This window comes from Pantoea sp. EA-12 (assembly GCF_030053355.1).
Lineage (GTDB): Bacteria > Pseudomonadota > Gammaproteobacteria > Enterobacterales > Enterobacteriaceae > Pantoea > Pantoea vagans_C.
The window spans coordinates 1-54,828 of sequence record NZ_JASGBY010000019.1 but is presented as its reverse complement, the minus strand read 5'-3'; the positions used below and the strand labels follow the sequence as shown (position 1 = coordinate 54,828).

Annotated in this window: 63 protein-coding genes and 3 pseudogenes (1 of these 66 only partly in view); 52 read left to right on the top strand and 14 right to left on the bottom strand. The window is 55.9% G+C overall.

Annotated elements, in window-relative coordinates; all coding sequences use genetic code 11:
- The 16 genes from QMZ30_RS22335 to repA (QMZ30_RS22265) all read left to right on the top strand — a co-directional run.
- On the top strand, positions 1–656 hold the 3' portion of the coding sequence (locus QMZ30_RS22335) for a prepilin peptidase-dependent protein (protein ID WP_283225735.1). The gene continues 106 nt to the left of window position 1, outside the view; the window shows 656 of its 762 coding nt (coding positions 107–762); its start codon lies off the left edge, out of view; it ends in the stop codon at positions 654–656.
- Positions 653–1,225: a conjugal transfer protein TraX gene (gene traX, locus QMZ30_RS22330; RefSeq protein WP_283225734.1), complete on the top strand. Its 573-nt coding sequence runs from the start codon at positions 653–655 to the stop codon at positions 1,223–1,225. Before QMZ30_RS22335 ends, traX begins: the two co-directional genes overlap by 4 nt.
- A gap of 12 nt (positions 1,226–1,237) precedes the next feature.
- On the top strand, positions 1,238–1,648 hold the full coding sequence (locus tag QMZ30_RS22325) for a hypothetical protein (protein ID WP_283228972.1): 411 nt from the start codon (positions 1,238–1,240) through the stop codon (positions 1,646–1,648).
- Between the two features lie 20 nt (positions 1,649–1,668).
- Positions 1,669–2,085 (top strand): hypothetical protein, encoded by a 417-nt coding sequence (locus QMZ30_RS22320; RefSeq protein ID WP_283228971.1) that lies wholly within the window; start codon positions 1,669–1,671, stop codon positions 2,083–2,085.
- 88 nt (positions 2,086–2,173) lie between these two features.
- Positions 2,174–2,377 carry an Hha/YmoA family nucleoid-associated regulatory protein gene (locus QMZ30_RS22315; RefSeq protein ID WP_283228970.1) on the top strand — a complete coding sequence of 68 codons (204 nt, stop codon included), beginning with the start codon at positions 2,174–2,176 and terminating at the stop codon, positions 2,375–2,377.
- Between the two features lie 75 nt (positions 2,378–2,452).
- Positions 2,453–2,746 carry a hypothetical protein gene (locus QMZ30_RS22310; protein ID WP_283228969.1) on the top strand — a complete coding sequence of 98 codons (294 nt, stop codon included), beginning with the start codon at positions 2,453–2,455 and terminating at the stop codon, positions 2,744–2,746.
- Positions 2,747–2,818: 72 nt separating this feature from the next.
- Positions 2,819–4,954, top strand: coding sequence for a DotA/TraY family protein (locus QMZ30_RS22305; protein ID WP_283225729.1), 2,136 nt, complete (start codon positions 2,819–2,821; stop codon positions 4,952–4,954).
- Positions 4,955–5,020: 66 nt separating this feature from the next.
- Complete coding sequence (gene excA, locus QMZ30_RS22300; protein ID WP_283225728.1) at positions 5,021–5,704, top strand: plasmid IncI1-type surface exclusion protein ExcA; 684 nt, start codon at positions 5,021–5,023, stop codon at positions 5,702–5,704.
- A 103-nt stretch (positions 5,705–5,807) separates the two neighbouring features.
- Complete coding sequence (locus QMZ30_RS22295; RefSeq protein ID WP_283225727.1) at positions 5,808–7,022, top strand: secretion/conjugation apparatus DotM-related subunit; 1,215 nt, start codon at positions 5,808–5,810, stop codon at positions 7,020–7,022.
- 10 nt (positions 7,023–7,032) lie between these two features.
- The gene (locus QMZ30_RS22290; protein ID WP_283225726.1) at positions 7,033–8,139 is read left to right on the top strand and encodes a thioredoxin fold domain-containing protein; all 1,107 of its coding nucleotides are present in this window, start codon (positions 7,033–7,035) and stop codon (positions 8,137–8,139) included.
- A complete protein-coding gene (gene trbC / locus QMZ30_RS22285) occupies positions 8,126–10,318 on the top strand; it encodes an F-type conjugative transfer protein TrbC (protein ID WP_283225725.1) in 2,193 nt (730 codons plus the stop codon). Before QMZ30_RS22290 ends, trbC begins: the two co-directional genes overlap by 14 nt.
- A 19-nt stretch (positions 10,319–10,337) precedes the next feature.
- Entirely contained in the window at positions 10,338–11,009 is a 672-nt protein-coding gene (locus QMZ30_RS22280) for a hypothetical protein (RefSeq protein ID WP_283225724.1), read from the top strand.
- Positions 11,010–11,184: 175 nt separating this feature from the next.
- A complete protein-coding gene (locus QMZ30_RS22275) occupies positions 11,185–11,718 on the top strand; it encodes a phospholipase D family nuclease (protein WP_283225723.1) in 534 nt (177 codons plus the stop codon).
- Between the two features lie 115 nt (positions 11,719–11,833).
- Positions 11,834–12,085: a replication regulatory protein RepA gene (gene repA, locus QMZ30_RS22270; protein ID WP_283225722.1), complete on the top strand. Its 252-nt coding sequence runs from the start codon at positions 11,834–11,836 to the stop codon at positions 12,083–12,085.
- Positions 12,086–12,325: 240 nt separating this feature from the next.
- A complete protein-coding gene (gene tap / locus QMZ30_RS25945; RefSeq protein WP_071825190.1) occupies positions 12,326–12,397 on the top strand; it encodes a RepA leader peptide Tap in 72 nt (23 codons plus the stop codon).
- Complete coding sequence (repA, locus tag QMZ30_RS22265; RefSeq protein WP_283225721.1) at positions 12,390–13,256, top strand: plasmid replication initiator RepA; 867 nt, start codon at positions 12,390–12,392, stop codon at positions 13,254–13,256. The genes tap and repA (QMZ30_RS22265) overlap by 8 nt, the downstream gene beginning before the upstream one ends.
- A gap of 1,432 nt (positions 13,257–14,688) precedes the next feature.
- On the opposite strand, the gene QMZ30_RS22260 is transcribed toward repA (QMZ30_RS22265), so the two are convergent.
- Both QMZ30_RS22260 and QMZ30_RS22255 read right to left on the bottom strand, forming a co-directional pair.
- Entirely contained in the window at positions 14,689–15,246 is a 558-nt protein-coding gene (locus QMZ30_RS22260) for a hypothetical protein (RefSeq protein WP_283216810.1), read from the bottom strand.
- The gene (locus QMZ30_RS22255; protein WP_283003293.1) at positions 15,243–15,800 is read right to left on the bottom strand and encodes a methylated-DNA--[protein]-cysteine S-methyltransferase; all 558 of its coding nucleotides are present in this window, start codon (positions 15,798–15,800) and stop codon (positions 15,243–15,245) included. The genes QMZ30_RS22260 and QMZ30_RS22255 overlap by 4 nt, the downstream gene beginning before the upstream one ends.
- 166 nt (positions 15,801–15,966) lie before the next feature.
- Between QMZ30_RS22255 and def the strand changes: the two genes are divergently transcribed.
- Positions 15,967–16,467, top strand: a complete 501-nt coding sequence (gene def / locus QMZ30_RS22250) for a peptide deformylase (protein ID WP_283003294.1) — start codon at positions 15,967–15,969, stop codon at positions 16,465–16,467.
- 43 nt (positions 16,468–16,510) lie between these two features.
- Here def and QMZ30_RS22245 read toward each other — a convergent pair whose 3' ends face one another.
- Positions 16,511–17,182 carry a DNA-3-methyladenine glycosylase family protein gene (locus QMZ30_RS22245; protein WP_283003295.1) on the bottom strand — a complete coding sequence of 224 codons (672 nt, stop codon included), beginning with the start codon at positions 17,180–17,182 and terminating at the stop codon, positions 16,511–16,513.
- A gap of 256 nt (positions 17,183–17,438) precedes the next feature.
- Between QMZ30_RS22245 and QMZ30_RS25940 the strand changes: the two are divergent.
- From QMZ30_RS25940 to QMZ30_RS22185, 13 genes and pseudogenes are all read left to right on the top strand, one after another.
- Positions 17,439–17,693: pseudogene (locus tag QMZ30_RS25940) on the top strand (hypothetical protein); the annotation flags it as partial.
- Positions 17,694–17,699: 6 nt separating this feature from the next.
- Positions 17,700–17,966, top strand: a pseudogene (locus tag QMZ30_RS25935) (methylated-DNA--[protein]-cysteine S-methyltransferase); the annotation flags it as partial.
- Positions 17,963–18,703, top strand: coding sequence for a 2OG-Fe(II) oxygenase (locus QMZ30_RS22235; protein ID WP_282981183.1), 741 nt, complete (start codon positions 17,963–17,965; stop codon positions 18,701–18,703). The pseudogene QMZ30_RS25935 and the gene QMZ30_RS22235, both read left to right, overlap by 4 nt.
- A 7-nt stretch (positions 18,704–18,710) precedes the next feature.
- Positions 18,711–19,349 carry a DNA oxidative demethylase AlkB gene (gene alkB, locus QMZ30_RS22230; RefSeq protein ID WP_282981184.1) on the top strand — a complete coding sequence of 213 codons (639 nt, stop codon included), beginning with the start codon at positions 18,711–18,713 and terminating at the stop codon, positions 19,347–19,349.
- Positions 19,350–19,492: 143 nt separating this feature from the next.
- Positions 19,493–19,615, top strand: coding sequence for a hypothetical protein (locus QMZ30_RS22225; RefSeq protein ID WP_283228968.1), 123 nt, complete (start codon positions 19,493–19,495; stop codon positions 19,613–19,615).
- Between the two features lie 113 nt (positions 19,616–19,728).
- The gene (locus QMZ30_RS22220) at positions 19,729–20,601 is read left to right on the top strand and encodes an alpha/beta fold hydrolase (protein WP_282981185.1); all 873 of its coding nucleotides are present in this window, start codon (positions 19,729–19,731) and stop codon (positions 20,599–20,601) included.
- 59 nt (positions 20,602–20,660) lie between these two features.
- Positions 20,661–21,725, top strand: coding sequence for a bifunctional DNA-binding transcriptional regulator/O6-methylguanine-DNA methyltransferase Ada (ada, locus tag QMZ30_RS22215; protein WP_282981186.1), 1,065 nt, complete (start codon positions 20,661–20,663; stop codon positions 21,723–21,725).
- Complete coding sequence (locus tag QMZ30_RS22210) at positions 21,722–22,459, top strand: 2OG-Fe(II) oxygenase (protein ID WP_282981187.1); 738 nt, start codon at positions 21,722–21,724, stop codon at positions 22,457–22,459. The genes ada and QMZ30_RS22210 overlap by 4 nt, the downstream gene beginning before the upstream one ends.
- A 7-nt stretch (positions 22,460–22,466) precedes the next feature.
- Entirely contained in the window at positions 22,467–23,135 is a 669-nt protein-coding gene (alkB, locus tag QMZ30_RS22205; RefSeq protein ID WP_283003297.1) for a DNA oxidative demethylase AlkB, read from the top strand.
- A gap of 9 nt (positions 23,136–23,144) precedes the next feature.
- Positions 23,145–23,387, top strand: a complete 243-nt coding sequence (locus QMZ30_RS22200) for a hypothetical protein (RefSeq protein ID WP_283228967.1) — start codon at positions 23,145–23,147, stop codon at positions 23,385–23,387.
- On the top strand, positions 23,350–23,619 hold the full coding sequence (locus QMZ30_RS22195; protein WP_282981190.1) for an Ada metal-binding domain-containing protein: 270 nt from the start codon (positions 23,350–23,352) through the stop codon (positions 23,617–23,619). The genes QMZ30_RS22200 and QMZ30_RS22195 overlap by 38 nt, the downstream gene beginning before the upstream one ends.
- 189 nt (positions 23,620–23,808) lie before the next feature.
- On the top strand, positions 23,809–24,255 hold the full coding sequence (locus QMZ30_RS22190) for an ester cyclase (protein ID WP_283003298.1): 447 nt from the start codon (positions 23,809–23,811) through the stop codon (positions 24,253–24,255).
- A gap of 134 nt (positions 24,256–24,389) precedes the next feature.
- A complete protein-coding gene (locus QMZ30_RS22185) occupies positions 24,390–25,100 on the top strand; it encodes an alpha/beta hydrolase (protein WP_283003299.1) in 711 nt (236 codons plus the stop codon).
- 398 nt (positions 25,101–25,498) lie between these two features.
- On the opposite strand, the gene QMZ30_RS22180 is transcribed toward QMZ30_RS22185, so the two are convergent.
- A complete protein-coding gene (locus tag QMZ30_RS22180; RefSeq protein WP_283003300.1) occupies positions 25,499–26,131 on the bottom strand; it encodes a glutathione S-transferase family protein in 633 nt (210 codons plus the stop codon).
- Between the two features lie 88 nt (positions 26,132–26,219).
- Positions 26,220–27,107, bottom strand: coding sequence for an aldo/keto reductase (locus QMZ30_RS22175; protein ID WP_283216816.1), 888 nt, complete (start codon positions 27,105–27,107; stop codon positions 26,220–26,222).
- A gap of 147 nt (positions 27,108–27,254) precedes the next feature.
- Here QMZ30_RS22175 and QMZ30_RS22170 point away from each other — a divergent pair, with 147 nt between their 5' ends.
- Complete coding sequence (locus QMZ30_RS22170) at positions 27,255–27,512, top strand: hypothetical protein (protein ID WP_283216817.1); 258 nt, start codon at positions 27,255–27,257, stop codon at positions 27,510–27,512.
- Positions 27,513–27,712: 200 nt separating this feature from the next.
- Here QMZ30_RS22170 and QMZ30_RS22165 read toward each other — a convergent pair whose 3' ends face one another.
- Genes QMZ30_RS22165 through QMZ30_RS22155 form a run of 3 tightly spaced genes read right to left on the bottom strand, consistent with a single transcriptional unit; the run spans position 27,713 to position 31,727 of the window.
- Entirely contained in the window at positions 27,713–29,539 is a 1,827-nt protein-coding gene (locus QMZ30_RS22165; protein WP_283216818.1) for a CocE/NonD family hydrolase, read from the bottom strand.
- 12 nt (positions 29,540–29,551) lie between these two features.
- Entirely contained in the window at positions 29,552–30,958 is a 1,407-nt protein-coding gene (locus tag QMZ30_RS22160; RefSeq protein ID WP_283216819.1) for a YfcC family protein, read from the bottom strand.
- Positions 30,948–31,727, bottom strand: a complete 780-nt coding sequence (locus tag QMZ30_RS22155) for an IclR family transcriptional regulator (RefSeq protein ID WP_283216820.1) — start codon at positions 31,725–31,727, stop codon at positions 30,948–30,950. Before QMZ30_RS22155 ends, QMZ30_RS22160 begins: the two co-directional genes overlap by 11 nt.
- 954 nt (positions 31,728–32,681) lie before the next feature.
- On the opposite strand from QMZ30_RS22155, the gene QMZ30_RS22150 reads away from it, so the two are divergent.
- Together QMZ30_RS22150 and QMZ30_RS22145 are read left to right on the top strand one after the other, a co-directional pair.
- A complete protein-coding gene (locus tag QMZ30_RS22150; protein WP_283216821.1) occupies positions 32,682–33,044 on the top strand; it encodes a hypothetical protein in 363 nt (120 codons plus the stop codon).
- A 224-nt stretch (positions 33,045–33,268) separates the two neighbouring features.
- Positions 33,269–33,514, top strand: coding sequence for a DUF2767 domain-containing protein (locus QMZ30_RS22145; protein ID WP_283216822.1), 246 nt, complete (start codon positions 33,269–33,271; stop codon positions 33,512–33,514).
- A 10-nt stretch (positions 33,515–33,524) separates the two neighbouring features.
- Here the strand turns inward: QMZ30_RS22145 and QMZ30_RS22140 are convergent, their stop codons facing one another.
- Positions 33,525–34,205: an SOS response-associated peptidase family protein gene (locus tag QMZ30_RS22140; protein WP_283225718.1), complete on the bottom strand. Its 681-nt coding sequence runs from the start codon at positions 34,203–34,205 to the stop codon at positions 33,525–33,527.
- 54 nt (positions 34,206–34,259) lie between these two features.
- On the opposite strand from QMZ30_RS22140, the gene QMZ30_RS22135 reads away from it, so the two are divergent.
- Positions 34,260–34,505 carry a DNA polymerase III subunit theta gene (locus QMZ30_RS22135; RefSeq protein ID WP_283225717.1) on the top strand — a complete coding sequence of 82 codons (246 nt, stop codon included), beginning with the start codon at positions 34,260–34,262 and terminating at the stop codon, positions 34,503–34,505.
- A gap of 211 nt (positions 34,506–34,716) precedes the next feature.
- The gene (locus QMZ30_RS22130; RefSeq protein WP_283225716.1) at positions 34,717–37,836 is read left to right on the top strand and encodes an MFS transporter; all 3,120 of its coding nucleotides are present in this window, start codon (positions 34,717–34,719) and stop codon (positions 37,834–37,836) included.
- A 55-nt stretch (positions 37,837–37,891) separates the two neighbouring features.
- Here the strand turns inward: QMZ30_RS22130 and QMZ30_RS22125 are convergent, their stop codons facing one another.
- Together QMZ30_RS22125 and QMZ30_RS22120 are read right to left on the bottom strand one after the other, a co-directional pair.
- Positions 37,892–38,806: an Rpn family recombination-promoting nuclease/putative transposase gene (locus tag QMZ30_RS22125; RefSeq protein ID WP_283225715.1), complete on the bottom strand. Its 915-nt coding sequence runs from the start codon at positions 38,804–38,806 to the stop codon at positions 37,892–37,894.
- 3 nt (positions 38,807–38,809) lie between these two features.
- On the bottom strand, positions 38,810–39,991 hold the full coding sequence (locus QMZ30_RS22120) for a conjugal transfer protein TraE (protein ID WP_283225714.1): 1,182 nt from the start codon (positions 39,989–39,991) through the stop codon (positions 38,810–38,812).
- A 481-nt stretch (positions 39,992–40,472) separates the two neighbouring features.
- Here QMZ30_RS22120 and QMZ30_RS22115 point away from each other — a divergent pair, with 481 nt between their 5' ends.
- From QMZ30_RS22115 to QMZ30_RS22095, 5 genes are all read left to right on the top strand, one after another.
- Positions 40,473–40,829, top strand: a complete 357-nt coding sequence (locus tag QMZ30_RS22115) for a hypothetical protein (RefSeq protein ID WP_283216831.1) — start codon at positions 40,473–40,475, stop codon at positions 40,827–40,829.
- Between the two features lie 40 nt (positions 40,830–40,869).
- Positions 40,870–41,553 carry a hypothetical protein gene (locus QMZ30_RS22110; RefSeq protein ID WP_283216832.1) on the top strand — a complete coding sequence of 228 codons (684 nt, stop codon included), beginning with the start codon at positions 40,870–40,872 and terminating at the stop codon, positions 41,551–41,553.
- Entirely contained in the window at positions 41,550–42,338 is a 789-nt protein-coding gene (locus tag QMZ30_RS22105) for a site-specific integrase (protein ID WP_283216833.1), read from the top strand. Before QMZ30_RS22110 ends, QMZ30_RS22105 begins: the two co-directional genes overlap by 4 nt.
- Positions 42,339–42,487: 149 nt before the next feature.
- Complete coding sequence (locus QMZ30_RS22100; RefSeq protein WP_283216834.1) at positions 42,488–43,282, top strand: ParA family protein; 795 nt, start codon at positions 42,488–42,490, stop codon at positions 43,280–43,282.
- Positions 43,269–43,520 (top strand): hypothetical protein, encoded by a 252-nt coding sequence (locus QMZ30_RS22095; protein ID WP_283216835.1) that lies wholly within the window; start codon positions 43,269–43,271, stop codon positions 43,518–43,520. Before QMZ30_RS22100 ends, QMZ30_RS22095 begins: the two co-directional genes overlap by 14 nt.
- A gap of 202 nt (positions 43,521–43,722) precedes the next feature.
- Here the strand turns inward: QMZ30_RS22095 and umuC are convergent, their stop codons facing one another.
- From umuC to QMZ30_RS22080, 3 genes are all read right to left on the bottom strand, one after another.
- Complete coding sequence (gene umuC, locus QMZ30_RS22090) at positions 43,723–44,997, bottom strand: translesion error-prone DNA polymerase V subunit UmuC (protein ID WP_283216847.1); 1,275 nt, start codon at positions 44,995–44,997, stop codon at positions 43,723–43,725.
- 8 nt (positions 44,998–45,005) lie between these two features.
- Entirely contained in the window at positions 45,006–45,455 is a 450-nt protein-coding gene (gene umuD / locus QMZ30_RS22085) for a translesion error-prone DNA polymerase V autoproteolytic subunit (RefSeq protein ID WP_241798757.1), read from the bottom strand.
- 169 nt (positions 45,456–45,624) lie between these two features.
- The gene (locus QMZ30_RS22080; protein WP_241798756.1) at positions 45,625–45,879 is read right to left on the bottom strand and encodes a helix-turn-helix domain-containing protein; all 255 of its coding nucleotides are present in this window, start codon (positions 45,877–45,879) and stop codon (positions 45,625–45,627) included.
- Between the two features lie 410 nt (positions 45,880–46,289).
- Between QMZ30_RS22080 and QMZ30_RS22075 the strand changes: the two genes are divergently transcribed.
- From QMZ30_RS22075 to QMZ30_RS22020, 12 genes and pseudogenes are all read left to right on the top strand, one after another.
- Positions 46,290–47,219 carry a DUF1281 domain-containing protein gene (locus QMZ30_RS22075; protein ID WP_283225713.1) on the top strand — a complete coding sequence of 310 codons (930 nt, stop codon included), beginning with the start codon at positions 46,290–46,292 and terminating at the stop codon, positions 47,217–47,219.
- A 43-nt stretch (positions 47,220–47,262) separates the two neighbouring features.
- On the top strand, positions 47,263–47,496 hold the full coding sequence (locus tag QMZ30_RS22070) for a hypothetical protein (RefSeq protein WP_283216837.1): 234 nt from the start codon (positions 47,263–47,265) through the stop codon (positions 47,494–47,496).
- A 349-nt stretch (positions 47,497–47,845) separates the two neighbouring features.
- The gene (locus QMZ30_RS22065; RefSeq protein WP_283225712.1) at positions 47,846–48,490 is read left to right on the top strand and encodes a DNA methyltransferase; all 645 of its coding nucleotides are present in this window, start codon (positions 47,846–47,848) and stop codon (positions 48,488–48,490) included.
- 17 nt (positions 48,491–48,507) lie between these two features.
- Positions 48,508–48,741, top strand: a complete 234-nt coding sequence (locus tag QMZ30_RS22060) for a YubE family protein (protein WP_241798825.1) — start codon at positions 48,508–48,510, stop codon at positions 48,739–48,741.
- A 439-nt stretch (positions 48,742–49,180) separates the two neighbouring features.
- On the top strand, positions 49,181–49,618 hold the full coding sequence (locus QMZ30_RS22055; protein ID WP_283228966.1) for an antirestriction protein: 438 nt from the start codon (positions 49,181–49,183) through the stop codon (positions 49,616–49,618).
- Between the two features lie 47 nt (positions 49,619–49,665).
- Positions 49,666–50,079, top strand: coding sequence for a hypothetical protein (locus tag QMZ30_RS22050; RefSeq protein WP_283228965.1), 414 nt, complete (start codon positions 49,666–49,668; stop codon positions 50,077–50,079).
- A gap of 759 nt (positions 50,080–50,838) precedes the next feature.
- On the top strand, positions 50,839–52,521 hold the full coding sequence (locus QMZ30_RS22045) for a DUF4942 domain-containing protein (protein WP_283228964.1): 1,683 nt from the start codon (positions 50,839–50,841) through the stop codon (positions 52,519–52,521).
- Between the two features lie 93 nt (positions 52,522–52,614).
- Positions 52,615–53,061, top strand: coding sequence for a conjugation system SOS inhibitor PsiB family protein (locus QMZ30_RS22040; protein ID WP_283225709.1), 447 nt, complete (start codon positions 52,615–52,617; stop codon positions 53,059–53,061).
- On the top strand, positions 53,058–53,807 hold the full coding sequence (locus QMZ30_RS22035; RefSeq protein ID WP_283228963.1) for a plasmid SOS inhibition protein A: 750 nt from the start codon (positions 53,058–53,060) through the stop codon (positions 53,805–53,807). Before QMZ30_RS22040 ends, QMZ30_RS22035 begins: the two co-directional genes overlap by 4 nt.
- A gap of 70 nt (positions 53,808–53,877) precedes the next feature.
- Positions 53,878–54,159, top strand: a complete 282-nt coding sequence (locus QMZ30_RS22030) for a type II toxin-antitoxin system RelE/ParE family toxin (protein ID WP_034830883.1) — start codon at positions 53,878–53,880, stop codon at positions 54,157–54,159.
- Positions 54,159–54,476, top strand: a complete 318-nt coding sequence (locus tag QMZ30_RS22025; RefSeq protein ID WP_034830884.1) for a HigA family addiction module antitoxin — start codon at positions 54,159–54,161, stop codon at positions 54,474–54,476. The genes QMZ30_RS22030 and QMZ30_RS22025 overlap by 1 nt, the downstream gene beginning before the upstream one ends.
- Before the next feature lie 140 nt (positions 54,477–54,616).
- A pseudogene (locus tag QMZ30_RS22020) lies at positions 54,617–54,828 on the top strand (hypothetical protein); the annotation flags it as partial.

The following is a 54,828-nucleotide window of genomic DNA, read 5'->3' as shown; positions in this document are numbered from 1 at the left end:
AGGCCTTCTGGCAGTCGCCGCGCTGGAAAAACGCTTGGCAGGCGTGGCGTCTGGCGCCCGGACAGACGCAGGAGGGCAACGTCTGGGACGTGCTCGGGGCGCTCAGGCAGGTGACCGCCGAAGACGGCTGCCGTGCGCTGGCCACCGCGCTGTTTCCGGCTGATGACTACAGCGACCTCACCCGCGAGCTCATGGCCTGCGTGCTGACCTTTGCGGACGACACCGGCCACTTCACCGGGCGCAGCGCCGGGCTCGGCGGGCTGGCCGGGCAGCTGTGGGCGGACGACCTCTGGACGGCCATCGCCCGCTGGAGCCGCCTGTATCAGAAGCACCCGGCGCTGCAGACGGCACGCGCGCTGCTGACGCAGGACGGCGCGGGCGAGTCGGCGCGGGCTATCCGCGACCGCATGGCCATCTTTCACCATCCGCACGTGGCGGAGAGCTTCACGGGCGGCGCCGGCTTAGACCTGCGCCGCTTACGGCAGCGTCCGGGGCAGGTCATCTTTCTGACGCCCGACATCCGCTGCATGGAAAGCGCCGCGATCACCGGCGTGTACGCGTTCCTGCTCGATGCGCTGCGCGCATTCGGCGTGCTGCACCACGTCACGTTTTCACTGGCTGAACCCGTAATTATCCCGGAAGGAGATGCACCATGACGCAGTCTGATAACCGCACCCCGGAGACCGGCGCGAAAAAGTCTTTTCTGACGCCGAAGCGCGTGGGCTGGATAGCGCTGAACGTGGTGCTGCCGGCGTGGGAGGTGTCCAGCGTGACGCGCCACGCCGGGCGCAACGTCTCGCGCCTGTGGCAGCGCATCCGCGACGTGACGGCCGGGCGCGGCGCCGGCGACTACCGCCCCGCGGACTGGTCGCAGGCCGTGGCGGACAGCGGGATGACGCCCGCGCGCCTTGTCCGTAACTTCCGCGTCAGCCGCTGGATCTGGTGGGGGCTGATGTGGCTCACCGGACTGCCCGCCGCCGGCTTTCTGCTGATGCTGACGGCCGCCGGCAGCAGCGTGAGCGGCACCGGCTGGCTGCGCGTGGGCTGCGTGGTGCTGGTCCTGCTGCTGCTCGCCGCCACCGGCTTCGTGCAGGCCCTGAAGGTGAGCTATCGCCTGTGGCAGCTGACGGAGAAACGTGTGTCGGCGTCAGAAGAGGGCAGTTTTCAGGCGTACCTGCAGGAGACGCGCTGGTGCCGTCAGGTGCTGAGCGGCGGTCTATTATGAGGGGGAGGGCGCATGCGAAATAAACAGCGTGAAGAAATCATGATCCGCCTGATCACCCTGCTGGACGATGCGGAGCTGAGTGAACGGGGTGAGATCATTTTACACCTGCTGCACCGCGCGCGACAGGCCAGCCGGGCGCGTGACCTGACGGCCGGACAGCACTGCCTGGATGCCCTGAGCCAGCTGCGCAAGGCGCGTCACAGCCTGCGGACGGCAGGTGCGCCAGAGCAGATCCTGACTCCGCTGGAGTACGCCGTCGAGCTGCTGCAGCCGGTATGCGATGAGGCTCAGGCTCAGCGCGTCCTGTTGATGTCGGAATCGCTGGTATGGCGCGTTCTGCTGCTACTGGGGCTGCTGCCCGCCGGCCTGACGCTGGCCATCGCGGCGGTGGTCTGGAGCACGCGCCATCTGCTGCAGCTCTGAACGTACCGGGAGGAACTGAAATGTATATCCGGCTGGATGTGTTTGCCGGCCTGCTGAACGTCAGGCCGGGTGAGGTGCTTCACGCCGCGCGAACGAGCGGCGTGCTGGACGGCATGACGCTGCCCGCCCGGCGGCAGGTGCGCGGGGCGGCGCTGATGTTCGATCAGGCCGAGGCCGTGTCGTTTGCCGAGAAGTGGCACGCGCGGGAACCGGAAGCGGGACCCGAGGCGTCCGGCGCCCCCCTGATGACGCTCGATGCCGTTGCCCGGGAGGCGGATATCGCCCCGCTGGTGCTGTGGCAGGCGGTGAGTCGCGGAAAGCGCCTGCGCGGCGTGGCGTTGCCCGTGGCCGCGCGGGAGGGCGGCCAGCTGCTGTTTGAGCCGGCGGCGGTGGCGAAGTTTGTGAATGAATACCGTAAACTCCGGCCGGAAAAGTGATGTGAATTCAGCCTATTCACTGTATTGCGCACAAACATTTTACGGCACTATGCCAATCCCGCATTGCTATCTCACCCATGAGAACAAGATGACCCGAACCGAATGGCTTATGAAGTTTCGCCGCTGCCAGTCCCTTGAAACGCTTGAAAAGGTTTATGAACACCTGAGCTACAACGGAGATGCCAAAGAAGCATTTGTGATGACTCAGGCCTATGACCACCGAAAGGCGGAATTTGCCGCCGGCAAACTGTTTGACCGCGTGCCTATGCACGTCTGGCAGTACGTGAAGTAAATCCTTCTGACCCCGCCTTTCACCGGGCGGCGTCCGCCCGCCGGTGAAGCACCGGCGCACTCAGAGACCCCTATCATGTTGAACAAAACACTGAGCGTCATCGCCCGGGTGGGCATGGCCGTATTCTTCATTTACGCATTGTGGCCACACATCATTCTCCTCCGGGACCACGCACAGTCGGGGAACATGACACCGGTGGAGTGGATGGTGCTGACTGGCTCTCTGCTCTTCGCCGCCTGCTTTGCGCTGGCGCTGGCTGCCGCCGCGATGATCGCTGCGTTCTGTGTGGTATCCGCTGGCGTTCGTGCGCTGAAACATCATCTCGCCCTCATCCTGCGCGACGCGGCCTCGCTGCCGTGCGGCCGCTGATAACGTCTTAATACCGCCGCGCTGCGGCCCTCACTCATTCCATCCGGTCAGCTCCTGACCCGCAGGTAATCCATGAAGCTACTGACAAAAATTCAGGCGGCGGCTTTGCTGTGCGCCGCGTCCTGCCCGGCGCTCGCCGACGGCGTGGACTATCAGACCATCAGCGACGCCGCCAGCAAAACCGGGGACCTTTCCCGGCAGGCGCTGGTGATGATATTCGGCGACGTGGTGATTTCGCCTTTCCAGCCCGGCCAGGCCACGCTCATCGGCTCGCTGTTCGCGCTGCTGAACGGCGTGCTGTGCACGGTGGCGCTGGTGTGGTTCCTTATCGTGACGCTGAAAACGCTGTTCAAGGGCGGTCAGGACGGGAAGGTGTTCAGCGCCGGGCGCTCGATGCTGCACCCCGTGATGAGCTTTGCCGGCTTTATCACTCTGATCCCCACCGCATCCGGCTGGTCGCTGTCGCAGCTGGTGATGCTGTGGGCGGCCTCGACCATGGGCATCGGCAGCGCCAACCTGCTGACCGACAAGGCCGCCGACATGATAAGCAGCGGGATGTCGCTGGTCGTGCAGCCCACGGCGCCCTCCACGCGATCGGCGGCGCGCGCGGTGTTTGAGATGAACCTGTGCAAATACGCCACCAACCGCGAGCTGTCCTCGCTGTACCAGGACGGGCAGGCGCGAACGTCGCTGATGGAGACCAAGGGCGGCAATGGCGACTACACCACCGGCAACGGCAGCGCGCTGTGCGGTAGCGCCCGCATCCCGGAGCCTTCAACGGGCGTACTCGACAGCCTGTTCGGCTCGGCGGTGAACACGGCGAGCGTGACCACGGCGCAGCGTGGGGCGCTGGATACGATGCAGTCCACGCTCGATGCCGCGGCGCAGGCCTATGTCGACGCGTACCTGAGCAAGCGGGACCAGGACACCGGCACGCTGAGCGACCCGGAGACCACGATTCAGAACGCGGCGGCGGCCTATGAAACCACGGTCAACAACGCGCTGAACCAGCTCAACTATCAGGACTCGCTGCAGAGCCAGCTGACCTCGCAGCTCAAAACCTACGGCTGGATTTCGCTGGGCGCCTGGTACAACACGTTTGCAACGGCCAACAGCAAAACGAACGAGGTGGCCAACGCGGCCCCGGTGACGTCAGGCGCAAGTCTGCACGGCGAAACGGGCACCGGCGACCTGTATCACCAGGTGTTTACGGCCTACCGGTCGCAGGTGCAGAACAGCACTTACACCGCGCCGCTGGGTTCGCAGACGGCTAAGGATGACGGTGCAGCTCTGAATGTCACTGATCCAAATGCGGTGTTTGTGAGCTTTTTTAGCAGCCCTGTGCAAGTAATGACAAACTGGATTGCGACTCAGAATTTAAGTTCAACTGCCAGCTTTAATAATCAGGTCAACCCTCTTATCCAGATGCAAACCATCGGTGATTACACATTAGGTGCCACAGAAACCGCTATGGCGGCTTATACCCTTACGTTGGCTGCCGCATCGACTGCCGATAACTCTGTATTAGGTAAAATTGGTGGTCTGCTGTTTATTAACCCGGGAGCAGTGGTTAAAGATGTTCTGACTGAACTTTCTCCGCCTTTCTATTTCTTGATGTTGCTGTTGTTCGCCGTAGGTTTTTCATTGGCCGTATTCCTCCCGGCTGTGCCTTTCCTGTACTGGATGGTCGGGGTATTTAACTGGATTGTCAGCGTCATGGTGGGATGTGCAGCGGGCCCGATGTGGTCTGCCACGCATCTCGGCGCTGAGGAGGATAAGGGCAGCCGCAGCGCGTACGGTTATATTTTCCTTATCGATATGATGCTCCGCCCCTCTCTGATGGTCTTGGGGTTCTTTTTTGCCTCCGTCGCCGTGATGGCGGGTGGGACGCTGCTGAACTTGTTGTTTGGGCCCGCGCTAGCTAACGCCAATGCCGATTCGATAATGGGATTGGTTAAGCTCATAGGGTGGTTGATGATGTATGCACGTATTGCAACGTTTGGCGTTACGAGAGTCTTCGGGCTGCAGGCTACGCTAGCAGATTATGTGATCACGTTCCTTGGCGGTGCAGGTATGGCCGGCATCATGGGCGGAATGGTTGATGACGTTAAAGGGATGTTTGCAGCGGCAGGAGGAGGATCGCGCAGGACACCCGGACTGCAGAAAGTCCAAAATAGCGGCTCGCCTAAAGAAGACGGAATTAAGTAATTATACCTGGTATTATGCACAGGTGTGCGTATAATTTAATCAGAGGATTAAAGGCAGGAGGATGCCATGAAAAAAATACAACGCACTGATTCAAAGCTTGAAAACATGTGGACCATTATAAAGTTTGTTTATTATTTCATGGCACTGCCAATGTTGGTTTGTTATGGAATCATTTCTTTATTAATTCTTAAGGGAGAAGCTAACGGTCGAGACCTTGGCAGTTTTGGAGGGGATTTCCATTTATTCTCTTTAATGGTGTGGGCGGCGATCATAGTGCCCCTTGCTTTTCGCTTTTATGCCAAAAAAGCCCGACGTCGTAAGCTCAACAAGATGGTAGCAATGCTGACCAGCGATGAGCGTTTCAGTCCGCAGAAGCAGCATCAGGTACTGGATGCAGGGCGCGGTAAGTATCTGGGTATTGATACGAAACACGGCAGCATTCTGTACATTCACATGTTCAAAAAGGGCATTGTGGACGTGGTGGGGCTCACCATGAATGACTGGTCGGACAGCGAACTGGAAGGCAGCACGCTGCGCGTGAAGACGAAGAATCCTGACCTGCCGGAGCTGAGCATTAACGCGCATCCGATTGTGGCTAAAGAGCTGTTTAATACGCTCGGTGCGATGAGCCATAACAGCTATTCAGAGCCGTACCCGAAGGAGCCGTGGCCACTGCACGTTGGCATCCAGAGCCGCTTTGTGGAATACGAGCACAACGTGGTGGTACCGCAGGCCGCTAATCTGGCCTGATACACTGACATCCTGACGCTTTTCCTCTGACACCGGCCACGCGCCGGTGTTTTCTTATCTGCAGTCTGACGGACCTCCCGTCTCCGCTTCCGGAAACTCTCACATGTACTCCCAACATCCGAACGCCGCCGGCAACAATGAGCCGGCCATGGTGCTGATCACCCTTGGCCTCACGGCGCTGCTGTGCTGGCTCTACTTTGCCGACTTCGTGCGCTGGAGCTGCTGGCTTCTTTACTGGCTGTGGCGCATGGCGGACTTTCCGGCCATCCATCGCTACGCCGCCGAACGCATCAACCTGCTGGCCGCCACCGGCAACGGCGCCGAAGCGGTCAGCCTCAGCGAATGGCAGGGCGTGCTTAACGCCACGGCCGGCATCCTGTTCGTGCCGATGGTGCCGCTGATAGCCGTGACCGGCTGGGCGCTGGCGCGTCACCCCGCGCTGGGCTTCCGCAGCCGTCGCGCGATCGACATTCACTCACTGCCCCGCGTGATGGCCACCTTTGCGCCTTCCGTTATTCCGGTGCTGGCCGGGCATCGCGGCGACGGGCTGATGAACGACAAAACTGCAGAAAACGCCTGGGCGCTGAAGCCCGAAGAGTTTGCGGAGCAGCAGGGCCTGATAAAGCGCCGGGTGCTGGACCGCGACGCCGCCCGCGCGGCGTTTGACGCGCAGACCGGCCCGGCCATGACGTCACCGGACCAGTGGCAGCCGCACGAGCGCGCGCTGCTGGCCGTATTCGGGCTGCAGGTGTTTGCGGATGACCGGTCGGCTGCGACCACGCTGCTGGACGACCTGAACCGGTCCTGCATGACCCGCAGGCTGTTCCGGGCGCCGGAGTTCCGCAGCGTCCCCGACTGGAAGGTCTCCGAAGCGCAGGTCGCCCGGGTGCTCGCCTGCCCGGGCGTCAGCGAGTGGCTGAAGCGGCACGGCACGGTGCGCTCCGCGCTGGCGGGACTTTACGGCCGCGACCTCAGGCTGCCGCCGGCGCGCTTTCGCTGGCTGAAGGGCTGTGACCGCACGCTGTGGTACGGCCTGCACAGCGCCGACACCGCCAAGGTGTTTGTCGAGGGCGCGGGCATCGTGGCGCAGGCGCGCGCGGAGCAGATGGCCATGAAGCTGAGCCTGCCTCGTCCGCCGCTGATGACGGACGAGGCGATTGCCGGGCTCCAGTACGAGCTTGAATCGCTGGGTCTCGTTTACCCGCGCGATGCGCGTACTCAGCGTGCAAAACCACAGCGCGAAGTGCCATTCCCGGACGCACTGTATCTGCCCGACGCGGGCGAAAACGAATTCACCGACGGCGCCGGCGTGCGCTGATAAGGAACTGATGATGAGCATGACACGCAGAGAAGGCCCGTTCACCGCCGAAATCCACGGCGACCTTATGAGCGCCCGCCGCCATACGCCGGAAGAGGGACACGGGATGAACGGCGCACATTTCCATACCCGTGCAGTATCAGAACCGCTGTTCATCCTGCCGCTGGCAGAGATGCCGTGGTTTGTGATGCACGGTGAGGGTCTGTACGCGCAGAACGCCCGGGATGCCCTGACGCCGCTCTACCGCGGCGATGACGCCGCGCAGCTGCTGCACTGCATTACCGGCCTGCTGACCACTGTAGAGAGTAAGCGCCTGCGCAGCAAGCGGCACCGGAAGTACGCTTATGTCGCGACAGCCCTGATTGTGGCAGGACTTTTGCTTATTAAGCCCGTCGCCCTTTCCGGCCTGATACCGGCTCCTGAGGGCCGTCTGCTCACCACAGTGGATGCGCCGCGCCCCGTTCTGCCGCCACCTGCCCCCGTCGCCTCACCGGTAATGCCGTCCTATGACAATGGCCTGCGTACCGAACGCCCGGCACCGGCTCCGCAGCCTCCCGTGACCACCAACGACAACGGCTGGAGCCTGCCACAGAACGTGCGCGCGGAGCTGCCGGGCAATCTTAAAAAAGCCGCGGCACGGGGGCTGTTTACCGTGCCTCTCTCAAGCGGTCACGCGCGCACGATTTACGTGTTTGCCGACCCGGCCTGCCCGAACTGTCAGCGCATGGAACGCCATTTTGAAACCGCCGCCGGCGCCGTCAACGTGGTGATTTTCCCCGTGACCATTGAGGGCCGCGAGGCGTCATTGAACGTGCTGACGCCGGTGATGGCACTGCCGGAGGCCGAACGTGCCGCCGCCTGGAAGCAGCTGTTTGCGGCCGATGCTGGCATCGGCGTGCCGGGCGGTGCGCAGAGCGCGCCGGCGGTGACGGATGAGACGAAGGCCGAAACGGCCCGCGGGGCGATTGGCGTCAACGAGGTGGCTTTCCGGGCTTACCGCCTGCCGGGCACGCCGTGGACGATCGCTGACGACGGGCGCTACGTGCCCCAGAGCGTGCTGAGCTCGCCGGCGGCGCTGACGGCGTTTCTGAACGGAGGAGATTATGTCGGACAATAACTCGACGCTGGATAACGCGCGCGTGAACCGGCACGTCGGCCGCTCCTGGCTGACGGACATGCTCAGCGAAGGCGGTACGCTGTTCTGGGCCATGCCGGCGGCGGTGGTCGCGGGTATCGTCTGGCCCGCCACGCTGCTGCTGAGCCTGCCGGTGCTGCTGTTCTGGTCAATGGTCGTGGCGCCGGCAGGCCGCTGGAAAATGCCGATGCGCATGCCGACGGACATGAACCGCGATGACCCCTCCACCGAACGGCAGGTGCCGGCGAAGGTGCTGGGCTTTCTGCCGGTGGCCAGCATCCGCATCCACACCGGCCGCGCGGCCGGCATCCTGTACGCCGGCTACCTGCGCGGCAAAGACGCGGGGCGGGAGCTGTGGCTGTCGATGGACGACCTGACACGGCACGTGCTGATGTTCGGCACCACCGGCGCCGGTAAAACCGAGACGCTGCTGGGCTGGGTGTTCAACGCACTGTGCTGGGGTAAGGGAGTTATCTTCTCTGACCATAAGGCGCAGAACGACGTGGCGATTGCCACGATGTCCATGGCACGCCGCTTCGGCCGCGAGGACGACCTGCGTGTAATGAATTTTATCACCGGGGGCGCCTCGCGGGCGCAGCAGCTGCTGGACAACGTCAAGGGGCGGCCGGAGACCAACAGCACCTCCGTCTTCGGGCTGGCGCAGGAAACCTACATCGTTAACCTGATGGACTCCATGCTACCCAAAACCGGCAGCAGCGGCGGCGAATGGCAGGAAAAGGCCAAGGCCATGAACCAGGCGCTGATTTTTGCGCTGGTCTACAAGTGCCGCCGGGAGGGCACGACGCTGTCCCAGCGCACCATTCAGCAGCACCTGCCGCTGCGCAAAATCGCCGGCCTGTACATCCAGGCGGTAGAGGAGCAGTGGCATGAGGAAATCCGCCACGTGCTGCAGAACTATCTGGACACGCTCTCCGGCTTCGACATCGAGAAGGTGGCCACGCCGTCAGAGTGGGACCCGGAGGCGAACCGCCAGCACGGCTACCTGATGCAGCAGTTCACCCGCATGCTGAGCCTGTTCAACGACACCTACGGCCACGTGTTCGCACGCGACGCCGGCGACATTGATCTGCGCGACGTGGTGCACAACGACCGCATCCTGATCGTGCTGGTGCCGGCGCTGGAGCTCTCATCCAGCGAAAGCTCCACGCTCGGCCGCCTTTACCAGTCTCAGCTGGCCATGATTTTAAGCCAGGATCTCGGCGAGAAGCTGGAAGGCCGGGCGAAGGACAACATGAAGGTGCGGAAATTCAAAGACCGCTTTCCGCTGCTCTGGATTATCGATGAGGTTGGCGCCGGCTACAGCGAGAAGCTCGGCGAACTGGCCACGCAAATCCGCTCGCTGGGCTACTGCCTGCTGCTGGCTGGTCAGGAGGTCCAGCGTCTGAAAACGGCCGCAGGCGACGCGGTCTGGACGCTGATTGCCAACATGGGCGTACGCATCACCGGCAAAATCATGGATCCGAAAGATACGCTGGAAATCCTGCAGCTGATGGCCGGCACAGAGTATCGCGCGCACATGGGCAGCATGGTGCAGCAGGCCGGCATCCTTGGCGGCTGGAACGATGATAACCGCCTGCAGGTGAGCGAGAAGAAAAAGGTCGACGTTGATGAAGTTCAGGCGCTGCAGGAGGGGGAGAACGTCACGCTGTTCAGTGGGAAGGTCATCCGCGGCAGCTCGCTTTACATTAAGGATGCCGACAAATTTGCGCAGGACGCGGTGCGGATAAACCGGTTCGTTGAGGTGAGCCCGCCCTCTGAGCAGCAGCTGCTGGCCACCATGCCGTTCCGCGAGCGCCGCAGCTACGTGCGCGCCGATCGCGTGCAGCATCTCCTGCGCGTGCTCGATGCGGCACCGGGTCCGCAGGATACACAGCGCCTGGTGCTGACCGACCCGGCGCTGGCCACCGTCTGTGAGTTTGACCTTGAGTGTGAATACAGCTGGAAGCGATCGCCGTCGGCCGCGGTGCGCTCAGCGGTTCTCTGGAACATGGTGCTGGCCAGCCTGCCGGCGCGGGGGCGCGGATATAAAGTACGCCTGCGCGAGCCGCGTCTGCTGGACGCGGGCCGCGAGGCCATCGAGCGTGCGGCGCAGAACTACGTGGCGCCATCACCGCTTAAAGCGGCGTCACAGGAAGCCTGACAAACGGGATATCACAGACATGATGACTGAAATCAGGTCCGGTGAACGGCGGGCCTCAAAAGAGAATTCCGTTTGCATCAGCGGCTGGCGGCATCTTCATGCGCTAGCCAGGATGGAAGGGCGCCTGATGGTCATGGCGGCGGCCAGCAGAGTGCGTGGCTATCTGACGGAAAGCGAGCGCACCGAAATTGTCTTCACCGGCATCGAATTTGTCCGGGCGGGCTACAGCGTCCGTCCGGCCCTGCAGATGAGCTGCGCAATTCTGGCCGCCCGCGTTGAACAGCTGGCCCTGCAACTCGACGGGGGGGAATGGATCTGGGCCGTGGATTATGAGTCCGGCGCCTGGCAGATGGCGCAGGGGAATGAGAACGCCGCAGAGAATATCGTGTCCGAAGGGATCGAGTACCGGCCCGTGCCGCACCGCAGCAATGCCGTCGGTGCGGGGGGGTATGTCCAGGTGGGGGCGTCCGGAGATCATCATTTCGGTGTACTTGAGCTGAGCACCGGCAGGCAGGTGGCCATACTTCCGTCGATGTCACTGGCCAGGCACGTCGCCAGCTATGCCGTATCGGTCAGCGGCGGGTACGGTGACGTGCTGATAAGAGAAACGTCAGAGAAGCCGACTCACCTGAGCTTTGACGCCTGGCTGACAGGCTCACCGTTCACTTCTGGCCAGCCTGCCGGCACATGAAACCGCTGAGCACCTCAGCGGCTAAAGCTTCCGAATGTTCTGCCGATACAATGGGTAAGGCTGCTCCACAGCCCCACCGATGCAAGAGTGAAAAATTCATTTGTGTTATATGTGCAGAACCCTTCAGGGGCCTTTTCAGGTCCCTATTTTTTTATTTTCCGCTAAGGAATCCGCTATGAAATTCATATCAGGCGCAATCGCATTGGCGATCGCGCTCAGTTTTGCCACGTCCGTGTCTGCGACCGTTCCTTCGATTGACGTCGGATTTTCTCCCGAAGGCAGCGCGCAGCAGCTGGTCCTCCGCACGCTGGATGATGCGCACGAGAGTATACGGCTGATGGGCTACAGCTTTACCTCGCCCGAGGTGGTCAAATCTCTGGTTGCGGCAAAGCGCCGCGGCGTAGACGTCAGGGTCGTGGTGGACGAAAAGGGCAACCGCAGCAAAGCCAGCCAGGCGGCGATGAACGTCGTGGTGAATGCCGGCATACCGCTGCGCACCAACGACCAGTACAAAATCATGCACGACAAAGTGATCATCACGGACGGGCAGAACGTGGAGCTGGGCTCATTCAACTACTCCCGCAGCGCGGCTGAGTCCAACTCGGAAAACGCCGTGGTAGTGCGTGGCGTACCGTCGCTGGCGCAGACCTATCTGACGCACTGGCAGTCACGATGGGACGGCGGGACAGACTGGCATTCGACTTACTAACCAAATCGCTAATGTGTCCAGGCGGCAACCTGGGCGTGTTATAAAGTTAAGTCGCTGATTATGAGTACCTGTAGTATGCTCTGCCTAGTAATGAATCGTTATCGAGGAGGCAGAGATGTCACAGCACACAAAAGAAGTCACTTCCTCAAAAATGTTAAGTGTGGGCGCAGCCGTTCCGAGAAGGCCTCTGACTGATTCTGAGAAACAGTTAGCTGCTGTTGCACGCAAACGGAAAACGCATAAAGAACTAAAGGTTTTCGTCCGTAATCCGTTGAAAGACTTACTTGTTGATGCATGTACTAAAGAAGGTATCACTCAGGCTCAATATATTGAGCGCTTACTGGAAAAATCCTTGAATCATCAATAAATTTCACGGTAAAGACTTTACTTCCTTGCCTGATTTGATTGCTGGTGATAGATTGCAGATCGATTGAGATCTTTGGTTAGCCACGCCGAAAGGTGGCAGGAGACTGGTGCTGACTGATTAGTTAAGGCCAGAAAAAACAAAACCCCGATAATCTTCCTCAAAGTTTGCCGACCTAGAGAAGATTAACGGGGCCCTAAAAACTGCATAGAAGCTGTTGCTCTATGCGGGGAGTATAGATTCATGCCCGAAAAACTGCAATACCTTCGGTGCCTGCTCCTTCTGTGCAACATAAGCGCAGGAAGGTTTGAATAAGCAGGTAACTGATAACTCATCATTTTATCGTCAGGTGAAAAACCCGAATCCGGAATTTATTCCGGAAAAAGGCAAAAAAACCCTGCCGTTCTGCGAAAAAATCCGTGAAAAAGCGTCGGGCTTTACGCAGCGCATCGAGTTCCAGGCACTGGTGGCCATGGAAATCGCCCACGGAGCACGCAAGCGCCGTCCGCCTGAACTCCGCATCCGCGCGCTGGAAGCCGCGCTGCAGGCGCTCTGCCACTATTACAACCCGCTGGCCAACCGCGTGGGGGCCTCGCTCACGACCATGAGCATCCGCTGCGGTCTGGCCACGGAGAAAAAACGCCTCTCGATCACCCGTTTCACCGGCGCCGTGCAGTTCCTGGCGCAGCTGAAGCTCCTCACCTACACCACCGAATATGACAAAGACATTGGCTGTAACATCCCTACGGACATCACCTTCGCGCCGCTGATGTGGCAGGTGCTCGACGTGTCGGAAGAAGCCGTCGCGGCCGCGCGCCGCAGCCGCATCGAGTGGGAAAACCGCCAGCGCGAGAAGAAGGGCCTGCCGCGCGCCGACGCCGGCGAGCTCATCAACGCCGCCTGGGCGTTCGTGCGCGAGCGCTTCCGCGAGTACCAGAAGTCCCGCCGCGAGCACGGCATGAAGCGCCACCGCGCGCGCAAAGACGCGCCGCGCACCCGTAAGGACATCGAGCAGCTGGTCCGCCTGCAGCTTCAGAAAGAAATCCGCCACGAGCGCTTCTTCGGCGGCCTGGACGCGGTGAAAGCCGAGATTGAGCGCCGCGTCACCGAGCGCATGAAGCTTTCACGCGGCCGCTACGCCCGACTGGACGACGATCTGCTGGTCACGACCTGACACCCGCAGAGACCTCACGCAACTCACTGGCGCAGCCGCGCCGGCTTTCCCCTGCCCGGAATCCGGCCAGAACGGCCGTTATCCCCCTCACTCCGCCCCGTTTTCAGCTATCCGGTTTGCGCCGGAGGCCTTCGCACGTCCGCAGCAAGCCATTCGCATAAAATTCATCCACATCAGCCTCTTACTCCGGCCACCCGAATGGGATCCGGCGCACAGATTTTGCGCCGGTGAACTCGTTTTTAAGTTATCCACATTAACCGCGAGAGGCCTGTTTTCATAACTCCTGACCGCATAGTCGGTTAACTGCTGTCCGGCGTTTTTCTAAACCGCGCTGTTCCTTTTAAACAACCGATCTTTATTCTTTTAAAGAACTGGTATTACTTACCTTTAAAAATAAAACCTATTCGCCACCCGTCCTGTGGACAGGTGAATAACGACCGCCCTTGCAGCGGACTCCGTCCGCGCCGGTTCGGTTTAGCCGCTTCGCGTCAGAAGTAGCTCCCGCCAGAAGCGGCGGGCATAGCTCAACAGTTGCAGAAACCCCTCCATTACCGAAGGTAGCCAGCGGCCATACACACCGGCACAGACTGAGCATCGAGCGAAACCCACCTGAAAAGCGCCGCCGCCCCGGCCCGCAGGGCCGGAACAGAGTCGCTTTATAGATGGATGATGTAACTAGAAAATGGAGCTGCTTTAAGACTGAGGCCTGCGGTTTCTATCTTTCGTCTACGACCATCAGGCTAATGCGCGCCTGAAAGGCCGCTGCTTAAACGGCGTCTGACAGGGAGGGGTTGGGCTTTCGCCATATTTAAGCCTGTAACCGGCTCTGCCGGGCTCACGGCGCCCGATGGCATAAGAGCCGTCCTTAACGATTTCTGGCGCCTCCATGCCGCTCACGCGGCATTCAGGGGCAGGCTGCGCACTGCTCGCCCGCCTCAAAAGCTCAGGCGGGGGATTTAAAGCTGAACTAGGATTGCTGTGTGGCAGATGCTGAAAATTTCTGATTTCACTCAAAATTAAATTACAGGAAGCAGGCCCTGACTTATCGGTTTACAGCCAGAAAAGACTTAACAGTGTAGTCAGGAAGCGATATGAAAGGCCGGGAAGAAGGCGAGACTATGAATCACCCCCATAGTGGCTTAATAAGTATGGTGCATCCATCGGTCGAACTCACAGCCAAAATCAGGCACGTCATAATAATCTGGCCGGAGAAATATTGCTCATTGCGTTTTTCAACATATTCTGGTTTGGTTTGTTATCATCGTTACAGATAACTAATAAAAACATGATAATTAGCCAATCACATAGTGAATTGATTGATGCAATGCTCTAATTATTTAAAAATAACTTAAAATATCAATAACAAACATTTATTCATGCTTTTTATTGGAAGTGGGTGTATTCCTGAACATTATTTAATATAACTGCTCCGTTACCATCCGTTATAAGATTTGATTAAATTCATCCATACAGATAACATTCTTTTATCATGAAGCGTTTTCAGAACATCTCCCAGTGACCACGTGCAGGGTACCCGGCGCAACCATGTTGTATCCTTTATTTTCCCCTGATACAGCCAGATAAGTGTGGCTATCATGATTTGCTGAATCTGCGACCGTTTTCTGTATCCGGCGCGCCATTTTTTCATCTCTTCTGGCTTGACCAATCCCGCCTCGTAGTCGAACGCAGCCGGGGCAATCGTCTGATGCTGCTGACCCGGGCGGTTAAAATCAAAGAAACAGGTCAGATCAAACAAGGTAATGACATTTCTTACCTGACGGTCAAAACTATCGGACTGTTGCGCATACACCTGGTCAGCGTTCAGTTCCTCAGGCAGCCGAAGCCGTTTTCGTTCATCAGACGCTAAACGACTCACTGCCGCAACAAACCATGCCGCCCGACAATCAGTGGCGCCGTCATTCAGACACAGCGTGCCGTCCACTGCGGATACAACCTCCTGAACAGGCAATACGTTATTTCCGGTTATCATTGTGCTTCTCCCAGAGGACGCAGTGGCTCGTTCAAATCAGCGGACATTGCTGACGTAGAACACTCTCTTTCAAGCAGCAACTTTTTACGCCAGTATCCCCAGCGGAAACCCGAGAGAGAACCGTCTTTTTTTACGACCCGATGGCAGGGAATAAGAACGGCAATTGTATTCGCTGCGCATGCCTGGGCGATCTTTTGTGCTTCACGTGGTTGCCCCATCTGCTTTGCCAGTTCACCGTAACTTATCCGCCTCCCTGCCGGGATCTCTCTCAGCAGTGCCCAGACTTTCATCTCAAATTCGCTGCCGGAAGGTGCCAGCGGGTAAGAGAACGTTGCGCCGGGCATATCCATGACGTCCGCCAGTGCTTGTGCGACTTCTCTGAGCTCTGCATCGCTGTGTGTAAAACAGCCTTCCGGATATTTTATCTGCAGGCGGGCTAATCCGTTGTTTATGGAAACGCCTGGCTCAAGCATGACCAGACCTGATTCTGACACGGCGAAAAAAAACTCGCCGAGTGAACTGTCACCAGAAGAATATTGTATTTTCACAGGCATTTCGTATCTCCTTTGCTGTTGTAATCTTATTTTCTCTATTCATTAATAAAACTCACTCGGCTTCTTGCTTTTTATTTTTTTATATAAAAAGCAAGAAGCCGATATCCATAACTGACCCTCCCTGCCATCTTTACATTCAACTGTACGTCGTGAGGAAAGAACAAAAATGGCCGTAAAAAATATCCGACAGTTTCCGGATCCTGTATTACGCAAGCGGGCTAAGCCGGTTGAAATTTTCGATGAACAGCTCGTTCTTCTGACAGATGACCTTAAAGATACTATGTATCATTATGACGGCATTGGCCTGTCTGCTCCTCAGCTGGGGGTATCGCTCAGGGTGATTGCCATCATGGCTGAAGGGAAACGTTCCGGTGCGATGGTTTTAATTAATCCCGTCCTTAAGTCCGTCAGTCGTCAGCGTTCTACCGAAAACGAAGGTTGCCTTTCGATGAATGCTGTGTGGTGTCCGGTCTCAAGGCCGGTCAGCATAATCTGGTGTGCCCGTGATGTTTATGGCAATCATATTGAGGGTGAAGCTGATGGCTGGCTGGCCAGAGCGATAATGCATGAGACAGATCATCTCAATGGAATATTAATCAGCGATTACCAGCCAGTAAAATTCAGACAAAAAATCAGGCGGGGAAATCCCTCCAGGTTATATAAGTGAAGTGATTGCAGATCGCGAGCAGCCTTCTGCGCAGGTTTATTGCTTAACGTCCTGGTCTGGAGGCTTTGAATTCGCGATAGCCAGGCAGCTGCGGTATACGCCAAAGATACCAGGACGCCACAGTCCGGTAAGGCGCGCATTTTTCACTGAGTATCCGGAGTTCCCTCCTGGACAACACACCTTCAGGCGCATAAAGAAAATGCAGCCCCTCTGCGATACCGAAGTCATCAAGCGGCATGATATCCATGCGCTCAAGCGTATAGATAAGCAGCATTTCGACCGTCCATCGCCCGATCCCTTTCAGCGATGTCAGCCGGGCGACAAGCTCCTCATCACTGAGCATGACCGCTTCTTTTCTTCCCGGAACGAGACCGGTCCGCGCCCCCTGCGCTATAGCCTGGAGAGTCGCGACTTTTCGGGTAGAAAAACCGCACTGACGCAGGAGTTCCGGGCTGGCATTCTCAAGCTGAGCTGGTGAAGGAAATGCGGAAGCCTCAGTCATAAACGCCGCGCGCAGCCTGGCGAGAATGGCATCGCCCGCTCTGGCAGTCAGTTGCTGGTAGGCTATAGCGCGTATCAGAGCTTCATAGGGCTCTCTTTCCGGCTTAGCCTGATGACCACATGGACCAACGCGTGTAATAAGGGATGCCCATTCGGGTTGCTTTGACAGCCAGAGAGAGGCCCGTTCGTAAGAAGCTTCACAGATTTCAGACATCGTTATATCTCATTTTACTAAAAGTGCCGCAGCTTACCCGCACCCCATAGTTTTTCATCCCGTTATTTGCTTTCTATTCTTCAGCAGCATCGTATCTGCGACGCGGACTGCACCGACCGTGAGTGATTTTTTGTTTTATCTGAACGAAAAAGAACTGCCGGAAGCTCATAAAACGAAAACGGCAGATATAAAAAATCAGAAAGCAAGAGCCGGAGAGTTCGCTGAAGGCGCAGAGGCCATACTGTGTTCCCTTAATATGGAGACGGTGAATATGAACACTTCAATCGAAAAAATTCGCTATGCCATCGCACAGTCTGTGCTGGGCTATTTCCTTGTGGCCACCAGTGAGAAAGGCGTGTGCGCCATTTTTATGGCTGACGAAACGGAATCACTGCTGTCTGAGCTGAAGCAGACTTTTCCCCGGGCGCAGCTGACAGAAGAGAATCACGCGCTGAGCAGCCTGTCGCAGGACGTGGCGGCATACATCAGTCACCCGGATTCCTCCCGGCGTTTCAAACTGGATGTGCGCGGTACTCCCTTTCAGCAGCGCGTCTGGAAGGCGCTGAGGGCTGTTCCGGCGGGTGAAACACGGACATACCAGCAGATAGCGGGAGAACTGGGTGATAAGGGCGCAGTGCGGGCCGTGGCCGGCGCCTGTGCTGCGAACGTTATCGCCGTAGCAATCCCCTGTCACAGGGTTATCCGTAAAGATGGTTCGCTTTCTGGATACCGCTGGGGTATTGGACGTAAACGTCAGTTGCTCAGTTCGGAGATCGTGCTATGAATCCGGCATTTCCGTTATCTGCGGCAGGTGATGTGCCGTCACGCTGTGAAGCTGTGGACTGGACATTTATCAGACGGGAACTGGATGCCCAGGGGAGCGCTGTTTTCCCCGGCATCCTGACTCGTGAAGAATGCTCAGCCATGGCCGCCCTTTACAGCGAAGGCGACCGCTTTCGCAAACGCGTGGTTATGGCCCGGCACGGATTCGGACGGGGCGAGTATCAGTATTTTCGTTATCCGCTGCCGGACCTGACGCAAACGCTGCGTACGCAACTTTATCCGGGCCTCGCCGACATCGCTAATACGTGGCAGGAAAAACTCGGTCTGACAATACGCTACCCGCGCGATCACGCCGAGTTTTTGTCTCGATGCCGGGATGCCGGACAGCAGAAGGCGACCCCGCTGCTGCTTGAATATCACAACGGAGATCATTGTTGTCTGCATCAGGATCTTTATGGTGAACACGTTTTCCCGCTGCAGGTCGTGATCCTGCTTTCCGAACCCGGGCGGGATTTTGAAGGCGGCGAATTTATGCTTACCGAACAGCGCAGCCAGATGGCGTCCCGGGCTGAGGTTGTGCCCCTGAGGCAGGGAGATGCCGTTGTTTTTGCTGTCAATCAGCGACCGGTAAAAAGCGCAAGGGGCTATGCCAGAGTGGCTATGCGACATGGCGTAAGCCGGCTTCACAGGGGAACCCGCCATACGGCCGGGATCATATTTCATGACGCCCAGACCTGAGACCTCTATGACACAGCTATCTTCTTCCGGTAACGAGCTCATCCGGATGAGCGAAGGCGCAGTGCTTCTCAAAGGATTTCTGCTTAAACATGAGCAGGAACTCCTGCGCAATCTTGAACGTATTACTGACCTGTCCGCATTCAGGCACATGGTCACGCCTGGCGGGTATCGCATGTCAGTAGCCATGACCAACTGCGGGCCGCGCGGCTGGGTAACCGATGAACGGGGATACCGTTATTCTGAGACCGATCCTGAGACGGGGCATGCCTGGCCTGAAATGCCCGCCCTTTACAGCCAGCTGGCCCGGCAGGCCGCCGCTGTCGCGGGCTATCACGACTTCTGTTCCGATGCGTGTCTGATCAACCGTTATATACCGGGTGCCAGATTGTCTTTGCATCAGGACAAAGACGAAAAGAACTTTACTCATCCCATCGTCTCGTTTTCGCTGGGGCTGCCTGCCACGTTCGATTTCGGCGGGCGAACACGCAGCGCTCCCGTTACTCCCTATCTTCTTGAGCATGGGGACGTAGTGGTATGGGGGGGGCCTTCGCGGATGTTCTACCACGGCATCCGGACGCTTAAAAAAGGTCACCACGAACGGATGGGGAGTCAACGTATCAACCTGACATTTCGCCGCGCACACTGAGGCGCGGGTCAGGAACAACAGGAAGCATAATGAGCAATACTAATGGAGCCCGCCACGCCGGGTGCGCAGCCAGCCCTGACAGGCCGGCTGTATATCAGATGACGGCTCCTCTCGGCCAGGAGCGGCAGACCGCAATGGACGCAATGAAGACGTACACTGACGCGGGACTGGCTGAATGGGTCTGTCATGGCAACTGCCCGCAACTGCACTTTACCGACGGACGTATTTATATTTTCGGTCCTTATGGCGTAACCCGGCTGGCCTGAAAAAATTAAAAAGCAAAAGACGGAGTGTCCTGCGGTGAGCATTTCACCACAATAGCAGCCTGACAGTAATGACATCGCCGGCCGTCAGGCCAGCCTGATAACAGAGGTGAATTATGACGCATACAGAATTTGATGCACTCCGCCGTACGGTAACGATCCCAGAAGGTACCATCAGCTATGCCGAACAGGGGAACGGCCCCGTGGCCCTTTTCGTTCACGGGCTGATGGTTAATGGTTATCTGTGGCGTCATCAGCTGGCGGCTCTCAGTGATATCCGGCGCTGTATTGCGGTGGACCTGATGGCCCATGGACATACGGAAACGCCAGTTTCGCAGAACGTCTCTTTTGAAGCACAGGCTGACATGCTGGATGCTTTTCTCGACAGCCTTGATATTGACGCCGTCGATCTGGTTGCCAGCGACAGCGGTGTCGGGGTAGCACAGATATTCGCCGTGCGTTATCCGTCCCGCGTCCGAAGTCTTGTACTGACCAACGGTGACGTCCATGACAACTGGCCACCGCAGTCGTTCTCCGGTTTTCTCGACATGGTTAAAGCCGGAGGGCTCAGAGACACGCTTCGCGGCATGGTTGAACATCCTGATAACTACCGCGCAGAGACCGGTTTCGGGCTTGCCTATGCCCGGCCTGAGAACGTGTCTGACGAAACGGTACAGGCCTATATCGGGCCACTGCTTCGGAGCGAAAACACGGTAGAAAATCTCAAACGATTTGTACTGGCGTTTGACAATCAGCAGACCGTTCGCATCGAAAAAGCACTGCAGCAGGTTGCCGCACCGGCTCTGATTGTGTGGGGAACCGATGATCCCTTCTTCCCCGCACAGTGGGCCAGCTGGCTTGCGAAGACGCTGCCGGGTACGCGGGAGTGTATTGAACTGCCGGGTGAGCGAATGCTTTTCCCGGAGGAACAACCCGCCGCGTTTAACCAGGCCCTGCGTGACTTTTTTGTGAAGCATTCAGCGGCCTGATGCGGGGCAGACCCGGTCAGCCGGTGGCTATGACCGGGTCTCGGATAACAGGTATACATATGAACAAAGTATCACAGTGGGCAACGGATGATGCGCGCTGGCAGGCTATTGTTGAGCGTAATAAAGACGCTAACGGTCATTTTGTGTATGGCGTACGCACGACCGGCGTTTACTGCCAGCCTTCCGGCGCGGCGCGCCTGCCGAAACGCGAAAACATTGAATTCTTCGACACGCCGGAAGCCGCGGAGGCACAGGGGTACCGCCCGAGTAAACGCCTGCGTCGGGGACAACCGGAACTGGAAACCGATCACTCTGCCAGGATTGCGGAAGCCTGCCGGTATATTGAAGCGTGCGAGGGAGAGGCAGCGCTGGCCGATATCGCCGTTCACGTGGGCATGAGTACGTTTCATTTCCACCGGCTGTTTAAGTCAATAACCGGACTGACGCCAAAAGCGTATGCCAGCGCACACCGTAATCAGCGACTGCGCGAGGCCCTGAACGACAATGTCAGCGTGACGGACGCCATATTCGATGCCGGTTTTAACTCGAACAGCCGCTTTTATGAAAATTCATCGGCAATGCTGGGAATGACGCCCAAAACGTGGCGGGCGGGGGGGAAGGGCACAACCATCTATTTTGCACTGGGCATCTGTTCACTGGGTGACATTCTGGTGGCGCAGAGCGACAAGGGGATCTGCGCCATTCTGCTTGGCGAGGACCCGGACGCCCTGCTGAAGGATCTGCAGGATAAATTCCCGCAGGCCGATCTGGTGGGAGGAGATGCTGATTTTGAGAAACTCGTTGCGCGGGTCGTAGGATTCGTTGAGGCACCGGAACTCGGACTGGATTTACCGCTGGATATCCGGGGAACGGCATTTCAGCAGCGCGTCTGGCAGGCTCTGCGCGATATTCCCGTTGGCGCAACGGTCAGTTATTCCGATATTGCGCTGCGGATAGGATCACCCAGAGCTGTCCGGGCCGTAGCCGGCGCCTGCGCGGCTAACATGCTGGCGGTGGCGATCCCCTGCCACCGCGTCGTGAAAAATGACGGTGCCCTGTCGGGATACCGCTGGGGCGTGGAGCGTAAGCGTGCCCTTCTGAATAAAGAGGCAAAAGTATCATGAGTAATACAGCACAAGGGCCGGCAACAACGTTGCTGCAGGATCGGCTAGGCAAAATTAACTGGGACTCCGTCAGCGAAGAGCTTTCTGCGTTTGGGTGTGCTCGTCTGCCGCAGCTGCTCACTCCGGAACTCTGTGACGGCCTCGCCGCACTGTACCCGGACGGCGATCGCTTCCGTACGCATATCCATCTCGCAAGGCACGGATTCGGAAAAGGGGAATACAAATATTTCAGCTATCCGCTACCGGACCCTGTTACGACGCTGCGCACAGAGCTGTATCCGGGACTGGCAGACATTGCCAACCGGTGGAACACCCTGATGAATATTGATGTACATTATCCGCCAACTCATCAGGCTTATCTTGAAAAGTGTCACGCCGCAGGTCAGACCCGACCGACGCCGTTACTGTTACAGTATGCGCAGGGGGATTACAATTGCCTTCATCAGGATCTATACGGCGATCTGGTTTTCCCGCTGCAGGTGGCCTTTCTGCTTTCTGAACCGGACGTTGATTTTACCGGCGGTGAATTTGTCATGACCGAGCAGCGTCCGCGGATGCAGACGCGGCCCGAAGTGGTGCGCCTTGGTAAGGGAGATGCGGTAATTTTCGCCGTTCATCACCGACCGGTACAGGGCACTAAAGGCATTTATCGCGTCAATATGCGACACGGCGTCAGCAAAATACGCAGCGGCCAGCGCCATACGCTGGGCGTGATTTTCCACGACGCTCAGTGATCCCCTTATGATAGAGGATCTCTTTTCAGATGATGACAGCATGGTGCGACAGTGGGAAGAAAAGGTCGCGCCGGGCGCCACTATTCTGCGGGGATTCGCCGGTGACGACACAGCACGGCTGCTTGGAAGCATAAGCACTATAGCCAGCATGGCACCATTCAGACAGCTCCGCACCCCTGGCGGACACGTTATGTCAGTCAGTATGACCAGCTGCGGAGATCTGGGCTGGATGAGCGACGAATTCGGGTACCGGTATACGGCAACCGATCCTGACACAGGGCGGAGCTGGCCATCCATGCCCGGCGAGTTCCGTCAGCTGGCAGAAATGGCAGCCGCGGCGGCGGGATATCCGTCGTTCAGCCCCGACGCCTGTCTGATCAACCGATATTCCCCGGGCGCAAGGCTGACCCTGCATCAGGACAAAAACGAACGCGATATGTCTCAACCCATCGTTTCCGTGTCGCTGGGACTGCCGGCCGTCTTCCTGTTCGGCGGGCTGAGCCGGGAACAGGCATGCGCCCGATATATTCTCACACAGGGCGATGTGATGGTCTGGGGAGGCCCCTCCCGCCTTAACTACCACGGCGTTCTGCCGCTGAAGGGCGGGATCCCACCCTGGCCGTCGACAGAATGCGTTCGCTTTAACCTGACGTTCAGGCGAGTCAGGACGCACTGAGGAATGAATATGACATCCGGTCATGAAAGAGCGTTCGTCAGCGATGTTGCCGCCATGCTGGGCGAAATGGTCATTCGCTGTCATCTGAAGGGCATTACGGTCAGTGACGACAATCTGAAAGCCTGCCTGTCATCCTTTGACTTTACGGGTGATCCGCACTGGCGCGCGGTGTGCCGGTACGCCCTGTCCATACTTGATAACAACTGGAGTGACGATGAAAACATCATGGACCCTGCTGGGGAGCGACGGTAAACCTTATGAAAGCCGAACTCCGGGGCGGCTTGGTGGCCATCGCAGGAATAAGATTTACGGGCGCATGGACTGTCCGGCTGCGCTCAGAGCGCTGGCAAAGGGCCACTATGTCAAACACCGCGTTTTCTTTGCGGATGAAATGACGGCGATCGCCGCCGGCTATCGTCCCTGCGGAACCTGCATGAAAGAAAAATATCGGGAATGGAAAGCGTCGCAGACCCGTCCTGAATAACCGCCAGTTATCGTCGCGTCATTTTCAGGAAAGTAAAACCTGATTTTTTTTATTTTTTTCCTTTGCCATAAACTCACGAAAAATATATTCAGTTAGCAAGAAACAGAGGTTTTCATAAAGACGAAGTCGGTATCTTTAACCTCGCGGTGAACGACAGCCGCATGACTAAAGATAACAGGAGTAGGGATTATGAGTAAAAATAAAGAACTGGTCGCCAAATGGTTTGATTCAGTCTGGGGTGCAAACTATAACCCGGAAGTTATTCGCGAACTGGCGGCGGATGATATTTTCTTCCACTATCCAATGCACGGTGAATTCCGCGGTCCGGAAGCGGTCATCGCCATGCTGACTGACTTCCGTGAATCTTTCCAGGATCTGAACTTCTGGGCAACCGGTGAGCTGATCGAAGAAGGTAATAAAGTGGTTGCCACCTGGGACGGCGGCGGTACGCATACCGGTAAAGCCTTCACTGAGTCGCCATTCGGTGGACCTCTGCCGGCCAATTCCGGTAAGGTCATTCGTTTCACCGGCACCACCATTATCGAAATTGAAAACGGTAAGGTGAAATCCGAAGTGGGTCAGGAAGGTGCTATTGACGCACTTCTGCAGATGGGCCTGGTAAAAAAAACCAGCTGATGTCTGCGTGACTGAACCGGCGCTGTGTCTTCCAGGGAAGGACGTGTAGTGTCTGCCGGTCAGTCAGCTCCGATACCCTCAGAAAAAGCCGGGAATAACATCCTGGCTTTTTTCATTGTCTTCAGAGAATCATAATGAATGAATCTGATGAAATCAGCAGCAATCTGTTCCCGTCCATGCATGAACCCGACACGACCGCCGTTAAGCGATACACGCTGACGCTGTCGGATTATTCAGCATCCTTATCGCTTCCTTCACTCAAAAGCAGCGCGCCAGCTCCCTTAGTTATCTTCTTCCACGGAGCGGGCGGCGAAGATGGAGGTGCACTGGCTCAGCTGCATAACCTGTCGGAGACGTTCCGGTTCATTCTTTTTGCTCCCCGCTCCGGTGCGGATTCATGGGATCTGCTGCGCGGCGGATGGGGTGAGGATGCAGACGCTGTTGTCCGGCAGCTGGCGTGGCTGAAGAATCGGTACACGATAGATGACAAACATATTGTGATGGCAGGCTTTTCCGATGGCGCATCCTATGCGCTCAGCCTGGGAGGGCGCTGTGCTGAGGTTACCCACATCGTTGCCTGGTCACCGGGATTTTATCTGGGAAACGTTACGGGGAAAAATATCTTTATCAGTCATGCAGATAATGACAGAGTCTTACCCTACTGCATGACGCAGCGCATGGCGCGTGAGCTAGAGGTGAATAACAACAACCTTATTTTCCGTTTCCATCAGGCGGGACACTCCGTGCCGGGTACGTTTGTGGAGGATGCACTACATTACTGCCTGGCTGCGGACAGGATCGGCTGTGAGCAAAAAGAACCGCCTGTAAAAACAGAAAAGCGCTGAGGACATTTACCCCTCTACTGTCAGGATGCTTACCCGGCAGAGAATAATGCCAGTCAGTGCGGATCGTTTAAAAACTCATGCCTTTTACCGGGTTTGCTTAAATGAACATGCGCAAAGGGGGCGCTTGTGAAGAGGGTGTCAGCCGGGTCCGATTCATTCGCCGGTCTGTGCCGGTACCCGCGCCGGGAGGACGGCGTCGGCTCCGGATAAGGGCGGTTTTTTATCAGCAGTGAGGGCGTTCAGGATTTCTTGCGCGCTGAAGGACCCCGATATTTATCCTGAACACGTCTCACCGGCGTCTACACATTATGCAGCGACAGGACTGAATATGCTTTTTAAAGTGAGAACATGGCGCCTCCCGATAAACCGGAAGTGCCATGCGGGGGAGTTTGACGCGATTACAGCTCAGTTGATTCCTGCCTGAGCGCCGCAGTCACGCTATCATCCCTGCCCATGTGCTTATAAAAGCGGTCCAGCGAAGGATAATCTGTCAGTTTTACGTCGAGCATTTTAGACCAGCGCAGAATGACCAGAAGATAAGGGTCAGCCACGGAGCGCCTGTTATTCACAAGCCAGCGGTTTTTACCCATCGCATCGTTCAGTATGCCGAGATGATGAACGAGCGTCTGCAGCGCTTTGCTTTTCACCTCCGCTTTCACGTCGGCGGTCCCGGGTATCCGTTCAGGGTGGAGCAGCGGAGTGAACGTCTTATGCACATCGGAATTAATGTAGCCCAGCCAGCGCAGGACGCTGATCTCTCCCCGTGAAGAAGGGTCTCCCAGCAGTCCGGCCTCCGGAAACTCCTGTGCCAGGCAGAACAGAATGGCAATGTTCTGACTCAGCGTCCATTTTTTTCCGGGAAAGTCTGCTTTCAGCACCGGAACGGTACCGGATGGGTTCATCATCAGAAAACTCTGCGAACGGCGGGTTTTTTCATCTGTTTTTACAAGAACATAATCCGCTCCCGTCCAGTTCAGTACTATGTGCGCCGCCAGCGAGCAATAGCCTGGCCAGTAATACAGCGTGTACATATTCGTTCCTCCTTATTAGCACAGCCTTTAACCGGCTGTGCAGGGATGTACCATCCGGGCGTCGTTTCCCCCGGATGACCCGGCCTCATCAGGCCCCTGGTCCTGGCGTTTCTGGCGCCTCGCGTCCCAGCTGGTCCAGCAGGCGAAACTCTTCGTCCGTAAGGTGAACACTGGCCGCCGCCACGTTCTCTTCGAGATGGCGGATTTTGCTTGTGCCCGGAATAGGCAGCAGGACCGGGCTTCGTTTCAGGACCCACGCAAGGGCGATCTGGCTCGGACTGTAACCCTTCTCTCTGGAGAGCGTGTCGAGTAACGACCCTGACTTGGCGAGATCCCCTGCTCCCAACGGGAACCATGGAATAAATCCGATATTGTTTTCCGTACAATAATCGAGCACGTCTTCATGTGTGCGGGTAACGAGATTAAACATGTTCTGAACTGACACTACCGGGAAGTGGCGTTGTGCACACTGAATCTGTTCAATACTGACTTCACTCAGGCCGGCGTGCCTGATCAGCCCCTCCTTCTGCATTTCTGCTATAACACCAAACTGTTCATCAGCGGGAACAAGAGGGTCAACACGATGCAGCTGCCAAAGGCCAATCTGTTCAACTCCGAGTTTGCGGAGGCTCATCAGAACGGTCTGGCGAAGATACTCAGGCCGGCCAACCGGTTTCCAGACATTCGGACCGTGACGGGTAAATCCGCCCTTGGTGGCAATCAACAGGTTGTCGTAAGGATGTAGCGCTTCCCGGATGAGTTCTTCACTGATATCAGGACCGTAGCTGTCAGCCGTATCGATGAAGTTAACCCCTATTTCCGGTAAGCGGCGCAGTGTTTCAAGGCAGGATTTTTTATCTGCCGGCGCTCCCCAGATGCCGTCCCCGACAATGCGCATTGCGCCATAGCCCAGTCGATTTATCGTGATATCACCCAGCGTGAACTGACCGGATGCCGATGCGTTTATCTCTGTCATAGGAACTCCATTGTGTGTATTTCTCATAAGCAGTGTACTGATACGCCAGACATGAACTCTCTGTTTATTGCTTTTCAATAAACGAAGTTGAATGCAGTTTAAAAGGATGCTATCCCTTTCTTTTACTCTGCAATGAGGAAAGTGAAGATGAGTCATGCGAACATAACGAAAGTTATTTTAAGCAGTGGTTATAGTCCGTCGGAAAAAAAAGAGCAGTTAATAAGTTCAGTACGGATGCTATCCTGTCATCGCGGGGAGGATTTTGAAAACACATGTAAGCTTTTACAAAAAAGAATAAATGTGGACGTTAATGGCATTGAGGATGAAGCGAAAATATTGCTGGCTTATTTTTATCTAAAAGAATTCTGCACTTCAGGGCAGGGTAACCTTGGTGAAGGAAAATAAGCGATATAGCAATTTTAATTCTCTGCGCCGGCAGCCTCACACAGATATTAAGTCCCCCAGAACGAGGCCATTTAAAGGCCTCTTCGTCAGCAGAACAAGTGGCTACAGGAACGGAGCCACTTGTTCTGCTGACGCATAATGTCCAGCTTACAAGTTTAAATTCATTCTCCTGAACAAATCAGTAACTATTTAAAACGCTCTCAGGTGGCTTCCAGCACTAACAAGGATAGATGTGAGGGGGTATGATTTCCGAACCAGACGGTGTTGCGGGCAATCCGGGTTACTCGTCCATCGCAGGGTTTAACGCCCGTATTTGGATTGCAATCGAAGTGGGGGAAGTTACTGCTCGCGATATCGAGTCGGAGACGATGTCCAGCCCTGAACAGGTTGCATGTCGCAAAAGGTGTGATAACCAACTCAATCTGCCTGTCGCCGGTAATGTCCCCGGCTGGCTCTCCACCGTTTCTGTATCTACATCTGATTATGCCGTCAGTAATATTCATTGCATATCCCTGAGGATAATCTTCATTCGGAGGATAGACGTCAATAAGCTTGGCGGTAAAATCGGTATCAGGCGCATCACTGCTTACCCATAGCGTAACGGCGATTTCTCCCGCAACGAGAAGATCCTGCTCAAGTACGGCTGTCTGAAAAGCCAGCACGTCTGCGCGGGCGCTGAGGGGTAAGCCATCTCCCCGGGTGCCAAAAAATTCCGGATATTCTCTCTGATCAAATGCCCCTCCCCTGAACACGGGTAATCCTGAGGTCAGCGATCCACCTATAGTGGGCACTGGATTGCGGGGGTCGGAGAGGTAATTTATGCAGTTCTGCGCGGCGGGTTTTTCTGAGGCAAGTTTTCCTCCCGCATCAAGCCAGAATGTTTTCTGAGTTGTGCCCTGCAGGGGCCATTTATCACTGTGAAGCCATTTTCCTCCATGGTCGAGTCGGCCCTGATGATTTTTTTTTCCGGTCCCGCCGCCCATACAAAACACAGAAACATCCGGGATTATTTTGTCGTTTTCGGAATGCCGGATGGTTTTATCAAACCATTTGAGTCTGCATTCAAGCCAGGTGGTTTCAATATTTCCGTCGAAGCAGGCCTGTTCTCCGAAATCCACATCACCGCTGAAGCTTTGGTTTCTGTCGCCATGTAACCACGGCCCCATAATCAGCCTGTGCCTGTGGCTACCTTTACCGAAGGCCCGGAAATTGTTTAGCGTAGAACTGACATAATTGTCATACCAGCTCGACATAAATAAAACCGGAATATCCGGCAGATCGTCATAACAGCCCTGTGCCCAGATACCGTTGCGCTTCCAGTATTCATCAAAATCGCAGTTATTCCATTGTTCAAACAGGTAGCTCTCATATTCCGGCACATGCCGAAGAGGTGAATGCCCCGGAAACCAGGGAAATCGTCTGAACCAGTCTGTAATATTTTCATTGTCAAGTGCATCGCGGATCCGCTGGTCCCCTTTGGCGCGGGGGCTTTCCTTCGCCTGTCTGTATGCCCAGGTGACCTGTTTCATTTCAAATGCACCTCCCTGGCGTATTCCACATTCCCACGCGTTACTGAAACCGCCGGAATCAAGAACCATAGCGCACAGTGCAGGAGGCTTAAGGCAGGCCATTGCCAGCTGAGTATGCGCGGCGTAGGACAGTCCCATGCTGCCTATCTTTCCGTTGCACCACGGCTGGCTGGCCAGCCATGAAAGTGTGTCGAACCCGTCCTCCCCTTCACCGGTATACTTAATGAAAGTACCCTCAGATTCATATCGTCCCCGGCAATCCTGAATAACCAGAACATACCCTCTGTCCGTGAAAGACCGCGCCATCTCCGTCCTGGAGATTTTCGCTCCATCAGAAGTGGATTCTGAACGTGAGTATTTATTTTTTCCGTAAGGTGTACGCTCTATAATAACCGGCCAGCAGCCTGTGCCGGAAGGAAGATAAATATCCGTTGATAATTTTATCCCATCGCGCATGGGTATCATTACGTTCATCATATGACGGTCGTCAGTAATCATTATATTCTCCGGTCAGTATCCCGTGTAAATTGCAAAGCTGAGCATGCCGATTGCCATAAGGGCATATATAAAGAAAAGAGGAAGAATGAATTTCGCCCACTGAGCCCAGCCTACCTGTGCCGCGGCCAGAAGCACTAACAGTCCGCTTGATGTGGGTGTTATTAAATTTGTCAGGCCGTGCCCCAGCAAAAAAGCAAGCACGGTGCTCTGGGCTGATACTCCTGATAACTGACCCAGCGGTGCCATGACAGGCATGGTCACAGCCGCCTGACCGGAGGTAGAAGGTATAGCAAAATCCAGTATTAGCTGAGTTGTAAACATACTGTATGCGGATACCAGCGGGCCGTGATTACTCACCAGATTAGACAGATTAAAAATAATCGTATCCAGAACCTGAGCTTTAGTGAGGACAATTTCAACGGCGGTTGCGAGTCCAATAAGTAAAGCTGCAATAAGCGTCTTCTTCATTCCTTCAACAAAAGCATCAGCGCATGCGTTAGCGCTCATGCCGGAGAATGCGGATATTACAATGCTCATGAAAAGATACCAGGCAGCAATATCATTGTTTTTCCAGTGCCATTTTTGCGCGCCAAAAACCATTGCAGCTACACCTGATATCAGCAGCAAAAGAAGCATACGCTGTCTGCCGGTCAGGGTCGTTTCGCCCCCTGTTTCCCGCTGATATGGCAGACAGCCGTGTCTGCGTATCGCCATAATCATAAACAGAACGCCAGTTATAAGAAAAATGATATAACCGCCAATTCTCAGAGGCATACCGCTAAACAGTGGCACGCCTGCCAGCGGCTGTGCGATGGTCAGCGCGTAGGGATTGGTAACTGAAGACATGTATCCAAGCTTTACAGAGATGGCGACTATCCCGAGGCCATAGATGGCAGGTAAACCTATCCGGGCTAAAAGCCCGACAACAAGGGGTACCAGCAGCAAGTATTCCTTTGCTAATCCCAGGAAGGTAGACCCTGCCGAAAAGCAGAGCATGAGCGCAGGCACAAGAACAATAATTCTGCCTTTGGTAATATAAAGTACTTTTTCAAGCCCTTTCATTATGGCTCCGGTCTGGTTAAGAATGCCGAACATCCCTCCAATAAACAGAACCATGATGATTAAACCGGATTGTTTAATTATTCCTTCCGGTATGGATCGAAGCGCTTGAATTATTCCAGCCGGCGAAGCTGATTGTGTATCGGGCTCTCCCGAAGACAAACCAAGAATATTTTCAGGCGTGCGGTTTTTATTAATAACGTGATATGTGCCGGCAATGATTTTTTTATCACTTCTTTGATATTCCCCGGAATCAATTATCCACGTCAGTACTACCGCCAGAATCAAGACAACAAGTAAAACAAGAGAAGGATTAGTATTCTTTTTTTCCTGTAATGCATTTTTTATTTCAGCAGTCATTTTCGCTCTCCAGATTGAGGGCCGTATACGCCCTCTCCAGGTGCTCTTTCGGACAGGCTAATTCAGCAGAGAGCTCGCATGAACAGGTCACAAGAGACTTTATGAACTGCCTCTCTTTATTCATCGCTCGCTCAGCAGGCGCACTAAGGCTCATAGACGCAACACACATCATATTTTCATCAAAAACCGGGACGGCAAACGCCCATATCCCCGGCGTTATAGCACCTTTGGTGATGGCAATATTTTTCTCACGAATGTTATTCAGATAATCCGTAAATCCGATGCCGTTTTCATTTTCTCTGATAAAGATTTCCTGCACCGCCTGTGGAGCAAATGCCAGAAGCACTTCGCCGGAAGCGCCCTCGCCAAGCCTTCTGCGATTTCCTGCACGGCTTCTTACCTGTAATGGTTGCATTGAAGCCCTTGACATAATTTGTACCATTTCATCATGCTCACGGACCCGGATCTGAAGATTTTCATCATGCATTGACTGCAAATGGTCGAGGATCGGACCTGCGAGCCTGACGAGAGTGTTCTGCTCTTTTGCGCTTCGCCCTACCACAAGAGCCTGATAACCCAGCCTGTAAACAACCGGTTCTCCGGACTTAACGATGTAATGCCTGTCTTCCAGCGTACACATAAGCCTGTAGACGCGGGATTTATTGATGCCGCTCACTCTGGATAATTCTGTAAGACCCATTGCGCCTTTTTCAGCAATGATATTCATCAGCCTGAGCGCGATATCCACACTCGCAACGAGATGTTCCATACTGCCTCTGCATGGTTTGATAGGCGAACCGTTGTTTCATTTTAATGGAGAACCAGACTCGCATATTGTTCATGCAGATACAAGAATGCACCGAAATACTAATTTATTTGTTCTTCTTGGTTTAATAATCTATTTTATTTATTTTAGTGATGTTAGATGATGGTTCAGTAAGCCATTTGCAGGAGTTTTAACTTTATTTAAAAAGCAATAATCTGAACAGGTTTTATAAAAAATGATGCCTGGATCAAGATATCAGGTTTTTTTATGTTTCATAACGCAAGAAAAACGTAAATGTGTACATCTGAATGTAGTTTCATCAGATTGCTGCAACGATCCTGTCACAAATCAATTTTGTGATTCTATCAGGTTACGAGTGTTTATCGTTCAGGGTTGGGTCTGATGTCGTGACGGTCTATTAAAGACATTTATTTTCAATTTCTACCGAATGCCTTTATATTCACCTGAATAATAAGATGGAAAAAATTATTCACGGATGACTCGGTTGTCATTTTACAAACAGGGGATTCAGAGTAAGGGGGAACCTTCTCCGGACAATAAATGCCGGAACGGGTTTGCTGACTTAAAAACGTCGATGCAGATCGGTCGCCGCACACGCTCTTGGTTAATGCATCAATGCGCCGGAGCATCTGCCTGTCTCGGGATATATCAATTCGCTTGATGCCGCCATCCCTTCCATTTTTATCAAACCAGGCCCCCTAAAGGATTGCTCCAGAAAGACGTGGTAGCGTACTGCTTCGGCGTTTTTATTTATTTCAGAGTATAAAATTTTCAACTCCGCAGGAACTGTCGCCAAACCCGCGCGTTTTATTACTAAACAGCATCGGTATCAGATCAGATATCCAGCCAGGACCGGCTGCACTACAATGCTTATTTGTGATCGTGGCCAGCATGCACTGCTGCCTGCGGATTTTTGATGAGTTCCTCTGAGGATGTATGACCGAGAACGAAGAAGCAGAGTTTGCACAGCTGATGGGTGTCGGAATAAAACAGTGCGTGGTGTGGTACCGCGATCAGGATTTCAGCCGGATGAACGAGGACGCGCGGGCGGAGCTGGAAAGTATCTTCAGCCCCGGCGACGAGTACGACGTCAGCGCCAGCCTGCAGATTGGCTTTAATATGATGATGATTGGTCAGCTGTGGGAGGACAGGCGCTTCATGGACTTCGCTGCCAGGGCCGCCCGCACGTCCTGTGACGGGAAAACCATGGGGAAACTTCCCGGAAAAATGGCCCTGAGGCAGCTGCTGGATGAAGTCAGCGAAGCGCTCAGAGAGCCCAAATTTTACGAGACTGAATAGCCTGATGAATGCCGGGGCCATCTGCTGCCCCGGATGACCGGTCAGGTGCGGAGCTTTATCCCGGTCCTGCGACAGCTGTACATTGTGCAAAAAATGTACTCACACCGCCTGCGGCGGTGTTATTCTGAGACTGAATCTTCTCAGGCCGCGGAAACCCCTTCCTGAGCCCCCGTTTCACTGAAAATACGCATTCATTATCAGATACGACGTCAGCAGGAGTCCTTATGATATTTAGTGAAGATGAAACCGACAAAGAAATTTATCACAACGCCTGCTTTGCGGCCGGCATGTGCTGCATGCAGCTCGCCAGCGAGGACGGCGAAATAACCCGGGAACGGCTGGCCACCGAGCTGATCCGTCTGCTGGGCGCCTGCATTGAGAAAAAGGACTTATGCCCCTCTTCACTGATTTTCGCGATTGAACAGCTGCGCGGCGAACCGGATGAGGAAGCAGAAGAAGCCCCCCGCTAGGCCAGACGCGTCAGCCATCACCTTCCGGGACGGGCACAACCAGCTCCCTGCCCTGATTATGAATGTTGCCCACCTTTCTGCTGACCGGATGCCACGCAAACGCCTTTTCCGGCAGGGCGGCGTCATGGGCAATTTCTTCTGCCCGCGAGGGCGACGTCTCCGGGCTCAGCCACTCACGGACGGCGTCAGGGGAAAGCACCAGCGGGCGCCGGTCGTGAATGTCGACCATGCCCTGACTGCTCGCCGCCGTCACAATGACAAACCCCTCTTTGCCGTGGTCCTCTCCGTAAGGCTGTTTACCGATCGCCGCAAAAAAGAGCGGGCGATCGTCCCGGTGGTGGATGAAAAACGGCTGTTTACCTTTTTCCTGTTTTTGCCATTCAAACCAGCCATTTGCCGGCACGACGGCACGTCCGTGGTGCCACAGGGGCTTAAACATCCGCCCGCTGGCCGCCGTTTCCCCGCGTGCGTTAATCAGCGGCTGTTTATCCCACCATTCCGGTCCGTACCCCCAGAAAACCGGATCGAGATGCAGCTGCTCCTCCCGGTCATTCAGCAGCAGCACCTTCGTGCCTGGCGCGACGTTATACCGCCCGATGGGCTCAGGGTCGAACGTGATTTCATCCGGTTTCAGGCCTAGCGCGTCAAAATACTCATCACGGCTGCTGTACTGCGCAAATCGTCCGCACATAGTCACCTCCTGCTGTAAGGATAGCGGGGTATACTGACGTCAGGAGGATTTCACATGTCACAGAATTTAGCCGCACGCAGCCCGGAAGAACGGGCGAAGGTTAACGCGGATCTGGCCGCCTCGGGCGTGGCGTACAGAGAGCGCCTGAATCTGCCCGTTATCCCGGCCGAAGCTGAAAGGCAGCAGCCGGAGGAGCTGCGCGAATACTTCAGGGAACGGCTGCAGTATTACCGCAATCTGGCCCTGCAGTACCCGCGGGGAACCGATCCGGTCTATCAGAAAGAACCAAAGGGGGAGTGACCCGGGATAAGGTCACTCAGCCTGCCAGTTCAGATTTTTGACATGTCCCGTAAACCGGGCTGCATGAAAATGTTATTTTGGCATCATCAGGGGAGGTATTATGGGATAGTTGACCCGATCCAGACCTTTCACAAACACGCAAGTTACTAAACATCACATCCTGCATATGATTTCACAGGGATTAAATTAAACCAAAAATAAAGGAGCGTATATGCTCGGGTGGGTAACAAACAAAACTGAGTATCTCGCAAAAAAATTTGTGCAAACAAAAATTCTACAAAATTCAATATATGCACATTTGAAATGGAACCCGCTGGAAAGACTTATAATCAGACTTTCATCTACGCCGGTTATTTCTGCATTTTGTCTGCTATGCGCAGCTCTTGTGATGCTTATAGCAGGTTTTTTGCTAAAGGTTCCCATAAGGGAATACCTGTCTTCCTTTTTTCCCTACCGTCACTCTGTTTTAGAGTGGCAGACTACAATTCTGAGTGGCCAGCTGACTATAATCGGTATTGTTTATCCGCTGGTGATAGGGCTTGTCAGCGTGGTCTTTCAGAAAAAATCTGACAGAAAAGTGGCACAGAGTGCCTATCAGCGTTATTCAGGGTTCATGCTGGCAGGGCTGAGCGGATTATTCCTGTCAGCATTTATTCTTTTAAGTGTCCCCGTCAGAATGATTTTTGGAGATTATCTCTATGGCATCGCCTGCCTGACAAGTGCTGCATGGCTTACCATTAACATTCTGCTTTCCGTCTGGTTTTTTATCGTCAGCCTGGAGGTTCTGGATGATGACAAGCGGCAGGCTGTTGTAAAAAGATATATTTCTTTTGGTATCGTCAGAAATCATGTTAATGAAAAAGTTGCCGCCTCGTTAAGGCTTAATCCTGTTTACCCCCAGACAATTTTTTCTAATCTTGAAATCAAGCTTGTTGATAATTCGGTTGAAAATCAGCACGTATCCGGGAAATTTCTGAAAACAGACGTACTAAGCCTGTATCATCGGCCATTCAGATTAGCCCTCAGGCTGATTAATAAACAGATGATTAAAAATGGCAGTGTTGGTCACCTCACAGTGGGAAACAATTACATAAGCGGTGATGAGGTGGACAAAAAGGTTCTTTTCAGTTTGCGCAATATTGATTCTGAAAGCTATCCCGTCAGGTTACTGAAAAAATGTTTTTACAAGGTAAAGGACCGGCGAAGCTTGTCAACATCCAATACTATCATGCAGCCTCTGACGGCAGATATATATTCGTGTTTGCGCGATTCAGATATTAACGGCTTCGATGATGCCTCTGGTGTTTTAATCGATAATTTCACGACTCTTTGTGAGTTGTACTATTTTCAGAATAATGATGCGCCGGATAACTTTTTATTACTTAAATCAGAACTATTCGAAATATCTATACAGGATGCGTTTTCTAATGAAATTTATTCTATTTCAGCGAAAGCAATGGATAAAATCGCAGAGTCAGAAAGGTTTTTTGAACTGTGCCTGTGGACCGGACTGCGCATACTCAATAACCGCAAGCTGTTAACTACTGCTGAGCTGGGTATATACATAGGGATCACCCGCTCTTTCTGGTCAACCTTAACAAGCTGGTACACTCAGAATCAGCCGCTCTCCAGTGTCACTCTCAGAACGCGCTATGACCGGTTATTAAGAACATTTATTAGCATCTGGGAACGTCATCAGGATGTAGTCAGTTCAAGGTTCTGTAATGCAGATGACGCGGAGCTTTTTGATTTCTTCTGTAAAGCACAGCTTCAGGACATTTCAGTGATGGTTATTGAGGCAATACAGACGCGCGATCGCGTGACCACCGATATGGCTGTTGACCTCCTTAACAGGTGGCAGCATTCCATGAATATTGACAGTCATTCGATTGAAAAATACAGCTACCAGGGCCAGTTGTTCAGTCCCGGTATTTTCATAATAAAACACATGAACTGTATAACTGACCGCGACTGGTTCAGCATTGCCTGTATGAATGCTCTGATCGACATGCGCATTTGCGTGAGCTTATATCTCACATCCAGAATGAAAGCACAGGATAAATTTATCACGCATTTCGTAAGATTAATTCTTCAGGGTGATCTCACTGACCAGACTGGTGGTTTAGAAACGAAATCAGAAAAAATAGATGACGGCGGAGAACTGATAAAGTCCCTGATACGAATTTGTCTGTGGACGTGGTCAGAAAAAATGGAAAGCCGCGCCTGGCTGACCGGGCTGGCGCGTCGAATGAGTGATTACGAAAAGCCGGATATGGTTTCAGGTCGCCTTTACAGTGGAATATATGATCGCGGGTTCATTGATATGCCCATGGCCTGGGCTCAGTTACTTCTGGTTGTGTCTGGAGAAAGCAGCCAGATAAGCAAAGACGTTAGAGAGGCCATTGAGGACGATTATATAACCTATCGTGAGAAGCAGCATCTTCTGGGTGTATTATCCGGCGTTCATAAGCAGCTGGAAACACTGGAATGCCCCTGTCATTTAAACGAAAACGAAATCGCTGTCTCAAAAGCTAATCTCAATAGCCTCCTTGGACAGCACATCGATCTTCTTAAGCAAAACCTGGATACCCAGCTGAAGGAGGCCGTCATCGATGCATCCCGGCTGGCTGTCACGGCTGCTAAAACTTCAGAATATCTTACCCGGCGCCTGCAAAAGCCCGTTCCGCTTTCTCTCTTCAGGCTTACCCGATTTGTGAAAAGTGCTGAGGGTTTCACGGAGCGGAGGCCCTCAGTCCACATTGAAAAAGAGTCTTATGCTGAGGGGATCGATGCAATAGCGGCGGCAAACGAAGGCGATTTCCAGGCCGAGTGCATTGTGAGCGATATTCAGCGTATCGCAGTACATAAACTCCTGCACTCAGCAGCGTCGCGACAAATCTTCATCGAAGATTTCAATATGCTGCTTGATAACATCAAAGCCTCATCTGATTTTTCACGTAAGTATGTTCTGGTAATGAGTAAGGAAATTTTCCAGCAGTATAATAATCTGATTTTCGCAGGCGCTGAACTCCAACGGATTATGAAGATAAACCGTGACGGCTCCAGAACTGTCACAACCCATAATGGCGACTGTCATATTTTCTTTATGCCGTTCGTTAACCAGCCGTGTTCACTGGTTGTTGATGAGGATTTTTTCAGTGCTCTCTCACTCAGGGAATTTGAGTCTGGCAACCTGGTGGAAATTACTTCTGAGAATGTCCGGAGCGACTCTGACAGGTTTGACCTCATTCTGATGTATCAGGCAGATATCACCTTTAAAGGTTCGCCATCAATCAGGATTGAACACCCGAAAAGATCTGATACCGATTAGGAAGGTTAACGGTGCCCTCAGGGCACCGTTATGACACAGAGAGGCGATGTCTCTGTCAATGGCGGATAAGACTCAGGTCGTTTTCGGTCAGCCCTGTCAGGCTGATAACGGTCTGGTTGTCCAGGCCCTTTTGCAGCATAGCCCGGGCAATTTTGATAGTCGCCTCACGTTCACCTTCGACGCGGCCCTGCGTCAGGCCTTTTTCCAGCCCTTTCTGCTCCAGTTGCTGTGCAATCGTCATCAGTTCGTCCTCATGCTGCGGCACTCTCTGTGCCAGGTTGCGTACGAAGGCTTCGGCGTCGTCGGTTTCGCCCGCCTGTACGAGGTAGTTTATCAGCGAAACCAGCTGCTGTCCCGTGAGGTGACCGGCCATCAGGGTGGCGGCCAGCCGGTCCAGCAGGTCGGTCAGGTCCCGCCGGTGGATATGCTTCTGCAGCAGGGTCAGCGCGGCCATGCTGCGGTGGTGCATGATCTCCTCGTCCGGGATCACCGTGACGTCGACCAGCGGGAACGGCGCGCTGTAGAGGCGCCCGGCCAGCGCCGGATCGTCAAACGCCTGCAGCCAGTCGGTGGAGTACGGGTACGGGCTGCGCTTCCCGGTATAGAACAGCACAGGAATGACCAGCGGCAGCTTTTTATGACCGGCATCCAGATGGCGCTGCATGGCGGCCACGGCGTAGCGCATCAGGCGGAACGCCATGTGGCGGTCGGGCGTTGACTGGTGCTCGATCAGCACGTGGATGTAGCCGTCGCCGGCGGCGGTCTTCAGGCTGTAGAGCACGTCGCTGTAGTAGGCGCGCAGGCTTTCCTCTACAAAGCTGCCGGATTCCAGCTTCAGGGTGCTGAGGTCACAGACGGCGCGCAGCTCTGCCGGCAGATGCAGCTCGATAAAGTCCCGGGCCGTATCCGGATGCGTCAGGAAGGCCTTGAATGCGGCGTCGTGGGGTACCGGCGTCGGTTTTTTCTTCATAAGCTATTTATCCTGTTCTGCAGCACTGCAGGTCCGGCCATCGTCATTTCTGTCTGCCGGGTCATCTGCGGAGCTGTGGTACCGGTTAAAACTGTCTTCCAGCGCCGCGCTGAGCGAAAAGTACTGTTCTTCACCCTGACCGCCATTCCACAGCGAGACCCTCCACCCTTCCGGATAGCTGGAATACTGGTTATACACGGGCTCAAATGTTTTCCCCGGCGTCCCGCAGTAAGCAGTAACGTACTGTCCGAATTTCATTTCCCGGTAATGAGCGGAGGATTTACCCAGCACGCTGCGGGGATCCCACCATTCAGCGCGGTTGAGGGCTTTTTCCAGCTGGTCGGGAAGGATACGGCCATGATAAATCCGGTCAAAAATGGCCTCATCGACCGAACAGCCGTGAAAACGGATCCCGCCTTTTCTGCTTGCAAGCTCGCTCAGGAACCTGAATACCAGCTTCAGGTCAGCGCGGCATTTCTCGTAGTTCCAGCGCTGAAATTCGCAGAACTCATACCGGCTGACGCTGGAATCACCTGCCCTGTTGCGGTACCGGAGCAGAAATCCCATGCCTAAGTGATGCTCGTTGTCGTCATGCTCCTCGGCTATTTTAAAGTCGACGCCGGCGTTTTTGACGGCATAGACATCAAGCTCGCCGTACCGGATGTTTCGCTCGATCACGGCGGCGGCCATGCTCTCAGGGCATTTGTACCAGTGAAGGCTCCGGGTTGGGTAGACGGCATTGCTTTTGGCACTGAGCCACGACGTCTGCACGCCAAACCAGCTGCTGACGGTGGCAAGGAGTTCCGGGGTGATGAGGTCGAGGGTGGCGTCGCGGGACTTCAGCTTGGACAGCGTGAAGCCGTGGCCGGTGAGCATGCGGCTCATCTGCAGCGGTTCAATGCCGTGGCTTTCAAACAGCAGCATCAGACGGTCGTACATGGTATCGATGCGGCTCTGATGCGGTGAGGTCTCGATGTTGACCACGCCGTCCACGATGATATTGATGAACTGTGAAACGGAAATGCCCAGCGCCTCACTCTGCGCCTGCAGGTAGGCGCGGGTCTGCGGCTTCAGCCGTATAGAGGTGACCTCTTTACGTCCGTCGTCTTCTTCTTCCATCTGTTTGACCGCCCGGTCATGTCCGCCGGTCAGCAGCGAGTGCAGAATTTTCGTCAGGGAGTGCATGCAGCGTCCTTTGTAGGTGTTTGTATTACACATTCGCATCATGAATCGCTTCAGAATGAAAGGCAATACATGCGCATACATTTAAAGCGAATCGCTCTCTGCCGACACGAACAGATCCGGAAAAGTATAGAACCGGATCATTCCTCTCCGTCGGCGGTTTTTCGCCCGAAATACTACATATAGTGGCTCGATCAGCTGCTCAGAGCACAACATACGGGATGCGTCAGGGAAGCGCCGGCAGGAAAACGGCGCCTGACCCGCCGCGACGGGCGCGCCACGCTTCCGGGAAAGTGCTATATTGGCAAAAAAGCGGATCCGGCGCAGACGGCGGTCAGGTAATTTAATAGAGTGTCTATATGTCTGCTTATTATAAAGTGAGGTATTATCGTTCAAGTTAAAACTTCCAGAATGAATCAATCAATAACTCAAAGTAATATTTACTTCCGTGACTACTAACCTTCAGGTCATAAAGGAGTTCAGGATGGGACGTGCCGTACCGTTAATAATTGGTCAGAAGGCATTTGCTTCCAAAAAAGCCGCCGTGGACTATTTCATGGGTCAGCGTGAGGAGCTTAAAGCCTCAGGCCCGGTAAAGAATGGCGAACTTTTCGGAGAGCTTAAGGCGCTCTATACGCGATATTGTGAGGTCACGCAGTGGGATCTGAGCAACAGGGTGATTTACGCGTTCAGCGTGGATTACGAACAGCGTAAGAACGGACAGGCCTGGACGTCACGCCTGTGCTACTGGGTGCAGTTTTCACCGAAGGACAGGCTGAGCTTTTCGGTCAGGGAAGCGGTGGATGCGATTACAAAATCTGGCACCACTGCACAACCGTAATTGAGGACGGGATTTAGCACTTTCAGGTGAGTATAAGTTTATGGTTGAGGGGATTTCGGTCTGGGTGCCGGTTATCAGCGCAGGAGCAGGTATCGTTGGTGCACTGAGCAGCCAATGGCTGTCGCATATTTTCATAACACGCCGTGAAAAGAGGGCGTCACAAGAAAAGCTGAATCGGGAGCGGTACTTTATCGGCACCGAGCTGGTCTTTCTGCTGGAGCAGTTCGCGGTGGGGTGCGCCGGCGTGACTAAGGAATTTGATTACACCTCCGGCGATAAAAACCCTCAGGTCTCCCGCCCCGTCCTCGATTACGCCGCTGTGACGGGGGACTGGCGTGCCCTTCCCGACCGGCTGATATACAGCATCCGCGAGCTGGCTGTCCTGCAGAAAGAAGCTGACAGATCCGTGGCCGTTTCACCCGGAAAGGACAACTCTTTTCATCATTTCGAAGTCGCCAGAGAGCGCCATTATCAGTATGCCCGGCTTGGCATCAAAGCAGTGATCATTGCCCGCCGTCTTCGTAATGAGGCTGGTTTTCCTGACACCAGACTGGACGCCATGCCCTGGTCAGCACAATGGGTGCTCTGGAAAGTCTGGCGGAATGAAAGACACCGACGGTCAGTCGAGGCCACTCTGCGGAGACAGGAGCTGGCCCGAATTGAGATTAAGAACGCAATGAGAAAACAAACAATGAATAACCCGCGCTGCGGAGACGGCCTATGATCACGTCTCCGATGAACCTCCCGGTTGTGGGACAGTTTCCGGCGCAGCAGCTGCCTGTGGCCATCGACTACCCCGCGGCGCTGGCGCTGCGCCAGATGGCCGCGCTGGTTGACGACCTGCCAAAGTACCTGCTGGCGCCGGAGGTCAGCGCCCTGCTCCACTTCATGCTCGACCTGCGCCGCAAAATGCTGTTCACCACGCTGTGGAACACCGGCGCGCGCATCAGCGAGGCGCTGGCGCTGACGCGGGGGGACTTCCTGCTGCGCCAGCAGTACCCGTTCGTGCAGCTGGCCACGCTCAAGCAGCGGGAGGACAAGGCGGAGCACCGGGCCGGACGCCGCGCCGCCGGCGTCGTGCCCCACCGCCTGGTACCGCTGTCCGACGCGCAGTACGTGACGCAGCTGGAGATGATGATAGCCACCCTGCGCATACCCATTGAGCGCCGGAGCGAAAAGACGGGGCGCACGGAGCGGGTGCGGCTGTGGGAGATTACCGACCGCACGGCGCGCACCTGGCTGAACGAGGCCACTGAAGCGGCGGCGTCAGAGGGGGTCAGTTTCTCAGTGCCGGTCACCCTGCACACCTTCCGGCACAGCTACGCCATGCACATGCTCTACGCCGGCACGCCGCTCAAGGCGCTGCAGAGCCTGCTCGGCCACAAGAGCGCGAAGTCGACGGAGATTTACACAAGAGTGTTTGCGCTGGACGTGGCGGCCCGGCACCGGGTGCAGTTCCAGATGCCGGGATATGATGCTGTGAATTTATTGAAAGGAATTAAAGGTTAACTTGCTGTAAATATTGATATAATCATAACTTAGTGTATATACATGAGTATATACATGAACATTATTTTGCATATACCTATGTATATACATTGACAGCGATCATCTATAAGTTAATATGCATATACTTTTGTATATACACGGTGGTGATTATGAAAAAGCCCTACATTATCTCTTTCGCTAATAGTAAAGGCGGTGTGGCCAAAACAACCAGCTGCATGTCCGTTGGTTGTTCATTAGCTTTGGCAGGCTATAAAACTCTGCTGATTGATTTAGATCATCAGGGAAATCTTAGTGATGATCTGGGACGTGGTGATGAGGATTACACCATCACGGACCTGTTTGCGGATCCTAAATTTGATATCAATAAGCTTATTTATTCAGCGATGGACGGTGAGGGCACGATTGCTAACCTAGATATCATACCTGCCGATATAACCCTTGCGGTTGAAGCCCGAAGTGCAGAAAGATTTCGCCATAGACTAAGCATTCTTGAAGAGGGTTTGAACAAGGTAAAAAATTCCTATGATTTCATCCTCATTGACCTTCGTCCTGCTATTGATTTGAGCATTGAAAACGCCCTGCTTATCACTGATAAAATTGTCATCCCTGTAGATATGGATAAGCGTGCAGTTAAAGGCATTAAAGATTTATTTCAGGTGGTTCAGGAAGTGCGAAGAAATGAGCCTTTTGTATATACACTTGTAAAGACAAAAGTAAACGAATCTCACTCCAAGATGAAAAAATCCATTGAGGGACTGATCGAAGAAGCCGGATATGTTGTAGCCAAGACCGAAATACGTCAGAGCGAGCTTTTTAAACAGGCGACCGATGTTCATCGTCCTGTAATGTTCTTCGCTAGAAATGAGCGTCCTTACAGAGATTATAAAGCTTTCACTCAAGAACTCCTGGAGCAAATAAAGGGGGCCGAAATTGGCAAGAAGTGATCGCATAACCAAAGGGGTTACCCGAGTTGCTGAGAAGCGCAACATCACAACGGGCAGACAGATGAACCTGCGGCTTACGGGTTTGGATGATGATGCTCTTTCTATGCTAGTTGAGAAAATGCAGGAATTACTTCCTCAGAAAAACATTACCCGTTCAAGAGTTTTACGCGCAGCCTGTTATTTAGATGATGATAAAATTCTCCAGAAGCTTGCTAACTTATTGATTGAAAACACGTGATAGACGTACTTGTATATGCAAGTGCATATACAAAAATTTAACTGTTACGAGTTTAGGAATGTTTTTTATGACAGGTATGTATATGCTTATGTATATACATACCTTACCGAAAAGTCTGACCATCTAAGTCATAAATGTATATGCAAAAGCATATATATTTGTATATACAAACGCATATACAAATATTCGATAAAGATCTTTTTTACCTTACGTGTGCAACAGGGATGTCATCCCATCGGGTAGTCCACGCAGGTGAAAGCATCTCACGCTTCATTTTCCATTCGGTACTTATTCCCTGACCTGCAAACCACACGTTGCCCAGCCCGGACTGGTTAATGCCATCGAGCACCTTCATGAGCTGAGCACTGTTGGCCCGGGGCTGCGCATCGTCAAAGAGGCTGAGCTGGCTGACCCCGTTGGGGGTGAAGTCATCGAGCATAATGCCGGCCTTCATATAGCGCCGGTCATCAAGCCAGATACGGTCCAGGCTCCGCATGGCCACCTCAATGATGTCGCGCGTGTCCTGTGTGGGCAGTGGGAGTTTCTCACCGGCAGTGTTGCCATAGAAGACTTCGTTCACGGCGTGCGGTGACGTCCGGATGAAGACACTGATGCGCCGGCAGAACTGCCGTTCACCGCGAAGTTTCTCTGCCGCGCGCGTGGCGTACTGGCACAGCGCCTGCTGCATGGCCACCTTTGAGGTGATGCGCTCGCCGAAGGACCTGGAGCAGCAAATCTGCTGTTTGGCCGGAGGCAGTTCCTCTATCGGAATACAGGATTCGCCGTTCAGTTCGCGCACGGTTCTCTCCAGCACCACGTTAAAGTCTTTGCGGATGAGGGCAGGGTGCGCGCGCGCCAGCTGCAGGGCGTTGGTGATGCCCATGACGTTCAGCCTTTTTCCGATGCGCCGGCCCACGCCCCAGACCTCCTCCACGGGCTGATTGGCCAGCAGCGTTTCGGTGCGTTTCGGATTGCCCGGCGTGAGCGCCAGCACGCCGCGGAACTGCTTCCACTCCTTGCTGGCCCACTGCGCGGATTTCGCCAGGGTTTTAGTCGGTCCCATGCCGACGCCCACGGTCAGACCCGTGGTGGCCAGCACGTGCGCGCGCAGGCGCCGGCCAAAGTGCTCAAAGTCCTCGCAGCCATCGATGCCGGTCAGATCGAGGAACATCTCATCGATGCTGTACTGCTCGACGCGGGGTGTCATTTGCTCCAGTGCCGTCATTACTCTCGTGCTAAGGCTATGATATAGCTCGTAATTACTGCTGAAGACATGCACGCGCTCCGCAAAGTCCTGCGTTTTAATCTGGAACCACGGCGCGCCCATTTTAATGCCGAGCTTTTTGGCGCCGGCGCTGCGTGCGATCACGCAGCCGTCGTTATTCGACAGCACCACGACGGGCTTACCGCGCAGGTCCGGACGAAACAGCGCCTCACAGCTGGCGTAAAATGAGTTCACGTCTGCCAGGCCAAACATGGGCATGGTTACCTCCGGCGCGCGCGCGTGCTGTTAAACCACCAGGTGACCACGCCGAGCAGCTGCAGTTCCTCCGGATAAATCACCGGATAAGCCGGATTCATCGGCAGCAGCGCGAGGCGGGGCTGCAGCTGCAGCCGCTTGACCGTAAATTCACCCTCCACCTCGGCGATCACGATATCCCCGTGCGACGCCTCCTCGGCCCGGTCAACCACCATGACGTCGCCGTCATACAGTCCAAGGCCCTCCATGCTGCTGCCGCTGGCGCGCACGAAGAACGTGGAGGCGCGCCGGCGGATGCAGAGCTCGTTCAGGTCCAGCTCTTTTTCAACGTAGTCGGCGGCGGGGGAGGGGAAGCCGGCCGCGCACGGCTCTGCAAAAAGGGGGATGCGGACCCGCGGCGTTTTAACTGGGGGCCAGAACGGCGACAGGCCCTGAGCATAGGTGGCGTGTTTCATACTGCACCGCCCCCGGCCGGGCGCGGCTGAATCATCATATTTGTGCGCATAAATCCTCCTCTTAAATACTGTTTATACATACAGTATTAATGAGGCGGATTTAACTTACAAGCCGCACCGGCGGGTAATCCGCATATGTACCGCTCATCTGTATGAAAGCCGTCCGTTTTTATTTTGCGGCCGCGTCCCCGGTCATTTCCCGGAGCATCTTCATGAGAAGATCCTTGCTCAGCTGATCGGACTGCAGCGCCGGCATGATGTTGATAAGCGACAGGGTGACGGTGGCCATGGCCACCGCCCGCTTCACAGTTTCGGCGTTTTCGTAGTCCTTGTAAGTGCGCAGGCTGACGCCCAGCTCTGTAGCGGCCCTTTCACGGCTCCACATCAGCCCCTTGCGCCAGAGTCTCAGCTGCCATCCCGTCATGAGCGTTCTCTTTATCTGAAATGATGGACATTGTACTGCTATAAAAGTGCAGAAACTGCACTTTTTTTCGAGATTAATGTGCGGAAATATTCCTTCCTATTAAGGCAGATGTCGCTGCGCTCCGTTTTTTAACGGCGTCTTCGCTTCGCCTGACGCCGGCTGTTGCCTCACCCCCCTGCAGGGCTTCATCTTTCAAAACTGCACCGTGCCTTCACCTTAGCCGGGCGGCCTCGCCAACAAGGGAAGCTGCGCCGACATACTCACCCGTTCCCCGCCGTGCGCGGGACATTCAGTCCGCTCCGGCGGCGCGTGCGGCTTCCGTTGTCGCCCCTGTTTGCTCAGCTGTTTGCCCGGCTTCCGTGGCGGCACGGTGCAGATGGCACCGTGCAACCCTTAACGGAGGAGTCGACATGCCGAACTGGTGTGCCAACAGGCTGCGGGTCACAGGCCCGGTAGAGGAAGTATCTAAGGTGAAGGCGCTGATGGAAGGGGGCGCTGGCGCGCCCGGATACGTGCGGGCTGCGGGGGAGGGGATCCAGCTTTTTCTGGCGGGCTGCGCCGGGCTGCTGCGCCCGACGGTCGCAACGGAATATGCGCCCTATCCGGCACTGACCGTGACGGCGGGCAGCGATACGCCGGAAAACCGCGCGTTTACGCAGTGGCTGGAACTGCTGCGCAGCGGCGCGGAGCTGACGCCGGAGACCTGCGAACGGCTGCACGCATTGTGGCTGGCCAGCGGCCTGCAGCGCATGACGTGGGCGTCCCTGACCGGAGAGCAGCGGACGGCGATTAGCGCGCTGTGGGAGAAAAAGAAGGGTGACTGGCACTGGACGATCAGCGGGCAGGCAGTGACTGACAAATGGGACGGACTCTGCCTTGAAGAGGCGCTTCCCCTCAGAACCCTGCCGTTCGACATGCTGCAGCTGATCCCGCCGCGCCTCGATGCTGAAATCAACGGCTATAACGGCCGCCTGCTTGAAGGCGTCCCCGACGGATTTACGGACACCGTCGACCGCTGCGGCACGAAGTGGCCACACGCGCACGACCTTAACCTGTCGTATTCCGGCGAAACAGTATTTAACGCCGACTTTGATACGCCCTGGTCGCCACCCTCACCTGAGGTAATGTGCGCCCTGACCGCCCGTTACGGCGTCACCGCTGAGCACTGGTATGCCGAAGCCGGCTGCGACTACTGCGGATGGGCGACCTACTCAGGCGGCCTTCAGCTGGATGAGCGCTGTGAGACGCTGGAATGGAGCGAGGAAGCGGATGAGGACGGGTACCGGGACGTGACCGGCCCGGAGTGGATTATCGATAACGTGGCCAGCTACGGCGGCTGAACCGGAGGCGGCGGGGCGACCCGCCGGATAAGCGATGAGAGCAATGACCGTACGGGAATTCAGGGCGCGGCTTGCCGCAGTTGGCGATGACGAGCTGTGCTGCGGCACCTTCTGGCTGGCAGAAGATTTTCTGTCCATTAAACCCTCCCTGACGCCGCAGGAGATTGCGGCGGCCATGGAGTATGCCGAAGACCATCATGATGCAAACGAGGGATTTAACTGGTGGCATCTGGAGATGGCCATCGATGCTGTCTTGCTGGAGAAGGGAGGGGCATAGCGTTGCCCGGTATGCAGCTGCAGATCCTCTGATGTCGCCGGTCACGGCGGCATCACTGCAGGAATGAAAAAAGGTTGTCGCTGCGCTCCGCCTTCATGCCGTCTTCCGTCCTGCGGCCGGAAGACGGCGGGCGTAAAGTGCCGTGCCCTCACGGTAGCCGGGCGGCCTCGCAAACAAGGTAAGCTGTCGCCGCCATCCTCACCCGTTCCCCGCCGTGCGCGGGACATTCAGTCCGCTCCGGCGGCGCGTGCGGCTTCCGGTGTCGCCCCTGTTTGCTCTGCTGTTCGCCCGTCTGTGTGGAGGTCACGGCACCACTACCGGTGCCCCCTTCATACACAGGAGCATCACTATGTCTCGATTCATGCACGGCGACAGCGTACAGGTTATGGGCGGCTTTCCGGACAAGAGCATTGATTTCATTCTGACGGACCCGCCGTACCTCGTCGGCTTTAAGGACCGTTCCGGCCGCTCGATTGCCAACGACGTGAACAGCGAGTGGGTGCAGCCGGCGAGCAACGAAATGTTCCGGGTGCTGAAAGACAACAGCCTGGCGGTGAGCTTCTACGGCTGGAACCGGATAGACATTTTTATGCAGGCATGGAAGGCGGCCGGGTTCCGCGTGGTGGGCCACATCGTCTTCACCAAGCCTTACGCCTCAAAATCGGCCTTCGTCGGCTACCAGCACGAAAGCGCCTACGTGCTGGCCAAAGGGCGCCCGTCGCTGCCGGCAAAGCCGCTGCCGGATGTGATGCCGTGGGAGTACACCGGCAACCGCCATCACCCGACCGAAAAGCCGGTCAGCGCCCTGCGGCCGCTGATTGAGACCTTCACACAGCCCGGCGCCATTGTTCTGGACCCGTTTGCAGGTTCTGGCTCGACCTGCGTGGCCGCCCAGGCGTGCGGGCGCCGCTGGATTGGTATCGAGCTGATGGAGCAGTACCACGCGGCCGGCCTGCGCCGCCTGTATGCCCACCGCGACGCCCGCGCGGCCTGATGAACGGAGAGAACACGATGAACGATCACACTATGCACACTGACAACGATACCCTGGCAGCCGACGTCGCCGACCTGGAAGAGTCGCTGTACGAATTTCATCTGCGCCTGCGCGACATGATTGCGCGGCACCTCTGGCACGGCGCCAGCCGCGAGCAGCGCATGGCCGGCCTGCTGATTGAGGGGATCGATAGCGACCTGGTTGAACTCTACCGGCGCGCGGCCGTGATACAGAAACACCTGAGGGCGTGACTGATTAAAAAACGAACGCCACTCTGCACCCCTGCCGGCGCACGGCAGGGCCGGTTTTATCCACAGGGTTCCGGGGCGGATATGCACCCCGGATGTGGACAAGACAATATGGATGTTGCTGCGCGCCTCATTGATGCCGCCTGCGGCGGGGGAATAAAAACCGTGCGGTCTGCGGCCGGTGCCGTGACTTCACTTTAGCCCGGCCGCTGCGTGTTCAAGAGCCGCAAGCTCGTCTCCTCCCCCGTTCGCACTCTCTCCGGCGCGCTTACTCCCGTCGCGCCTCCGCTCATGCTTCGCGTCTGCGCCGTCCGTAATCCCGCCTCCGTTCGCTTGCGCTGCGGCCTCGTCACCGCTCCTGAACACTCCGCTTTTCGCCGGGCTGTCATTCAGTCACGGCACAGGCCGGAACTGTTAACCACCCTGACTGCGGAGATTTCTGATGAATACTGCCACCCCTGCTTTTGAGTCCGCGCGCGTCCTTGACGGCTACGTGCGCCTGCGTTTCCTGCCCGCGCTCTTCGGCGACGATTTCATGCGCGCCGAAAACAACGTGTACCTGTACGCCGATCGTTACCTGGCGGACTACGACGGCGGCGTGTGGGACTTCGCGCAACTGCCGTCCGGCGGTGTCTTCATGAAGCCCGCAGCGGAGGAAACCTGGCGTTTCGTTAACCCGGAAAATTACAGCGACGTGCGCCTGAGCAGCGAGGCGGCAGGCATCGTGATCACTTCCCTGGTGCTGAACCACCGCAGCTGGATGTATGACCGCCACGATGACACGGAGCTGTGCGCGCTGTACTGCCGCCGTCACCGCCAGCTGACCGACTACGCCTTTGCCCACCCGGAAGCCGCCGCGATTTTTGCCGCGCTGGACTGATTAACCCACGGGGCGGCACGGGCCGCCCCGTTAACAGGAGAAAAAACATGATGCACGGTAACGTTAAAGAAGTGTGTGCCCACCTGATGGCGTCGTTCAGTGAAGACAGCCCGGTGGCTGTCCTGGTCTGGACGCTGGAAGACGTGATGGACAGCGCGGAATGCATGGATATCACAGAAAAAGAGGCGGGCAGGGTGCTGGAGTTCATCGCAGAGGATGGCGACCACCGCCGCTATGGCATCGGGCGGGACGAGGTACGGGACATGCTGACAAACCTGCGCGAGGACGAGGCGCAGGCGCGGGAAGTCACCGTGTCCGCCCGCGCGCTGGCACAGGTGCTGCGCGTGGCGGGCGATTATATGCGGCTTGAGGATGCGCAGGGCGGAGAGGGAACAGCGGTTCGCCTCTGGCCAGAGGAACATGAGGCCATCAGAACAGTTATCGCGGCACTGGAAAAATAAGGCGGGACAGTGCAGGGCAGGGAAGCCCGGCGCCCCTTTCCGGCCGGAAAACCTTCCTGTCGCCTCCGGCGACCGGCGGCAGGCGTTGCCCGCTTCCGCGCCATCATGCATCTGAGTGAAGCTGACGAAATGCCCGGTTTTATGCGGGGAAATGCCATTTTTCATCGAAAACAGCCCAGACATGGCGATTTTTTTTAGTTTTATGCAGCCCAAAGCCAAAGCCAAAGCCAAAGCCAAAGCCAAATCCGAAGCCTGCCCCCCTTCGGCTCCCCGGCAAGCCGGGTCGTCGAGCCCCACTCCGCTAACCGGCAAAGCCGGTAAGCTCCGCCGGAACGCGAAAGGCCGCGCTCCGTGCCTGACGGCTAGGGTCTGATGGCTGAGGTCAACGGCTGCTGCCGGCTTCGCCGTCGCTTTCACCGTCCCGGCAAACCCCCGCCGGGCCTTTAAGGCCAGCCCGCGGGGCGGTCTGCAACGTCCCTTCTGACGCTTCCCTGCATTCCGGCCAGCCCTTGCGCGGAGGGCTGGTCGTGGCACCGCCGGTTCCGGCAAAAAGGGGTGAAATGCACGCCGCCAGAAACTTTTCGCCAGGGGCCGCAAAAACTTTCAGTCGTCGCCCCTTTATGCCCTCACTTCGTCGTTGCTCCTTTGCCCTTTGCCGCGAAAGGCCAGACCGGGAAGAAGAAACCCGCGTCAGAGAAGGTCTTTTTCGGGTCCGCAGCGCGTGCTGCACCCATTCAGCCGGATTTAAGGAGCTATGCCATGCAAAACACACTCGTAAACGTCACCCCTGAAGCGACAACCGACCGCGCCCCGATCAACGCCGCCGGGGAAGTCATTTCAGAGACCTTTTTTGCGCCCGTTGAAACCGATCTGATTGATAGCCTGCTGGGTCGTTATAACTTCCTGCGCACGAAGCTGAATGACCTGTCGGTCTCTATCCGCGGCGGTGACAATCATGAGGCCGTGGGGCACTTTCTGAGAGGCAACCTTCACGGCAGCCGGGGCTACCACGTGCCGCCCGTGTCGAAGCTGTTTGACCTGCCCGGCGCGCTGGCGTCACTGAATGCCGATTTCTGGCAGCAGGCGCTGAGCCTGACCGACGTTTACGAGTACATGCCCAACGATCGCCGCAATGAGTGGAACAATCAGATCCATGAGATGAAAGCGCCTGATTTTGAAGAGAACGCGGTGCGTGCCACGCTCACCGAGCTGCTTTTCTCACGTCAGAAATTTTTCTCCGAGCGCGTTGACGGCATTTTCCGCAGCCTGTCGCGCAGCCACGTGACCAACCGCCCGGAAGGCTTCAGCAAGCGCATGATTATTGAATGCATGTTCGATCAGTGGGGACACTGCAACTACGACCGCACCGGCTACGTGGACGACCTGCGCAAGGTGATCGCGAAGTTTATGGGGCGCGACGCGACCGGCCTGAACACCACCAACAAAATTCTGAACATCGCGCGCGCCCGTTCGGGCGAGTGGGTTGCCATCGACGGTGGCGCGCTGCGCGTCAAAGCCTTCCTGAAAGGCACCATTCATCTTGAAATTCACCCGGATATGGCCTGGCGCCTGAATGACATTCTGGCCTTCCTGCACCCGGCTGCCATCCCGGCGGAGCACCGCCAGAAGCCGCGCACGAAGGCGAAAACCTTTGAGCTGCACACAAACCTCCTGCCGTTTTCCGTACTGAGCGTGCTCGGTGACCTCCAGACAGAGCGCACCGAGCCAGAGCAGCGCAACCGCCGGGAAGAGCCGCGCCCGCCCGTGACGACAAACCCCTATAACCGCCGCTTTAAGGGCTATTCGGACGAGAACCCGGCTGCGCGCGCGGAAGCGGAAAAAGTGCTGCTGAGCCTGGGCGGCGTAAAAATGAATATTAACGCCTTCACCTGGTTTGAATTCGATTACGACCCGACCACGGCGCTGGAAGATATCCAGCTGTCTGGCGCGCTGCCGGAGCAGAAAACGCACCAGTTTTACCCGACCACTGACGAACTCGCCGCGCAGCTGCTTGACGAGGCGGACATCCGCGAGGGGGAAACCTGCCTGGAGCCGAGCGCGGGCATGGGCGGTCTGGCCGACCTGATGCCGAAGGCGCAGACCACTTGCGTGGAAATTTCGCCGCTGCACTGCCGCGTACTGGAGGCCAAAGGCCACAACGTGATCGAAGCCGATTTTCTGGCGTGGGCACCGGTGACCGATCAGCGGTTTGACGTGGTGGTGATGAATCCGCCGTTTAGTGAAGGCCGCGCCGTGGCGCATCTGAACGCGGCGGCGGATCTGGTGAAGAACGGCGGACGCCTGGCGGCCATCCTGCCCGCAGGCAGCGACCGCAAAAACCTGCTGCCGGGCTGGGACTGCAGCTGGTCCGCGCCGATGGAGGGCATGTTTGCGGGAACCGGGGTGCGTGTGGTGCGCCTCATGGCCTACAAGCCGGAATAAACCCGGCCCGGCTGGCAGGGGCGACCCTGCCGGACACCGCACCGGCCCGGTAAACGGGCCGGGAAACTGAACCCCGAGACAGAGCAGAACATCATGACCCAGGAAGAAAAATTTACGCTTAACACCCTGCAGGCCTTCACCGGCTGCGATTTTGAAGCCTACCGCAACCGGGGCGAAGCGTTTCGCCAGCGCCTGAGCGGTGCCGTACTGAACGCGCTGCAGCTGCCGGACAGCTGGCGCACAGACTGCGAGATGCGGGGCGAATGGGGTGGAGCCTATCCCGTACACCTGCGGCTGACCCTCGCCGATGCCGCCGGGCTTGCCGTCGAGCTGGTCAGCCCGTCGGCCGATTCGCCGGTATGGTGCGCGGTGCTGACGGATGCGCGCACCCGGTCACGCGTCCCGCTGAGCGCTGGCTATCGCTTTGAACCTGCTACGCTTCGCACCACGCTTGAAAAAATCGCAGAGTACACGCGGGCGGGCTTCACCGGTGCCGGTGAGCTGGTCGCCGCGCTTCGGATGGGAGGGCACGCCGCATGATCCCGAAATCACTTTCTCTGGTGACCCTGCTGCCGGAACGTCAGGCCGCCCTGCAGGCCATCGCGGCGGTTGAGCATGCGCAGCAACGGGGGGCGCGGCTGGCCCGCCATCCCTACGCCGCCGCGTTTATGAAGCAGCTGAGCGGCAGGAGCCGCGTCAGCGTCCAGGCTCTGAACCGCATCCGGGGCATTTACCTGCGCCCGCGCGAAAAACGCGCGCCGCTGCCGGAGTGGGAAGGGGCGCTGGATATGTTCCTCAGCACGGCGGGCGAGGTGTGCCCGCTGCCGCTGCCGGGCGAACTGGCCATCACTCTGTTTCCGGAGGCCGTTTTCCGCCGGGCAGAACGTGCAAAACACGCTGCAGATAAGTCCGTCAGCCACGCGTCGCGGCGGGAACGGCAGGCCGCCGACTATCAGGAACGCCAGCTGGAGAACCGCATCCGTCAGGCTGAAACCGAGCTGGCATTTCGCACGCCGGAGACCCTGCGCAGCTGGTTCGCCGCCTGGTGTGACAGCGTGCCGGAAAACGATATGAAGAACATGATCGCCGCGTGGGCGCGGCGCTTTCCGTCGCTGAACGGCCTGGAAACCCTGCAGCCGTATGCCGGAGACGTTGCCTGTGAAGTGGCGGGAGAAATTCACCTGCGATCGCTGCACATGGACAGCGCGCAGAAGGGCATGAACCGCTGGCTGGTGCCAAACAAGCTGACGGCCATGAACACCCTTTCTCAGGGCGATGAAAAATAACAGCACAGAGTGTTTCGCGTGACGAAACATATGGTATACTGTTTCTCAACAGGAAACGCGGAGCCGAAAAGTGATTAAAAGCTGGAAGCACAAAGGATTACAGAAGCTGTTTGAGAAAGGTGATATCAGCGGCGTACAGGCAAAGGACGCGGAACGCATCCGGCTTCGCCTGCTGGTCATCGATGAGGCGCTTTCCACGGATGAATTCAGGAACTATCCGGGCTTTCGTTTTCACCCCCTGAAGGGCGACAGGAAAAACCTGTTTTCCATCACGGTCAGGGCTAACTGGCGCATCACCTTCGAATTCACGGACGGTGATGCCTATATTCTCAACCTGGAGGACTACCACTGATGGCCATGTTCAATCCCCCGCATCCGGGCGGTCTGATCACCGAGTACATTGAAGATAATAACATCGGCCTGCGCGTGCTGGCGAAAGAGCTGGGCGTGTCAGCAGCGGCGCTGAGTAAGGTCGCCAGCGGTAAGGCGTCGGTCAGCCCGGAAATGGCGGTGCGACTGGAGGCGGGGCTGGGCATTGCGGCGCGCCTCTGGTTATCCATGCAGGCCGCCTGCGACCTGCACAAAGCGCGTGCCACCACAGACGTTTCCGGCGTGCACCTGCATCCGGGCGTGCTGGCCGCTTCCGCCCAGGATCGGCCCGGCAAGTAGCCCTGCGAAAGATAACTTTATACCGCGCCGTCTGGCGCGGTTTTGCTTTGTGCTTTCTGCCAGCCCGGAACGGCAACACCGCCGCCCTGCGGGCCGGGAAAACCGGTGCTGGCGCACCGGTCCTCTCCGCCCGGATGCGTATGGCCATCATCTCCAGACCCGTTTCAGCTTCTGCTTTTTCCATGCCAGCTTTTACTGGCCCCCGCATAAAAATACGTTTTAACAGCAACAGCAACAGCAACAGCAACAGCAACAGCAACAGCAACAGCAACAGCATGTCGGGTAGCAGCGGCGCATTACTGCGCCGCTGCCCCCTGAGAACGGTACGTGCAGGTTTCCCCGCATACCGCTC

Excerpts from the sequence above, each read along its gene's own strand:
- QMZ30_RS22050 (WP_283228965.1), top strand. The coding sequence starts at position 49,666 with ATGATGCACGGTAACGTTAAAGAAGTGTGTGCCCACCTGATGGCGTCG.
- QMZ30_RS22060 (WP_241798825.1), top strand. The coding sequence starts at position 48,508 with ATGAACGATCACACTATGCACACTGACAACGATACCCTGGCAGCCGAC.
- QMZ30_RS22220 (WP_282981185.1), top strand. The coding sequence starts at position 19,729 with ATGACGCATACAGAATTTGATGCACTCCGCCGTACGGTAACGATCCCA.
- QMZ30_RS22280 (WP_283225724.1), top strand. The coding sequence starts at position 10,338 with ATGATGACTGAAATCAGGTCCGGTGAACGGCGGGCCTCAAAAGAGAAT.
- trbC (WP_283225725.1), top strand. The coding sequence starts at position 8,126 with ATGTCGGACAATAACTCGACGCTGGATAACGCGCGCGTGAACCGGCAC.
- QMZ30_RS22305 (WP_283225729.1), top strand. The coding sequence starts at position 2,819 with ATGAAGCTACTGACAAAAATTCAGGCGGCGGCTTTGCTGTGCGCCGCG.
- QMZ30_RS22160 (WP_283216819.1), bottom strand. The coding sequence starts at position 30,958 with ATGACTGCTGAAATAAAAAATGCATTACAGGAAAAAAAGAATACTAAT.
- QMZ30_RS22145 (WP_283216822.1), top strand. The coding sequence starts at position 33,269 with ATGATATTTAGTGAAGATGAAACCGACAAAGAAATTTATCACAACGCC.
- traX (WP_283225734.1), top strand. The coding sequence starts at position 653 with ATGACGCAGTCTGATAACCGCACCCCGGAGACCGGCGCGAAAAAGTCT.
- QMZ30_RS22315 (WP_283228970.1), top strand. The coding sequence starts at position 2,174 with ATGACCCGAACCGAATGGCTTATGAAGTTTCGCCGCTGCCAGTCCCTT.
- QMZ30_RS22210 (WP_282981187.1), top strand. The coding sequence starts at position 21,722 with ATGAGTAATACAGCACAAGGGCCGGCAACAACGTTGCTGCAGGATCGG.
- QMZ30_RS22320 (WP_283228971.1), top strand. The coding sequence starts at position 1,669 with ATGTATATCCGGCTGGATGTGTTTGCCGGCCTGCTGAACGTCAGGCCG.
- QMZ30_RS22260 (WP_283216810.1), bottom strand. The coding sequence starts at position 15,246 with ATGATAACCGGAAATAACGTATTGCCTGTTCAGGAGGTTGTATCCGCA.
- QMZ30_RS22125 (WP_283225715.1), bottom strand. The coding sequence starts at position 38,806 with ATGAAGAAAAAACCGACGCCGGTACCCCACGACGCCGCATTCAAGGCC.
- QMZ30_RS22255 (WP_283003293.1), bottom strand. The coding sequence starts at position 15,800 with ATGCCTGTGAAAATACAATATTCTTCTGGTGACAGTTCACTCGGCGAG.
- QMZ30_RS22225 (WP_283228968.1), top strand. The coding sequence starts at position 19,493 with ATGAAGACGTACACTGACGCGGGACTGGCTGAATGGGTCTGTCATGGC.
- def (WP_283003294.1), top strand. The coding sequence starts at position 15,967 with ATGGCCGTAAAAAATATCCGACAGTTTCCGGATCCTGTATTACGCAAG.
- QMZ30_RS22170 (WP_283216817.1), top strand. The coding sequence starts at position 27,255 with ATGAGTCATGCGAACATAACGAAAGTTATTTTAAGCAGTGGTTATAGT.
- QMZ30_RS22075 (WP_283225713.1), top strand. The coding sequence starts at position 46,290 with ATGCCGAACTGGTGTGCCAACAGGCTGCGGGTCACAGGCCCGGTAGAG.
- alkB (WP_283003297.1), top strand. The coding sequence starts at position 22,467 with ATGATAGAGGATCTCTTTTCAGATGATGACAGCATGGTGCGACAGTGG.
- QMZ30_RS22195 (WP_282981190.1), top strand. The coding sequence starts at position 23,350 with ATGAAAACATCATGGACCCTGCTGGGGAGCGACGGTAAACCTTATGAA.
- QMZ30_RS22190 (WP_283003298.1), top strand. The coding sequence starts at position 23,809 with ATGAGTAAAAATAAAGAACTGGTCGCCAAATGGTTTGATTCAGTCTGG.
- QMZ30_RS22025 (WP_034830884.1), top strand. The coding sequence starts at position 54,159 with ATGGCCATGTTCAATCCCCCGCATCCGGGCGGTCTGATCACCGAGTAC.
- QMZ30_RS22245 (WP_283003295.1), bottom strand. The coding sequence starts at position 17,182 with ATGTCTGAAATCTGTGAAGCTTCTTACGAACGGGCCTCTCTCTGGCTG.
- QMZ30_RS22325 (WP_283228972.1), top strand. The coding sequence starts at position 1,238 with ATGCGAAATAAACAGCGTGAAGAAATCATGATCCGCCTGATCACCCTG.
- QMZ30_RS22045 (WP_283228964.1), top strand. The coding sequence starts at position 50,839 with ATGCAAAACACACTCGTAAACGTCACCCCTGAAGCGACAACCGACCGC.
- QMZ30_RS22130 (WP_283225716.1), top strand. The coding sequence starts at position 34,717 with ATGCTCGGGTGGGTAACAAACAAAACTGAGTATCTCGCAAAAAAATTT.
- QMZ30_RS22165 (WP_283216818.1), bottom strand. The coding sequence starts at position 29,539 with ATGATTACTGACGACCGTCATATGATGAACGTAATGATACCCATGCGC.
- QMZ30_RS22185 (WP_283003299.1), top strand. The coding sequence starts at position 24,390 with ATGAATGAATCTGATGAAATCAGCAGCAATCTGTTCCCGTCCATGCAT.
- QMZ30_RS22295 (WP_283225727.1), top strand. The coding sequence starts at position 5,808 with ATGTACTCCCAACATCCGAACGCCGCCGGCAACAATGAGCCGGCCATG.
- QMZ30_RS22070 (WP_283216837.1), top strand. The coding sequence starts at position 47,263 with ATGACCGTACGGGAATTCAGGGCGCGGCTTGCCGCAGTTGGCGATGAC.
- QMZ30_RS22100 (WP_283216834.1), top strand. The coding sequence starts at position 42,488 with ATGAAAAAGCCCTACATTATCTCTTTCGCTAATAGTAAAGGCGGTGTG.
- QMZ30_RS22275 (WP_283225723.1), top strand. The coding sequence starts at position 11,185 with ATGAAATTCATATCAGGCGCAATCGCATTGGCGATCGCGCTCAGTTTT.
- umuC (WP_283216847.1), bottom strand. The coding sequence starts at position 44,997 with ATGTTTGGCCTGGCAGACGTGAACTCATTTTACGCCAGCTGTGAGGCG.
- alkB (WP_282981184.1), top strand. The coding sequence starts at position 18,711 with ATGACACAGCTATCTTCTTCCGGTAACGAGCTCATCCGGATGAGCGAA.
- ada (WP_282981186.1), top strand. The coding sequence starts at position 20,661 with ATGAACAAAGTATCACAGTGGGCAACGGATGATGCGCGCTGGCAGGCT.
- umuD (WP_241798757.1), bottom strand. The coding sequence starts at position 45,455 with ATGAAACACGCCACCTATGCTCAGGGCCTGTCGCCGTTCTGGCCCCCA.
- QMZ30_RS22290 (WP_283225726.1), top strand. The coding sequence starts at position 7,033 with ATGATGAGCATGACACGCAGAGAAGGCCCGTTCACCGCCGAAATCCAC.
- QMZ30_RS22180 (WP_283003300.1), bottom strand. The coding sequence starts at position 26,131 with ATGTACACGCTGTATTACTGGCCAGGCTATTGCTCGCTGGCGGCGCAC.
- excA (WP_283225728.1), top strand. The coding sequence starts at position 5,021 with ATGAAAAAAATACAACGCACTGATTCAAAGCTTGAAAACATGTGGACC.
- QMZ30_RS22120 (WP_283225714.1), bottom strand. The coding sequence starts at position 39,991 with ATGCACTCCCTGACGAAAATTCTGCACTCGCTGCTGACCGGCGGACAT.
- QMZ30_RS22035 (WP_283228963.1), top strand. The coding sequence starts at position 53,058 with ATGATCCCGAAATCACTTTCTCTGGTGACCCTGCTGCCGGAACGTCAG.
- QMZ30_RS22055 (WP_283228966.1), top strand. The coding sequence starts at position 49,181 with ATGAATACTGCCACCCCTGCTTTTGAGTCCGCGCGCGTCCTTGACGGC.
- QMZ30_RS22175 (WP_283216816.1), bottom strand. The coding sequence starts at position 27,107 with ATGACAGAGATAAACGCATCGGCATCCGGTCAGTTCACGCTGGGTGAT.
- repA (WP_283225722.1), top strand. The coding sequence starts at position 11,834 with ATGTCACAGCACACAAAAGAAGTCACTTCCTCAAAAATGTTAAGTGTG.
- QMZ30_RS22135 (WP_283225717.1), top strand. The coding sequence starts at position 34,260 with ATGTCACAGAATTTAGCCGCACGCAGCCCGGAAGAACGGGCGAAGGTT.
- QMZ30_RS22105 (WP_283216833.1), top strand. The coding sequence starts at position 41,550 with ATGATCACGTCTCCGATGAACCTCCCGGTTGTGGGACAGTTTCCGGCG.
- QMZ30_RS22310 (WP_283228969.1), top strand. The coding sequence starts at position 2,453 with ATGTTGAACAAAACACTGAGCGTCATCGCCCGGGTGGGCATGGCCGTA.
- QMZ30_RS22155 (WP_283216820.1), bottom strand. The coding sequence starts at position 31,727 with ATGGAACATCTCGTTGCGAGTGTGGATATCGCGCTCAGGCTGATGAAT.
- QMZ30_RS22080 (WP_241798756.1), bottom strand. The coding sequence starts at position 45,879 with ATGACGGGATGGCAGCTGAGACTCTGGCGCAAGGGGCTGATGTGGAGC.
- QMZ30_RS22200 (WP_283228967.1), top strand. The coding sequence starts at position 23,145 with ATGACATCCGGTCATGAAAGAGCGTTCGTCAGCGATGTTGCCGCCATG.
- QMZ30_RS22040 (WP_283225709.1), top strand. The coding sequence starts at position 52,615 with ATGACCCAGGAAGAAAAATTTACGCTTAACACCCTGCAGGCCTTCACC.
- QMZ30_RS22065 (WP_283225712.1), top strand. The coding sequence starts at position 47,846 with ATGTCTCGATTCATGCACGGCGACAGCGTACAGGTTATGGGCGGCTTT.
- QMZ30_RS22110 (WP_283216832.1), top strand. The coding sequence starts at position 40,870 with ATGGTTGAGGGGATTTCGGTCTGGGTGCCGGTTATCAGCGCAGGAGCA.
- QMZ30_RS22115 (WP_283216831.1), top strand. The coding sequence starts at position 40,473 with ATGGGACGTGCCGTACCGTTAATAATTGGTCAGAAGGCATTTGCTTCC.
- QMZ30_RS22140 (WP_283225718.1), bottom strand. The coding sequence starts at position 34,205 with ATGTGCGGACGATTTGCGCAGTACAGCAGCCGTGATGAGTATTTTGAC.
- QMZ30_RS22235 (WP_282981183.1), top strand. The coding sequence starts at position 17,963 with ATGAATCCGGCATTTCCGTTATCTGCGGCAGGTGATGTGCCGTCACGC.
- QMZ30_RS22150 (WP_283216821.1), top strand. The coding sequence starts at position 32,682 with ATGACCGAGAACGAAGAAGCAGAGTTTGCACAGCTGATGGGTGTCGGA.